Genomic DNA, 57,671 nt, shown 5'->3' on the forward strand with positions numbered 1-57,671 from the left:
GTGGCAGCGTTCATTTGTAAGTAGCGTCGGCCCGCCCTTTTGCTCATCCATTCACAGGCCATGTCGAGATCTTCAGGTGCCACGATGCCGAGCACCCGATTGAGACCGATGGCGGGCGCGCTTGGCAGCGATATTGCGCAACCTCCAGCCAATGGCATGCAGCGAAACTCAGCCTGGTCGACGAACGTCTGCGGCGCGATCATGAAGAGGTCGATAAATGCTTTCACTTCGATGATTTCTTCTTCCGGCACCATTTGGTGCGATGCTGACGGGCGATCCATGCTCGTGTCCTTAACGATCAAACGGCCAAACAGACTTCACCGCAGCGACGTCAGCAGCGGTGTAAGCCGGCGGTTGCGAGCGGGGTTAAGTCAGGAAGTCCGCTATCGCGGTGGCAATTTCTCGGGAATGCGTCTCCAACGCGAAGTGGCCGGTATTGAGGAGCTGGATCTCAGCGTTCGGGAGATCGCGTCTAAAGGCCTCCGCACCTGCGGGCAGGAAGAAGGGATCCTTGTCGCCCCAGATTGCCAGGAACCTGGGTTGATGCCGGCGGAAATATGCTTGAAACATCGGATACAGGACCACGTTGCTCGCGTAGTCGAGCGCAAGGTCGAATTGGATTTCTTCACTATCCGGACGCGCCATGTAGAAGGCATCGAGCGAATAGCCATCGGGAGACACGTTCGATAAATCCGAAACACCGTGTTCGTACTGCCAGCGGATGGCGAGAGGTTTCATGATCTCGCGCAGGGCATCGCGGTTGGCGGTCGTGGGATCGGACCAGTATCGCCTGATCGGATTCCAGACGTCGCTCAACCCCTCCTCGTAGGCATTGCCATTTTGGGAAATGATTGCCGTCACCCGCTCGGGAAACTTCATCGCGACGCGGAAACCGATGGGCGCTCCGATATCGAAGGCGTAAAGAGCAAACCGCCCGATGCCCAGCACCTCAATGAACCTCTGGATGATGCGGGCAAGATTGTCGTACGTGTAGGCAAAATTTGTGCGCGCAGGCGCTTGCGACTGGCCAAACCCTGTAATGTCGGGTGCGATGAGGTGAAATCGGTCCGCAAGCAGTGGAATAAGATCGCGAAACATGTGGCTCGATGACGGAAACCCGTGCAGCAGTAACAGGGCCGGTTTGGCTGGTTCTCCGGCCTGCCGATAAAATACATCACGACCGTCGATATCAACGCGGTGATGGGTGGTATGCGTCATGTCGTTCTTTCCCCATAGAAACCGAATCGCTGAGACCGGGAGTGCTCTCGCCGTTTATAAGCTCGGACCGGTTGCGCCACCGGCTGTCGTGGCCATAGGCCAGCGCGACCTTTCGGGATTGCTGTTGTTCCAGCCGTCCTCCGCACGCCGTTTCTGTTGCAGAAGCTCGTGAAAACTCCTGCAACTGGGTCTTGTGGCGTTCATTATCTTCCTCGCAAGGCCTCGAGCCGCGTATGCAATTCTGCATTCTCCGACTCCAGTTCGGCTAAGCGTTCACGCAACGCTGCCACCGCTTTCGCGACCTCCTCTTCGGTGTAACGCGGTGTGATATGTTGAGGGCAGTTCCAATCGAAGGCTTCCAGCCGCAGTCGAAAAATCCGCTCTGCTTTTGCTCGGTAGCCGGCGTCGAAAACCAGGTCGGCCAGCGCCGGGTCGGCATCGAGTGTCAGCTTCTCGACATGCATGTAGATCTTGAGGCGGGCTCGTCGCGGGTAATCCACCACAAAGAGACAGGCCCGGTCATTTGCGGCAAAGTTTCCGGTACTGATATATTGGCGGTTGCCCCTGTAGTCGGCGAACGCCAGTGTTTTCCTGTCGACGATTTTCAGAAAGCCCTTTGGACCACCGCGATGCTGAACATAGGGCCAACCGGTTTCCGACACAGAGGCAATGTAGAAGCTGTCCCGTGCAGAGATGAAAGCCAGTTCGCTGTCGGTGAAGCTGTCGGATTCCCGATGGTGGTCGCCTAACCAGATCTGGTCGGCACCCATTTCAGCTTGTGCCAGCCGCACATTCGGAGTGACTGCAACTTCCAAAAAATGGTATGGCATGGGGATCTCCAAAATCTGGAATTTGGTAACGGCTTTTCAGCGGTGCGACCTCGACTTGACGGAAACCTTCGCCACACCGCCGGCAACCATGCCTGATCGTCACTCCTTTGCGACGCGGCGATCCAGGAAATCGTTGATTAGCGGAGCAGCGACGTCCAACTTTTCTTCGAGCAGGAAGTGACCTGAGTTCAGGATATGAAGTTCGGCATCCGGAAGATCCTTGAGATAAGGATGAGCGCCGGCCTCAGGAAAGATGTAATCATTCTTGCCCCAGACGATGAGCGTGGGCGGCTTGCGCTCACGAAAGAAACTTTGGAACGCGGGGTAAAGCGGAACGTTGGTGCGATAATCATACAACATGTCGAGCTGGATATCCTTATTGCCAGGTCGGTCCAGAAGAGCCTGGTCGTGAACCCAGTTGTCAGGGCTGATGCGCGACACGTCTTCCATGCCATCGGTATACTGGAACTTGGTCGTTTCGAGCGTGACCAGACCGGAGAGCGCCCCGCGGCTCTTGTCCGACCCATCGGACCAATAGGTCTTGATGGGATCCCAGAATTCCTTCAGCCCTTCATCATAGGCGTTGCCGTTCTGGATGATCAGCGCACTCACCCGTTCCGGATGTTTCAGCGCCAGGCGGTAACCCACCGGTGCACCATAATCCATGACGTACATTGCGTAGCTTTTGACCGCCAAATGGTCGAGTAACTTGTCTACGATATCGGCGACGCCGCCAAACGTGTAGGCAAACTTACCACGGTCGGGAGACGCGCTTTGGCCATAACCGGGATAGTCCGGCGCGATGACGTGGTATCGGTCTGCCAGAAGCGGGATCAGATTCCGGAACATGTGGGAGGACGTCGGAAACCCATGGAGTAGCAGCACGACCGGAGCGTCGGCCGGGCCAGCTTCCCGGTAGAAGATATCGAGGCCCTCGATCTTTGCGGTTCGGTAGTGGATGGGAACCGGAGCTTCGCGAAGCTCCGCCGTGGCGTGCGCAGGAAGTGCGCTTACCATTGTTGCCGTGGTCATGCTGGCGGTCGCCAACATCAGGCACATGATCAAACTACGCATGATAGTCTCCCCATAGGTCGAGATGAAACGAAAGTTGGTTTCGAGTAAGGGCTGCTTTGGGCCGTTCGGGTCGCGATAAACCACGTCACCGAATGCTGTTGCATCAGTCAGGAAATGGCAGTGATGCAGAATTCCAATGCACGTAGATGTTTGAGTGAGGGCAACGACGGATCAGCCGACGTCGCCATTCGTCAAGGGCTTCTATGCGTAGGAGTAAGCGGGTTTCTGATCGCTCTCAATTGCGATCTAGGTCGCCTGCAACTAGACGGTGGCATTGCAACCATAGACCTTCGTATATCGATTTGTCCTTACGCAACACCTGGAAATCCCGTAACTATTTCCGTCGGACGATCGGCCACCCTTCTCTACTTCCTGACATGAGTCGGAACTTCTAGGCTCGCGAACGTCTCAAACTCTGAACGGAGAGTGCGGTGGAACGAGAGCCGGAAACCGATCCCATTATTGATCTAATCCCCGCCATGGTGTGGTCCGCAACGTCGGAAGGCATGCTCGATTTTGCCAACCAGCATTTTCTCGAGTTCATCGGGGCGCCGCTTGAGGAAATCTCCGGAGTGGGATTCTACAAGCTATTTCATCCTGACGACACGTCATATCTCGCTTCGGAATGGCATGACATCATGGCCTCGAAGCATGCCAGGGAGGTCGTGGGCAGACTGAGGCGCGCAGATGGCCAATATCGTTGGTGCACGCTCCGCCAGAAGCCGCGGCTCGATGCAGAAGGAAATGTCCTGAGATGGTACGGTGTGGTCCTCGATATCGAGGACCGCAAACAGGCCGAAAATGCATTGAAGGAAACGAAGACTGCACTTGCGGCCAGCGAAGAGAACCTCAGCCTTATCATCAATTCGCTGCCTGTTCTCGTGTGGTCAGCGCGACCGGATGGCAGCGCCGATTTTGTCAATAAAAGCTGGCTGGACTATGCAGGCCGTCCTGCTGACCAAATTCTCGACTGGGGCTTCCTGGACCTTTATCACCCAGACGATATTCCCGGCATGGTGGACATCTGGAAGAGAGACCTAGAGCATTCCGACCACACTGTTTTGAAAGGACGCATTCGCGGAGCAGACGGCGGGTACCGCTGGTTTTACTTCTCGGGCCGCAAGCTTGTCGATGCCAACGGGCTCGTTCGTTGGTTCGGCGTCAATATCGATATCGAAGACCTGCAATACGCGGAGAATGCTCTTCGAGAAAGCGAAGCTGCGCTCAGGGAAAGTGAACACAAGCTCAATCTTATCATCAACACGATACCCGCCATGGCTTGGTCCTGCACCTCGGATGGCCGGCTTGAATATTTTAATCGAAACTTGATCGATTATGTCGGACTACCTTTTGAAGAGATCGTCGGCTTCGGCTTTTATCGCATGTTTCATCCTGATGATGTCGAGCCGATGCGTATGGCTTGGGACGATATCGTAGCCTCGAAAAAAAGCCGTCCGGTGGATGCCCGCATCAGACGCGCCGATGGCGAATATCGATGGTTCAACCTTCGACAAAGCCCACTTCTGGATTCAGATGGAAATGTTGTGCGATGGTACGGCGTCGTCGTGGATATTGAGGATCGCAAACGGGCCGAAGAGTCCTTGCGGCAAAGTCAGAGTGACCTCGCACATGTGACCCGGATGACAGCCACAGGTGAACTTGCCGTCTCGATTGCCCATGAAGTCAACCAGCCGCTGATGGCAATCGTCACGAATGCCGGCACATGTCTGCGCTGGCTACAGCCGGGTCATATCGATCTGGAGCAGGCGCGGCTGGCAGCCGAAAGGATCGTCAGGGACGGACATCGTGCCGGTGACATTATCACCAGTATCCGGGCAATGGCTCAGAAGTTGCCTGCTAAAATTGAGAAAACTGACTTCAAACCCGCCGTGCGTGAGGTACTGAATCTGTTGACCGGCGAACTTCAAAGGCGCGGAATAGAAGTTGGTCTTGATATGGCCCAAATGCCTATCGAAGTCGTAGGAGACCGGACACAACTGCAGCAGGTTGTTCTAAACCTGGTCATGAATAGCGCGGAAGCGATGGCAGCTTCTTCCGGGGCAAGACGCATCGTCATCCGATGTACTGCAGATGAGCAGCTTGTGAAAGTGAGTGTTTCGGACACAGGCCGCGGGGTACCTATCCACGAGTTGGAGCGCGTTTTCGAAGCATTCTACAGCACGAAGGCCGACGGTATCGGAATGGGCTTATCGATATGCCGTTCAATCGTCGAAGCACATGGTGGCCGTATTTGGGCTTCATCGGGGGAGAACGGGGACGGAGGCCTGTTCACGTTCACTTTGCCAATGGCGGAGGGCGATCTTGGCCATGATAGATGATCGCAAGAGAGGCCGGCCCACAGTTATTGTCATTGATGACGACGAAAGTGTCCGCGAAGCTCTGAGAGGATTGTTCGAATCTGTCGGACTTGTCGCTGAAACCCATGGTTCGGTAGCACAGTTCCTTACTGTCGATGATCCTGATCGTGCAGGCTGTATTGTGCTGGATATCCGATTGCCAGGTCAAAGCGGCTTGGAGTTTCAAGAGGCATTAGCAAAAAGCCACCACCCAAGGTCAGTGGTGCTGATCAGCGCTCATGTCGATGTGGCGATGGCTGTCCGCGCCATGAAGGCTGGAGCTATCGATGTGCTTACCAAGCCAGTGCGCGAGCAGGACCTGCTCGAAGCGGTGAACCGCGCTTTGGTAAGAGATAGTGCTCGACGCGAAGAGGCAAATCAAACGGCGGCATTGCGCTTAAGGTATTCCAAACTTACCGAGCGCGAGCGGCAGATTATGACATTGGTCGTCGCCGGGAAGCTGAACAAACAAATTGCGGCTGAAGTTCAGCTCGCTGAGGCCACCGTGAAGCTTCACCGCGGTCACATGATGCGAAAAATGCACGCATCGTCAGTTGCAGATTTGGTGAGGATCGCGAGCATTCTGGAGGATTGAGCAGCAATTTGGGGGAAACGTGACTCGATCCCTTGCAAGAGCTGAGATCCTTACATCGGCAGATGGCGATTGCTTCACGCTTCGATTTAAACGTCTCTACTAATTCAACGACACTGGGAGCTGCTAGTCCGCTATCGGCCCCATGTCGACCATTGCCGATTGCGGCGCGCAACGACCACTTCCTGGCGCATTGCAATCCTACCCCAGCTTGGGATTCCATGTTCGCACGATTTGCGATCCAAGACCCGGCAAATTCCAACTTTTTCCCAATGGCCCCAAACCTAAGGCCAATCCGCATAACCCGAGGACAGCATGCTGTTTTCCGAGCCGGCCGAAGCGCGGGCGATTTCGCGGTAGCCGGCGGGGGAAAGGCCGGTCTTGCGTTTGAAGAAATGGCTGAAATAGGTCGGATCGCGAAAGCCGAGGCTGTCGGAGATTTCCTGGATATTGCGGGCCGATCGTTCCAGCCTGAGTTTTGCCTCCTGCACCACGCGCTCATGCAGGAGCTGGATCGGCGAGCGGCCGAGCGCCCTTTGGCAGATGGAATGCAGCCGGTCGGCCGTGACGCCCAATTCCGCGGCATAATCGCTGATCGGCCGGTGCCGGCGGAAACCGGCCTCGACCAGTTGCCGGTATCTCTGCAGGATCGACCCGGTTTCGCCCTGCCCGCGCTGCTCGCTTCTCTCGCCGTCTGAGCCGCGCCACAGCGCCATCAGAATGAGCCGGATATAGGCGGATGCGACCATCCAGGAGGAGCGGGCGGGATCGCCCAGTTCCCGCACGAAGCCCGAAATCAGCGGGCTGATTTCGGCCACTGCTGAGGGATCCAGTGCCTCGACCAGCTTGCGCTGCTCGGTGAAGATGCGCAGCGAATAGGATTCCACCTTGTCGCCGATCGCATCGACCATGATCTGCGGCGAGGCGCCGACCAGATGGGCCGCGCTTCCGGCTGATATCGACAGGTCGCAGCGCGCCTGCGGCGGCAGGAAGGCAAGCAGCGGTCCGTGCAGCGGCCGATGGTCGCCATTGTCGAAATGAAGCTCCCCACTCCCCTCCCCGAGCAGAAGAAAATGGTGGAAATCGGAATAGAGTCCTCTTTGGAAACGGATGCGCCGGTGCGACAGCGACGGCCCGTGCCACTCGCCCCTGGCATAGTGATGAATCCCCCCGTCCGTCGCCAAGGCCTCTCCTCCATTCCCGCGTCAAATATGCGGCAATTGCCAGATAATTACAATATTAACCCAATAAATCGCATTCCATCCACGCCGGATCGGCGTAACCTTTTCTCATCAGCCTTTGGGAGGAGGCTCTTCAGCAGATGTGGGAATCGTCAGGCGACCCTCGTGGCGCCGCGTCCGCTCGTTTTCTCCCCATGGCAATAAAGCAGGCGCCGGCACATGGCGCCAACACGTGACGAAGTGGGTGGAACAGTGTTCGCGGCAAAGCTGATGATCAACAACGAGGCGATGGATGCTTCCGAAGGGGCCACCTTCGAACGCATCGATCCGCTGACCGGCGATGTCGCGACGATCGCCTCGGCAGGATCCGTTGCCGACATGACAAGGGCTGCCAATGCGGCCGCGGCAGCCTTTCCGGACTGGTCGCAGACCGGGCCGGGCGAACGGCGCAGGCTGCTGAATGCCGCCGCCGATATCCTGGACGCGCGCGCACCGGAACTCATCGCCGCCATGACCGGCGAAACCGGCGCCACCGCGCAATGGGCCGCGATCAATTGCGGGCTCGGCGCGGATATTCTCCGAGAGGCTGCGGCGATGACCACGCAAATCTCGGGCGAGCTCATTCCTTCAGGTATTCCGGGAAACCTTGCCATGGCGGTCCGCCAGCCGGCAGGCGTCTGCGTCGGCATTGCCCCCTGGAATGCGCCCATCATCCTCGGCACCCGCGCCGTCGCCATGCCGCTTGCCTGCGGCAACACGGTCATCCTGAAGGCTTCCGAACTCTGCCCGAAAACCCATGGCCTGATCGGCGACGTCCTGTGTGACGCCGGCTTTCCGCGCGGCGTCGTCAATGTCGTTTCCAATGCGCCGAGCGATGCCGCCGCCGTTGTCGACGCCCTGATCGCCCATCCGGCCGTGCGCCGCATCAATTTCACCGGCTCCACCCGTGTCGGCCGGATCATCGCCGAATCCGCGGCACGACATCTCAAGCGCTGCCTGCTCGAACTCGGCGGCAAGGCGCCGTTCATCGTTCTGGCCGACGCCGATATCGACGAAGCCGTCAGTGCTGCCGCCTTCGGCGCCTTCATGAACCAAGGCCAGATCTGCATGTCGACCGAACGGATCATCCTGATGGACGAGATCGCCGACGGCTTCGTCGGCAAGTTCCGGGCGAAGGCCGCAACCCTCGTCGCCGGCAACCCGAAGGACGGCAACACGCCGCTCGGCACGCTGATCAACGCCGAGGCCATCCGGCGGGTCAGGTCGCTCATCGACGACGCCCTGCAGAAAGGCGCGGTGCTCGTCTGCGGCGGTCACGCCAACGGCACGCTGATGGACGCGACCGTCATCGATCACGTCACACCCGCCATGCGCATCTACCGCGAGGAGAGCTTTGGGCCGGTCGCCGCGATCATCCGGGTCGGCAGCGTCGATGAGGCCGTGACGGTTGCCAACGACAATGAATACGGGCTTTCGGCCGCCGTTTTCAGCGCCGACGTCAATGCCGCGCTTGCCGTCGCCATGCGGCTCGAATCCGGCATCTGCCACATCAACGAGGCGACAGTTTCCGACGAGCCGCAAATGCCCTTCGGCGGCGTCAAATCAAGCGGCTACGGCCGCTTCGGCGGCAAGGCGGCAATCGATGAATTCACCGAGCTCCGATGGGTGACCATCGCATCGGGAAAACGGCACTACCCGATCTGAACTGAGATCGGTGGAAATGAACATTGGGAACGGGCTGGGAGGCCCCATCAAGAGGGAGGAATGATTTCATGAACGGCATTTTCCGCAGCGGAAAATTCAACGCGGCATCGCTGAGCCGCCGCTCTTTCATCGCATCGACCGTGGCGGGAGGCGCGGCACTGGCGCTTTCCGGCCGCACCGCCTTTGCGCAAAGCAGCGACACGCTGAAGGTCGGCTTCATCAGCCCGCGCACCGGCCCGCTCGGCGGCTTCGGCGAGACGGACGGCTATGTGCTCGACCTGGCGCGCAAGGCGCTGGCGAACGGCCTGCAGGCGGGCGGCAAGACCTGGAAGGTGGAGATCCTCGACCAGGATACCCAATCCGATCCCTCGCGCGCCGGCCAGCTGGCGAAGGACCTGATCAACAACCAGTCGATCGACCTGATGCTTGCCGTCTCGACGCCCGAAACCATCAACCCGGTGGCCGACGCCTGCGAAGCGGCCGGCATTCCCTGCCTCTCGACGGTCATGCCCTGGGAAGCCTGGTATTTCGGCCGCGGCGCCAAGCCCGGAGCGCCCTCGCCGTTCAAGTGGACCTATCATTTCGGCTTCGGCGTCGAAGAATTCCACAAGGCCTATGTTTCGCAGTGGAACCTGATCGAGACCAACAAGAAGGTCGGCGTCATGTATCCCAACGATGCCGACGGCAATGCGATCCGTGCCCATCTGGCGCCGGCGCTCGCCAAGGAGGGCTTCACCATCGTCGATCCCGGCGCCTATGAAACCGGCACCACTGATTTTACCGCGCAGATCGCCCTCTTCAGGCAGGAGGGCGTGGAGATCTTCAATTCGTTCCCGATCCCGCCCGATTTCGCCGCCTTCTGGCGTCAGGCCGCGCAGCAGGGTCTCACCCAGCAGATCAAGATCTGCCAGATCGCCAAGACGGGCCTGTTTCCCTCCGACATCGAGGCGCTCGGCGGCCTCGGCCTGAACATCGGCAGCGCCGCCTATTGGCACAAGGCCTTCCCCTACAAATCGACGCTGACGGGTGTCTCCGGAACCGAACTCGCCGACGGTTATGAAACGGCAAGCGGCAAACAGTGGACGCAGCAGCTCGGCGCCAGCCTTGCGCTTCTCGACGCCGGCTTCGATGCGCTGAAAGCCAGCGCCGACGTCAAGAGCAAGGAGGCCGTCGCCAAGGCGCTGAGCACGCTGAAGACCACGACGATCGCCGGCAAGGTCGACTTCACCAGCGGTCCCGTCGCCAATGTTTCTCCCGGGCCGATCATCGGCACGCAATGGGTGAAAGCGCCGGAGGGCTCGAAATTCGCGCTCGACTACGTCGTCACCGAAAACGCCACCGACCCGAACGTTCCGGTCGGCGCCAAGCTCACCGCTTACAACGGATAACCAAAGTGCAGCAGCAAGCGCAAAGACGGCCGGGAGGAGCCTTTCTCTCGGCCAAAGGGATCCACAAGCGGTTCGGCGCGCTGGTGGTCCTGGAGAATCTGGATTTTTCCATGGGCGATGGCGAGGCGGTCGGCATTGTCGGGCCGAACGGCGCGGGCAAGACGACCCTGCTCAGCGTGCTCGCCGGCGCCTTTCCGCCGAGCGAGGGAAGCATCACCTTCGATGGCGCCGACGTGACGAACCGGACGGCGGCAGAACGCTGCCGCTCCGGGCTCGTCCGGACCCATCAAATTCCCAAACCCTTCAGCGGCATGACGACCTTCGAGAATGTTTTCGTCGCCGCATCGCACGGCCATGCCGCCAGCCGCGACGAGGCCTATGAGCGCGTGGTGGATTCGCTTTCGCTCTGCGGTATGCTTGATGTCGCCAACCGCCCCGCCGATACGCTCGGCCTGCTGGATCGCAAACGGCTGGAGCTTGCCCGCGCGCTTGCCACGCAGCCGAGACTGTTGCTGCTCGACGAGATCGGCGGCGGCCTGACCGATGGCGAGGCGAGCGAGCTCGTCGAAACCATCCTCGAATTGCGCCGCCGCGGCATCGGCATCGTCTGGATCGAGCATATCGTTCATATCCTGCTGCAGGTGGCAGAACGGCTGATCTGCATGGACGCCGGCAGGATCATCGCCGATGGCGAACCGAAAATGGTCATGAGCAATGCGGAGGTGGTCAAGGCCTATCTTGGAGGGACGCCCGCATGAGCCTTCTTTCCATCCGCGACCTCGACGTCCGCCACGGCCTGCTGCAGGCGGTGCGCGGCGTCAGTTTCGATCTTGCCAAGGGCGAAGTGCTGGCGCTGGTCGGCGCGAACGGCGCCGGCAAGACGACGCTGCTTCGATCGATCGCCGGCGCCCATCTTCCATCCTCCGGCCGCGTCCTTCTCAACGATGAAGATCTGGCTTCCGTGCCGTCCCACAAGCGCATCGCCAAGGGCATCGCCCTGGTGCCGGAAGGCCGGCGCCTGTTTTCACAGATGACGGTGGAGGAAAACCTGCTTCTCGGAAAGAGCTCCGGCCGCAAGGGCGAGTGGAGCATCGATCGCGTGCTCGACGCCTTTCCCAACCTGAAACCCCGTCGTCACGCCAAGACCGGGCACCTCTCGGGCGGGGAACAGCAGGCGACCGCCATCGGCCGGGCGCTGATGAGCAATCCCGATATTCTTCTCCTGGACGAGGTCTCGCTCGGGCTTTCGCCTCTGGTCGTCGATCGCGTCTATGCCCAGCTGCAAGCGCTGCTGACGTCGGGAACAACAATCGTGCTCGTCGAGCAGGATCTCGCCCGCGCCATGAGCGTGGCAAGCCGTGTCATCTGCATGCTCGAGGGACGCATCGTCCTCGACAGGCCGGCGGCGGCCGTCACGCGCGAGCACGTCACCCAAGCCTATTTCGGATTGCACCGGGCAGCCGGCGAAAGGAGCGCATCGTGATCAATACCCTGCTCCAGGGCATTCTGCTCGGCGGTTACTACGCCGTTATCGCCTGCGGCCTGTCCTTCATGTTCTCCGTCATGCGGATCATCAATCTCGCGCATGGCAGCCTGGCGGTCGCAGCCGCCTACGGCCTGTGGCTGCTCGCCGCCAAAGCCGGCATTCCGCCTTTCTACGGCCTGCTGATCGTGCTGCCGGTGATGGCGGCCGTCGGCTGGCTGCTGCAGCGCTTCATCCTGGAACGCAGCGCCCGCGGCGGCACGCTCCTGCCGATTCTCACGACCTTCGGCCTGTCAATCGTCATCGATAACCTGCTGTTCGAGCAGTTCGGCGCCGACACAAGGTCGCTCGCGCCCTTCATCGGCAACCTGTCCTATGCCTCCTGGCAGCTGCCCGGCCACATCTTCGTCGGCAAGCTTGCCGTCATGATGATGGTGGCCGCAGTCCTCATTCTCGGCACGCTGCAGTTCTTCCTCAGCCGCTTTGCCCTCGGCCGCGCCATCCGCGCGACGGCGGAAGATCCCGATACGGCAGGACTGGTCGGCATCGATGCCCGCAGGGTCAACGCCGTCGCCACTGCGATCACCATGGTCACGGTCGGCATCGCCGGCGCCTTTCTCGGGATGCGGGCGACCTTCAGCCCCTATGCCGGCGGCCCGCAGCTTCTCTTCGCCTTCGAGGCGGCCGTGATCGGCGGAGCGGGATCACTATGGGGCACGCTTGCCGGCGGCATCGTTCTCGGCCTTGCCCAATCGCTCGGCGCGCAATTGCATCCGCAAGGCTTCCTGATCGGCGGCCATGCCGTGTTCCTGCTGGTGCTGTTCGTCAGGCTGTCCCGGTTCGGCATGCCGGTTCTCGACAAATTCGGCGCCTCTCTCAAGCTGCGCGCCCGTCTCCGGAGCCCGACATGACCATCATCTCCAACGGAATATCGATAGAGCGCTGGACGAAATCGTCTCGGGTGGCGCTCGGCTCCATGGCCGCGGTACTCGCCTTGCTGATGTTCGCTCCCGCCGTGCTCGGCGCCGGCGCGATCGACCGGCTGACGGCCCTGTTCATCTACGTGATCCTTGCCGCCATGTGGAATGCGCTTGCCGGTTTCGGCGGGCTGGTTTCGGTCGGCCAGCAGGTATTCTTCGGCCTCGGCGCCTATTTCACCATCCGGCTTGCCGATGCGGGGCTCAATCCCTTCGCCGCGCTGTTTGCCGCCGCGATCGTCACCGGTGCGCTGTCGATCCCGCTTTCGCTGTTCATGCTGCGCCTGAAGGGCGGCGAGTTTGCGATCGGCATGTGGGTGGTCGCCACACTCGCCCACCTGCTCGTCAACCTCGACGGCCTGATCCAGGGAGAAACCGGAACCTCGCTGATTTCGCTCAACGTCTATGACAGCGGCACGCGGCGGGCGACGATCTACTGGCTCGCATTGGCGGCCATGGCCGCCCTGCTCGGCGCGCTCTTCATCCTGATGCGCAGCCGCGCGGGCGCTGCCATGCAGGCGATCCGCGACAATGAGGAGGCGGCGACCTCGGTCGGCGTGCGCGTGATCGCGACGAAGAGGCTGCTCTTCGTGCTCGCCGCCTTCGGCATCGCCGTCGCCGGAGGCCTGTGGCTGGCAACCGCCACGACCTTCCAGCCGAAGACCTATTTCAGCGTCCAATGGACGGCCTACATGATCTTCATGGTGCTGGTCGGCGGGATCGGCAAATTCGAAGGCGCCATCCTCGGCGCCATCCTGTTCTTCGTGATCGAGACCTTCTTCGGCGCAGCCGGCGTCTGGTACCTGATTGGCCTCGGTGCCACCGCCCTGATTTTCTCCCTCTACCTGCCACGCGGCCTGTGGGGCGAAATCGAGCGCCGCTACGATTTTCAACTTCTGCCCGTCGGCTACCGGCTGAAATTGCCGGGTCCGCATAAGATCAAATGGGAAGAATGAGCCGGCTTATGTCCGGACTCTCTTGCGAAAGGTGACGTTCATGCTTTTTGGTAAAACAATCCTGGTGACCGGCGTGGCTTCCGGCATCGGCGCCCGCACGGCCGAGCTGGCCGGCCAGATGGGTGCCGAGGTCATCGGCGTCGATGTGCGCGAACCGGCCGGTGGAAGTGCCGCCTTCATCAAGGGCGATCTGTCCACCCCATCAGGCGTTGCCGACATCGTCGCGCAGTTGCCGACACGCCTCGACGCGCTCGCCAATGTCGCCGGCCTTTCCGGTAGCACCGGTATCGCCTCGACGCTCGCCGTCAATTTCTACGGCCTTCGCGCCCTGTCCGAAGCCGTGGCACCCCGCCTGCGCGAAGGCGGCGCCGTCGTCAACGTCGCCTCGATTGCCGGCTACGGCTGGCGCGCCAATCTCGAGCGGGCAAAGGCCTTGGCCGGCAAAGAAGGTTTTCCGGACGTGGCGGCGGTTGTGGCCGAACACGGCCTCAAGGACGAGCAAGGCTACCCGCTCTCCAAGGAACTGCTGCTGCTCTGGACCATGCGCGCCGCCCACCAGCCGCTGTTCAAAAGCCGCGGCATCCGGGTCAATGCGGTCAGCCCCGGACCGGTGGAAACGCCGATCCTCAAGCAGTTCCGCGCCGTGCTCGGTGACGCGAGGGTCGACAGCGACATCACCCGCGTCGGCCGGGCCGGCACCTCAGCCGATATCGCGCCGGCCGTGCTCTTCCTCTGCTCGGATGGCGCGCGCTGGATCAACGGCGCCAACATTGCCGTCGACGGCGGCCTCGAAGCGTCCATCAACGCCGAAGTCCTCGGCTTCTAATCCTTGTCCCCAGGAGACCTCAGATGAATATTTCCCTCCTCATAAACGGCGCCGACCGCGCGGCCTCCACCGGCCGGACCTATGATCGTCTCGATCCCTTCACCGAGAAGCTCGCAAGCCGCGCCGCAGCGGCGGACCTGGACGACGTTGCCGCAGCCGTCAATGCCGCCTCCGCTGCCTTCGGCGCCTGGTCGAAGACCGGCCCCGGCCAGCGCCGCGCGATCCTGATGAAGGCTGCCGATATCATGGATTCGAAAGTCGGCGAGTTTACCCGGCTGATGATCGAGGAGACCGGCGCAACCGCACCCTGGGCCGGTTTCAATGTCATGCTCGCCGCCAATATCCTGCGCGAGGCCGGCGCCATGACGACGCAGATCACAGGCGAAATCATCCCTTCCGACAAACCCGGCACGCTCGCCATGGGTGTTCGCCAGGCGGCCGGCGTCTGCCTGGCGATTGCCCCCTGGAACGCGCCCGTCATCCTCGCCACCCGCGCCATCGCCATGCCGATCGCCTGCGGCAACACCGTCATCCTCAAGGCATCCGAACAATGCCCCGGCACGCATCGGCTGATTGCCACCGCGCTGACAGAAGCAGGGCTGCCAGCCGGCGTCATCAACGTCATCACCAATGCGCCGGAAGATGCGCCTCAGATCGTCGCCGCGCTGATCGCCCATCCGGCCGTCAAGCGCGTGAATTTCACCGGCTCGACCAAGGTCGGCAAGATCATCGCCGAGACCTGCGGCAAATATCTGAAGCCCGCCCTTCTCGAGCTCGGCGGCAAGGCACCGCTCGTCATCCTCGACGACGCCGATATCGACGGCGCCGTCAATGCCGCCATTTTCGGCGCCTTCATGCATCAGGGCCAGATCTGCATGTCGACGGAGCGGATCATCGTCGACGAGACGATCGCCGATCAGTTCGTCGCCAAACTGGCCGCCCGCGCCAGCCAGCTGCCGGCCGGCGATCCGCGGGGCCACGTCGTTCTCGGCTCGCTGATCAGCCTCGATGCAGCGAAGAAAATGGAGGAGCTGATCGCCGATGCGACGGCCAAGGGGGCCAAGCTCGTGGCCGGCGGCAAGCGCTCGGGCACCGTGGTCGAGGCGACGCTGCTCGATCACGTCACGCCCGAGATGCGCGTCTATGCGGAAGAATCCTTCGGTCCGGTGAAGCCGATCATTCGTGTTGCCGGTGAGGAGGAAGCCATCCGCATCGCCAACGACACCGAATACGGCCTGTCCTCCGCCGTCTTCAGCCGCGACATCCAGCGGGCAATGGCGGTTGCGGCGCGGATCGAATCCGGCATCTGCCACGTCAACGGCCCGACGCTGCATGACGAGGCGCAGATGCCCTTCGGCGGCGTCAAAGGCAGCGGCTACGGCCGCTTCGGCGGCAAGGCGGCAATCGCCGAATTCACCGACCTGCGCTGGATCACGGTGGAAGATTCCGCCCAGCACTATCCTTTCTGAGGCTGAGAGGCATCACCGGCAAAGCGATAGAGCGTCCTGTCGGAGACGCGGCGCTCTATTGCATTGCGGTGCGGTCACCTCGTCGAACGGTCGGCACACCGACGCCACGGCGACCGTTCAGATCGAGAAGTCGTCCAGGGCGTCGGCAAGCTTCAGCCAGAGATCGTGGGGCGGCGAGGGAATTGGCTGCGCATCTTCGTCGGGAATCCGAACGCCGAAAGCAATTCCCTTCGATCGGAAGGCTGCCAGCATCCGGCCGAATTTTGTCGCCTTATCCGTGAACCGTTCCGAACCTTGCTCTCCCAACATCGAGCGGATCGTGGCCACGGCCAGATTGAAGTTCTTCTGCAATTGCCCGAATGCGCCGCGGTGCTTGGCCCGCACGCTGATGCGGAGATCTCCCTGGGCAAAAGCGGTCATCGCATCGTTGAAATCGGACAGGTTGCCGTCGATCGACGAAATCAGCTCATTGAGGATGACAGCCGAACGACGAAGATCCGGATCCGCGTAGTCGGCGTTCATTCGCCGTCTGAGATCCCCGTTCATGGCAGCATTGGCCAAGGCCGCGATTTCGGCGCAGAATCTGGCTTTCTGATCTCCGAGATCCGTGATTGCCTCGCCGGTGTCGGGATGATCGGCTCGATCCTGATGCGCTTTATTCCGTCCGGAGCTGTTGGTTGTCTCGACCATGCGCACCGAACCTTAGCGCAACGCGCCACGGGCATGAGACCCGTGGTGAATCGTCAGAGCGCAAATGCCATGGATCATGTCTTATTCCCGTTTGCATGCCGAACGATTGCGCCGCTGCCGCCTGTGACCGAGGCGGTATCATCCGTTGACAGACAGCGATCCCATCCAAGGCGGCAACGTTTAAGAAAATCCTTCGGCGCCCCGCAGCCCCCGTATTTTCTCGCGCAGAACGGACAGAATAGACGTGTTTTGACTATTGGCCGGTCGCTCGCAACGCGCAGGCCGGCTTTCGTGCCTTCTCCCCACTCCCGCTAAAAGAGAAGCTCGCCGATGGAGAGCTTTCTCAGGGCGACGGCGATATTGGCAAGCAGCGCTTCCTTTTTCGGGCCACGGTCGGGATAGCGGGTCATGTTGTCGCCATTGTGCATGAAGACATATCCGCCGCGGCCGGTCCGGGTCGGATATTGCCATATCCAGTCCGCCGGCTTCGGATCGTGCTCGGGGCCGATATCGGTCAGCCAGATCGCTCCGGGCGGCGGGTCGGTCCAGCCGCGCGCATATTGGCCGAAAATTCCCTTCCACGCGTCGAAGCCGTCGCCGAGATCGGAGAAGATGCCGAAGCGGTCGTCGCGCAGACGGACTTTGATGTTGGCGAAGGGACGCGGCGGCACGGCATGGAACGGCGCCATGAAGGGCAGCCACGGCTGGCACGGTTCGGCCGCGATGATCAGGTTTCCACCGCGCTCCAGAAATGCCAGGAGATCGTTCGCCCGGCTCTTGAGGAAGAACTCGTCATGGCTGCTTGGAATGTAGAGCGTATCCGTGCCGTCGAGAAGGTCGGGACCGAGCTGATAAAGCGGAGCGAACAATGTCTCGAAACCGGTGTGCCGGAGGCTTTCCTCCAGCCCGTCGGGATGCCACTCCGACGGGACGTGCGAGCATTGCAGATAGGTGAAGCGATTTCTCGCGGGCCGCTCGATGCCGAGCTCGCGGTTCAGCCAGGGATAGAAGGAGCGCAGAAAACGCGTGGTCGCCGGCATGAAGCGCTGGCCGTTGTGCGAATGGGGGTCCAGCGTTGCGAGCAGCAAACGCCCGCCGCCCGGCAGCGCGGGAAAATCGAGAAACAGGCTGCCGCGCCCATCGTCGATCTCGAGGATCGAGCGCGCGCCTTCAGGAACATTGTAGGAGCCGCCCCAGTGCCAGCTCATATGCGAGAGCGGCATGCTTTCGGTGATCGGGTGGTGCGGCTCGGAGAGGCTGACCTCCAGTCTTTCGCCCTTCGTCCACCACAGCCAATCGCGGCAATTTCCCGGCGTCCATTCCAACCCTGGAATATCGATCCAGTCGGCATGCCCCTGCAGGCAGACGACGAGAAAACCGCCGCCGTGGAGATAGGCGTTCAGCTGCTCTGCATGCGGCTGCGGTGCCGCCGCATCCATCGCATCCGGCATGACCACGGCGGCGTAGGACGACAGGTCGAGCCTGGGCAGATCGTTGATGTAGATGAGATCGTCGATATAGTGACGGAAATCCTGGAAGCTGCGCAGCTGCCAGCTATTGCCCCAATGGATATAGGCGATGCCTTTTCCGGGCCTTATTGCTTCAGCCATCGAAACGGGCTCCCTCATGCCGGAACACGGGCGCATAGGTGTGTTTGGCGAGCCCATCGAAATCGGCGCGCGCGATCGGCAGGTCGTAGAGGTCGCTCAGATTTCCGGCGCTGAGCGCATCCGCAGTCGGGCCGCAGACATAGCTGCTGCCGCTGGTCATCAGCAGGACATCGCTGGCAATCTCCACCGCGTGCTGCGGCATGTGGGTGGAAAAGGCGATGGTCATGCCATGCCTGTCCCTGAGCTGCTCGAGCAGGCACAGAACCTTGTCCTGGTTCTTGTAGTCGAGTGCCGCGCAGGGTTCGTCGAGAATCAGGAGCTCACATTCCGATGCCAACGCCTGAGCGATCATGACAAGCTGGCGCTGGCCGCCGCTCAACGAATTGAAGGCCTGCGGTTCGAGATGTTCGATAGCGAGCATGTGGAAATAGTGCCGCGCCAGCTCATAATCCCTCCTGCCCGGCGAACCGAACAGGCCGAGGTGGCGCGCCCTTCCCATCAGGACGATATCGAGAGCGGAATAGGAAAACGGCACTTCGAAGAGCTGCGGCACGAAACCCACCTGCCCGCCGATCGAAAGCCGCCCCGACTTCGGCTTGATGACGCCGATCAGCGTATTGATCAGCGTCGTCTTGCCGACGCCATTGGCGCCGAGCACGGCCAGAATCCGCCCGCGCTCCAGGCTGAGGCTGTAATTGCTGAGGATGGTTTTGCCGCCGCGCTCGACGGTGAGATCGCTTGCCTCAATCACTGGACCAGCCTCCCTTGGCATGCAGGCGGCGCAGGATCACCGCGAAAACGGGAACGCCGATCAGCGCGGTGATGATGCCGAGCGGGATCTCGGCCGTGCTCACCGTTCGCGCGAGATTGTCGACCATCAGCAGATAGATCGCGCCGATGACGCCGGAGACCGGCAGCAACCGTTGATGATCGGCGCCGACGAGCGCGCGGGCGACATGCGGAATGACGAGGCCGACCCATCCGATGATGCCCGATGTCGCAACCACGCCCGCCGAAATCAGCGCCGACGCAAGCAGGATGATCCATTGCACCAGCACCACCTTCGTGCCGAGCGCCCTCGCCTTTTCCTCGCCGAGCGACATGATGTTGATCTGGAAGCGCAGGAGATAGATCGCAACGGCGGACGGCACCACCGCCACCGCCATCAGAAGAACGTCCCAATAGCTGCTGGAGGCGATGCTGCCCATCAGCCAATAGGTGATGGCCGGCAGTTTCTGGAAGGGATCGGCCAGCAGTTTGGCAATTGAGATCGCCGCCGAAAAGAAGGCCGATATGACGACGCCCGCCAGAACCAGCGTCAGCATGCTCGTGCGCCCGCGCACCGTCGACAACAGCTTGACGAGGAAAATGCTGGCGATGCCGAAGAGGAAGGCCATGCTCAACAGAAGATAGCCCTGCAATCCGATGAGGATCGCCAGCGTCCCGCCGAAACCGGCCCCCGCCGTCACGCCGATGATACCGGGATCCACCAGCGGATTGCGGAAGAGCCCCTGCAGCGCCGCGCCCGAAATGGACAGGCCGAAGCCGATGATGACGGCCGCTATGATGCGCGGTAGGCGGACCTGCTCGACCACCACCTCCTGCACCGGATCCCAATAAGGCGTGACCAGCGGGTGGATATTGTCGATCAGGATATAGGCGACATCCCGGACCGACAGGTCGTAGCGGCCGATCGTTACCGAATAGAGCACGGTTGCGACCAGCAGGCCGATCAGAACGGGAAGGACGGAAACCGAAGCCAGTTTCCGCCCCGTCCAGCCCGGCGCGGCGGCGTTCGCATGCCGCGCCGGGCCGCTTGCGCTAGATTTAGCCGAAGAGTTCGACATACTTGTCCGCCGGCGCGTTGCTTTCGGATTCGAGGATCGCCTTCAGTTGATCCTCCGTCAGTTCGGCGCCGTAGATCAGCTGGTAGACGTCGCGGATCTGCTTTCGAAAATCCGGCGCGAAATCGGCGCCATGGGCGACTGCCGCCAGCCATTCCGACGTCAGGAAGATCTCCGGCGCATCGGGTGTGCGGGCAAAGACCGGCTGCTTGTAGACGCGCTTTTCCTTGACCGCCTTGAGATTGGCAAGGACCGGGTTGTCGAAGAAATCCTTGGGGCTGAGATCGGTCGCATAGGCAGGAATGACTATGATGTCGGGGTTCCAGACCAGCAGTTGTTCGAAATCGACGGTGCGCCACCATTCACCCGATTTGTCGGCGGCCGGATTGGTCACGCCGCTGAGCGAGAGGTTCTGCGAACCGTTGGCGATGACCTGGATCTGGTCAGCCACCTTGTCGATATGCAGGACGGAGGGAAAGGCCGATTTGTCGAGCTTGGCGACCTTGCCGTCGAGTGTCTTCAACGTGTCGGCCTGCGCCTTCAGGATCGCCTGGGCGCGGTCGTTGCGGCCGGTCATGGCGCCGGTCAGCGAGATATAGTCGAGCCGGTCCTGCTCGGTGCAGCACCGCCAGGCGACGACGGTAAGACCGGCGCGCTCCAGGGGCTCGATGAGCTTTTCACTATGGTTCCACTGAATGACCGCGTCCGGCTTCTGCGCCAGGATCGCCTCGACATTCGGCACGAAACCATCCTGGGCGGCGCTGGCATTGATCTTCGCCATTTCGGGCAGCATCTCGGCATAGATGCCCTTGGTGAAATAACGCGTGAGCGAATCCTTGTTCATGCCGACGATATTGTCCGCCTTCTCATCCACGGCGCGATAGATGATCGGCGCGGAGCGAACGATGGTGACCACCCGTTCCGGCGGCTTCTCGAAGGTGATCGTCTTGCCGCGATGATCGACAAACGAACTTTCGGCATGCAGCGTTGCTGGCAGGAAAAACGACAGGGACATTGCCAAGGCGGAAAAAGCCTTGAGACGGCTGGACATGGATCACTCCTTTGACTGGCACTCCGGCCCCTTGGCGCTCGGAGCGCCGGAGGTGGCAGGGTAAATAACATGAGTTCCATAGTCATGTTATTGGCACCTGTCCAGCGCAAGTTGGGGCCGGTGAGCCCCCTCCGCCGCTCTCTTTGAAAAGCGCTACGATGGGTCACCCTTGCAGTTGCCACTATCGCGATCGATGCGAGTTCAGTTCACCAACCATTGGGTGATCCGTTTGGCTGCCGCCCGCTTGCGGCCCACACGAATGTCGGCAGCGCCGGTGTCGAAATCCAGGCCGTTCTGCTCACGCAGCTGTCTCAGCCATGTTGGAAAGGCATGCAGATTTCCGCGCCCAAGAAGGGGAAAACCGAGATCGTTCCGGTAATTCTTCTTTTCGCTTTCCGAGAATTCTCCGCGCTCGGCGATGCGCGCGTTCAGCTCCCACTGCCAGTCAGGGTTCGGCCGGATATGCAATCGCACGACGTTCTTGGCGATCAGCGGATGGCCTTCGGCGCCGCGCAGCGGCACCGCAATATGGATTTCCCAGTCCTCGTCGTCGCTGAACGGCAGCTCCAGCCTCTGCGCCAGAGCGACGGATTCGGTGGCATTGCGACGCGCGAGCTCGATGTCGTTGAGCTGCTGCGCCAGCGAGCGGAAATGCTCCTCGTCGGCCTCGGCATCCGGCAGAACCGCCTCGACATAGCGGTGCAGGATCGCCAGTTGCTCGACCCGCCGCATAAGATCGTATTTGCCCTCGACCATATCGGCAACGAGATCGGCACGGGTCGCCTTGTTGAGCAGGCAGATGAACGCCATACCCCAGAAGCGAAGATTGGTGACGTCGTAGAGATCTTCGCCGTAGCGCCGATCATGGCGATAGCCCAGATGCCGGAAAGTTTCGAGAATGCGCACCGCCTCATCAGCGAAGGGAACAAACTTTGCCTTCTTGTCGCGCTGGGCGGGCATCGTCGTATAATTGCCGACCTGCGCAATGAGCCTGAGGCGCGCCTTCAGCGCCTTGGCCGAGATCGTCTCGCCGCTCGGCAGGACGCCGGCATCGTCGAAACCGAAGACGAACAGCAGTTGATGCCGCCGCGACATCGCAATGACACCGCCAAGATCGAGAAAGGGCAGCATGCGCCGGTAGGCCTCGACCAGCAGCGGCATGTCCTTCTCTCCGACCGAAGGGGCTCCGCCGGCAACGCGCATGAAATGAAAATAGAAGTCGATTTGCTCGTTCGGATCGAGCAGCCCGGAAGCTTTGGTCGCCGAAGGTCCGATCCGATGATGATTGGCAGGCCAGAACTTCCCCTGCCGCCGATCGGCAAAGGCTTCGTTCTCGTCGGTGATGAATGTTCGCAAGAGCTTTGCGTCGGTGTCGGTCATGGTGTGTTCCTGTTGATCAGAAATTCATGTCCGATCGTACGAACAGCTTCGAGATGTCCAAAGGGCCCTCGACCACCCTGCTTCGGATCGATATAGCGTTCGAGCGTAAAGGATCCTATCTGCGACAGCACGCCCAGATATTCGATGAAGCCGCCGATTGAAAAATCCCTGGCAGCGCCATCGCCGCCGAGGCCATGGTGTAGACCTGATCCGCGCTGATCGGCCCAAGTCGCCGGCGAACCGCATCGAAAACGGGCTTGCCTGTCGTAGCATCCACCCAGCCACGACAATCGAAAACGCTGGCGTCCACGGCGGAAGCTACCGCCATATCATCGTCGAAGGGGGGTACGCCCTCAATGACGTGGGTGGTAATGTCGGTGGTCGTGACGGTGCCGAGATTCATCTTGAGCGTGATCAGCTTGAACTTCGGATGCCAGACGCTGACTTCGCCGAATGCATCCCGCATGAAGGGCACCATTCTCGCGACGTCGAATTCCGGATCGCCTGCAAACAGCGCGTGCAGGACAGGCATGATCGGCTCGGGATCGCAGATCCAGAAAAGACCGTCGCGCCACTGCCCGCGCCCATACTCAATCCAGAAATCAACCATGGCGTCAGGCAGCTTCCCGCGATAGCCCTCAGCCTGCGAAGCAGAAACCGTCATACCATCTTTAAGTGGCCCGAATTCATCCAATATTTCCTGTAAGGGACGCCGAGGTGTAGCAGACATATTGGCTCCAGATGCTCATCAGCCGCTCGATATGGTCAGGGCGATCCTTTGTCGCCGCCATCTTTGCCCAGCGCGGACCGCCGACCAGAAGCGCAAAATACCGGTCATCCGCCATGCCTGCAGCGTAAAGCGACGGCTTCCCTGCTCCGTAAAGCTCCTCGAGATCTTCGTCGTCGTCAGGGGCGTCGGTCATCGAGATTTAGGCGGCACCCCTTTGAAATCGCGTTCCAGCAACTCAGGCGGAATTTCGATATCTGTCCAGCGATCACCGTCGAAGGTGTGAACGCCATGTTTTGAATCGAAGTAATACAAGACATCATCGACGGCCTGGACTTTGAGCGGATTCGGAATGTTGCGATTGATGCTCGGATCAATGACGGGTTTCAAAGGCGACAGCAGGTGCCCGTCGAACCAATGCAAAGCGTAGTCTGAGGCTATCACCATCCGATCCTTGAATTTCGTAATCGAATGCAGCTTTTCATTGTTTCCCTTGAAAGAAACATCCCGAAAGCCATGTTCGGCATTCCCGCACAAAATGACGCCATTACCGCCGACGGCCCAGACCTTCTCTGGGGACTCGATGAAAATGTCCGAAAGCGTAGCTGGCTCTGGATAATACTTCCCCGAGCGCGGTTTGACTATGATCCGCCATTCTTGCCCGTTCCAATGATAAAGACGGCCTTCCAGGACACGGCTTGAGCCCTCCGAGGCTCGTCGAATGGCTGCGGCCTCTTCATTTCGGCCGGCTAGGTAGAGGCGCCCCATCTCCTCCTCTTCTTCGTCCGTTAATTCCCTGTTTGTGCTTGTCGGCGAATAGGTCACATTCATATAGAGATCGCTCTCGGTCCAGCCATTCAGATTGCCGAAAACGAGGTAATCGTATGTTTCTGGTGCTTGCGGCAGCTTTTCCTTGTGGAACCAGGCTATGTCGTTCTCGACCAGACGATAAAGCTGCGAGTGATAGCCGGTTATGAACAGCGCATCCCCAATCAGGGCGATGGAATTGACGTATCCAAGATCGGTCGCATCGTCGGAATAGACGCCAGCGCCGACTATTTTACGATGCGAGGAGTCCTTGCCCATGGGCAGCGTATAAACATCGCCTTCATCGCTGAGAGCATAGATGATCGGCCGTCCATTCTCTCCAATTCTACCGGCAAGATCATCGATCTTACGCGGGACGTCGGAACGGGACCATGGCTGTTCCAACCCACCTTCGTGAACCAGGACGTAGGAATACATATCCTCATAATCCTTGCCGCTGAACACGACGCAGAACGTGTCTTTCCCCAGAGCAAGGGCTCGATCAAGGCGTAGGGGATCGTACGGTTTCATATTTCTTACCTCAATAAGTGCCGGCTTTTAGGACATCGATTACACCTTGTCCGCCCGGCAATCGGGGAGGTCGTAGCGTAGTGCGGCCAGGTTGCCTAAATTTGATATTAACTTGCGCGTCCGCCGCATCCTTTGCCATTTTTTTACATTTCTCGGGCAGCCCCTCGATCCGATCAATCGCCTTGTGTGCCTCATCTCTGATTTTACCAAGCGGAGCCGTTCCCTGAGGGTTATAGTTCTGTCCCAAACTCGCGAGAGCCGGATTGAGCGACTTGTGAACGGCATCGTCGTCCGTTCTGTGCATGCCTGGCGACAGGCAAATAGCCTGTCCCTGATTATAGGTAGGCGAATTGGGAATACGCCCGGCGGTGGACTCTTTTTCTGTCTGCGTTTCCGGAGCCGTGCCCAGACGATATACCATATCCGGAATGATATGATGCGCCTCGCCCGGGCAGATCGTCTCGACATATTTGTAGGGGCCAACAATACATGGCCATTCACCCTCATCGACATCTACCCGGACACCTTGACCAACGGCCGCTTCAAGCCTTTTAGAGTTCAGGACGGCTTCTGTCGCTTCTCGCGCTTCTTGTTTCCTAACTTCTTGCAGCTCCATTTTCAGTTGATTGAGAGCCTCGTCCTCCGTCATCGGCGCGAAGAAATTTCGCTTTATGAAGCTGGTTCCACCAAGATTTTCGGAATAATTTGACAGCGCCTGAAGTTCACGGGGATTGCTCGGATCGACCACTGTACCTTGTTCTTCAAGGCTATTTCGCAAGCGCCAAAGTCTGCTGCCAGCGTAATATTGATTTTGTATCTCTCCGAGAGCAATTGCGGCTCCAGCTAATCCACCGCCCGGAATGGGACGGCCAAAATTACCTTTGCGTCCAAGCGAGGAACCGCTTTTAGGCTGTGTCGCGCCTTGCTCTGCCTGCCGCGCCATGAATTCACGTAACAACCTCTGCCCTTCAGGGGAAGTGGCATCAAACGCAAGCTGTATCGGCTTCTGGGCTGCCAATGATCCCATTATAGGATCGTCATCCGCAGGCGGATCATAGGTCTCAGTCCCACGCACGAAGATGGCTTCGCCCTGGGTATTCCGATTGTTCATCCAGAAGCGGTCGAGATGCCGGATGACGTGAGAACCCTCGGCGCGCACCTGGTCGGCATGCCCGATCGGCTCGCAGACATTTCCCACAGTACCGGATTTGAATCCCTTTTTCGTTCCCGGTGCATCGCCGTGGACGTGGGTCGTACAGGACCGCAGGGCCATTGCCTTCTTGCCGGTAAAGCGGACAGATGGCGTGTAGTCTTTGTCGTGCCCGCAATAGTCGACGATCGGGTACGGGATGGAAACAACCGAGGAGCCGACCGGCGTCAGGCATACATCCGGCGATAGCGAGACGATCTTTGCCTCGTCAAGATCACGCAAACCTTCGCGCGGCTGCTTCGTCGTCCAGGGCGTGGGATAGTCGGGCTCGCCAACATAATTGTCGCGCGGGATGCTCATGCCGCTGCTCCATCGGGACGAGCATCAGCCACACCGGTGGGCAACAGATGCCTTGTTCTAAAGATCAGGATGCTCAATCCGCTCCCACTCATTCCCATCGAAGCGGAAAATATCCTTCTGACCGACAACCCAAAGAACATCACCGACAGCCCCCGCATAGAAAATGTATTCACCGCGCAGCTTAGGGAGAGCGGGGGAAAACCGGCGCAGATCGGACGTGCCGGGCGCGAGTTCGAACAGGCCGCCCGGGCGAACGCTCGACGGCAATATCAGCTTGCCTCGATAGGGCGTAATCATGTGAAAGAGATTGAGCTGTTGACGCAGATTGACTGGCGTGAACCCGCGTGCATAGCTGCCGTGCAGCAGCACGCCTTCCCGTCCGCATATCCAGACGCTATCCGCGTGCTCAATGTGGATGCCCGTCAGCGCTGCTTCCTCAAGATAAACCTTCAGCTCATGCAGCTCCGAACCGTCCCAGAAATAGAGGACGGGCCGGGGTCCCTCTGATCCGCATAGATATATCGCATCCTCCGAAAAGCCTTTGATAGCGTTCAGAGAAATGTTTTTGGGCGCTTGCTTCTGAAAGTCCCTCAGCCAGGAAAGGTAGTCCGGATCATCTGTGCGAGGCCTTCCTTCTTTTTTCTTCAGATAGCTGGCCATGTCGAACAGCAATCTATCAGTCAGAAGGCTCCAACTGTCCCGACCGTGTCGCCGATAGATTTGCCCACCCTGTCCGCATGCATAAAGTTTGCCTCCGACCTGGGTAATTGCTGACATTCGTCCATGCCCTTTAGCGTCTGCCACCCAGGTTCCCGCGCCCAGGATCTTTTCGCGAAAGTTTCCTTTCCACCAAGCGTGATAAACATCCCCCTCAGAAGACATATAGGTGAGATAGTCGGTCGTAGCGTCGATTTCCGGATTGCTGAATAAGGTGATGTCCTGCATATGGAAATCGAAGTCGTCATAATACCATTGTTCTCCGATCCGGGCGTCGTGTTCGAAGCGAAAGATGCGGGATTCTGGAGCATAGACGTCAGATCCTGTCATGACGGCATTGATCACGACGACATCATCGGAGCGGGCACAGGCGCGAGTGAATTCTATCATGCTGCTCGCACTCTTAAGGTCTTGCATTTGCACCTCTCTTGGCACCCGTCTGCAACGCATTGAGCGTGTCGCTGGGCAAAGGCGGATACTGTTTGGCTCGCAACAGTTGGTTGGGGTCTCTCCCGGCGAACTCGCCATTGACTGCAGCGATGATCTGCGCGGCACAATCCGGCCGAACGGACGTCATCGCGTCGATAGAGGCATCCTTAACATCATCCAAAGTTGCGGTGAACGGCGGATTGGAATTTCTACCGAGCGCCTCGATCGCCCCATCGGCCAGGTGAGAATCGTTGTGTTCGGTTCCCTGCGTCCTTGCCTGCCCGACGACGCACATGCTCTGCCCTTGCCAGAAACCGGGCATATTCGGAATTCGTTTTTCACCGACGATCGCTTCCTTGCGGGTGCCATAGCGCAAGGTCCAATCAGGTACGATATGATGGGCCTGCATGCCGATGCTCTTGCAGATCGGCTCCATCTTTTCGTAGGTGTCGATCCGGCATCTCCGCTTTTCACGCTCCTGCTCCACGCGGACGTTTTCCGGGACGGGCAGTGCTGCAGGCGCCCGGCGCTCACCGATGCGCTCTGCGTTTTTCCGCAACTGCTCGGCGCTGGGCCACGGCGCCTCGAGCAGGTCGGCGAGATCATCGGGATCCATCGTGCGAAAATCGAGCGGCACACCGGCCTTCAACGACAGAATGTCATTGGCATTGAGGATGGTCGCATTCCCGGAAAACCATTCCCGCATATGCCAGGGCAAATTGCTGATTTCCCGCGCTTGCGGCGACGTAATAGGGACTTGCCCGCGCAAATGGTCGCCGATCGCCCGAGCCATGACACCATCCGGTCCGACATACCATCGTCCCGCCATGTCGCCGAGTTGGTAGCCGGCTTGCGCAAGGCCGAGCAAACCGAGCACCCGGCCCGCTCCTGTCGGCAAAGGGCGTCCGAAGGTTCCGCGGCGTTGATAAACGTTGTCATTCGCGGCGGGAGGAAAAGGTCGGGTCGTTTGCGGCCGCTGTGGCTGCGGCAGCGGCTTGGGCTGGGTTGCCGGTTGCGCATTTCCTGCCGATTGCTGCGGCGCTACCTTGCGAAGAGCGCTCCCCGCATCCGCGTATTGAGCCCCCATTATCAGCGGTTCGGGTGACGCGTCGCTCACGACCTTGCCTTCGTCACTACCCTTCCAGCGCAGTGAGCCGGGAATGGGATCATCGTCTTCAGGCGGCGCGAATGTCTCGGTACCGCGCACAAAATTCGCCTCGCCCTGCGTATTGCGATTGTTCATCCAGAAGCGGTCGAGATGGCGGATGACATGAGATCCCTCGGCTCGAACCTGATCCGCATGCTCGATCGGCTCGCAGATGTCTTCTACCGCGCCTGACTTAACGCCCTTGCGATTGCCCGGAGCGTCGCCATGGACATGCGTGGTGCAGGAGCGCATGACCATGGCTTTCTTGCCAGTGAAGCGGACGGATGGCGTATAGCCCTTGTCGTGCCCACAATAGTCGACGATCGGGTATGGTATGGGAACGACCGAAGAACCTATCGGCGTCAGGCACACATCCGGCGACAGCGAAACGATCCGTGCCTCATCGATATCGCGGAGCCCTTCGCGCGGCTGCTTCGTCGTCCAGGGCGTGGGATAGTCGGGCTTGCCGACATAGTTGTCGCGCGGAATGCTCATGCCGCTGCTCCGTCGGGATGAGCATCATCCGCCGCTTTGACTTGAACCCGCGTCAACGTAAGCGATGTTTGGCCTGCCTCCTGAAGCGGAAAGCGCGTCCGCCAGGTCAGCATCACTCGATTGTCGTTCCGCCAGTCGAAATGCACGCCGTCCAGCGAGAGCAGATACCACTCATCGCGCTCCTGGCCGACACATCGGACGCCCAGCGTGATCCCCGGCAGTCGCCCTGTGGCTTGGGCGAAGCTAGGGTGGAGATGATCCAGTTCGTAGTCTTCGTCCCCGCTCAGATAAGGGGCCGCAACGAGATCCGGATGAGCGCATTGCCAGAAGCGTGCATCGAAATCTTCCGGCAGAAGCGGGTGACGCTCGTTGAGCCAGACATCGTCATAGGTCCCGGCATGTTGCTGACGAGATCGCCACCAAGGCGACACCAAGCCCAGTCCCTGAGGCTCGGTGGGCTCGCGCCAGTTCAGCGTCTGTCCCAGCAACGTGATTTGCGGTGCCGCGACGGGCGCTTGATCCCAAGGCATGTCGAGATTGACGATGCCGCAGCCGAGCGGATTGCGCGCTTCGACATCGGCGGGCGTTTCGGTTTGCGGATCGCCCGTACCGGGAATTTGACCGCCATAGGCCTTGCTCCAGCAGATCGGCACCGAAGATGCCGGCTCTGCTTCGCTCAGATGCCAATCCGCCAGCACCCGCTTGGCTTCCCTTGCCGAAAAGCCGGCCCATTTTTCCTTGATGACGGGGCGCCAGAAGCGCGCGCCATGGACTTCAAGCCTTTTGGAGAGCTGTCCGACGCGCAGACCGACCTGCCATGACGATGCTGGAGTGCTGCCCGGCGCATAGGCATTGCCGAGGAAAGTGATGTCGGTGCCGACCTTCTCTGGTGTGAGATCGCTCTGACGCAGGAGAGGGCCGGCATGGGGATCACCTTCATAGGCGTCCTCCCATTGGAAGTCTTCCTGCTCGCGACGTAACCGCAATCTGTCGTTTTGAACATGTTCGAACGTGCCACGAACCGACACGACACAATCCAAGTCCCCATTCGCATCGAACTGCCGAAAGGCCATAGCCGGAAAGGGAAGCCGGTTGATCAGTTCCAAGCGAACCTCCTCAGTTCAGATCGATCGGCTTGCCGCGCATCTGGAAGTGTTCGGTGGCGACGAAGTTGAACGTCTTGCCGAGAATGATCACTTCGCCATTGGCTTTCATGATGAATTTGGAATTGCCACATTCGATGACGAATTCCTCGCCGACGGCGATCTTCTTGAATTTGCCGACGCTCTCCAGCGATGTCTGGCCGACATTGGTCACCTTGCTCACGCCGACCTGCTCGGCACGGGCAATCCCGATCGTGTCCGATTTGAACGAGCCGACAATCGTGTTCATGATGCCGGGCAGCGGAAAAAGGCTGGAGGCCGCGTCGCCGACACCCGTGCCGGAACCAGCCAGCGCCGTACCCGCATCCGCTCTCGGTGACGGCCCGGACACAACGCCCTCGCGGCTTCCCAGTCCGCCTGCACCAAGGAAACCCAGCGCTGAAGATGCGAGTGTGCCGGCAAAGGCCGCGAGCCCCGGCCCACCGCCGCCTGCAATTTGCCCAGCCTGCGCCAAGAGCCCCGCCGTATGTCCGGAGAGACTGCTGACCGCCCCCATCAGCGCCATGGCCATCGGCCCGGTGCCGCCGACGACGGTGTTCATCGAGCCGCCGACCTCGTGCTTCTGGTTGCCGCCGACTTCGACCGTCCGGTTGGCGCCGATCGCCGAGACCTCGTGCCGGTCGATGCGTTTGGTGCGGTCGTTCAGCACCCGCGTCGTCTGGTCCTTCTGCGCATGGAAGAACATGTTTTCCTGGCCGGCCTCGTCTTCGAAGGTCATTTCGTTGAAGCCGGTGCCCTTATGGGAGTTGGAGCGCATGACCATGCGCGTCTTGTTGGTCGGCAGGTCGTAAGGGACCGCGTTGCTGGGATTGGGAACCACGCCGGTGACCAGCGGCCGGTCGGGGTCGCCGTCGACGAAGGCGACCATCACCTCCATGCCGATGCGCGGGATGACCTGCGCCCCCCAGGTGCCGCCGCCCCAGACCTGGCTGACGCGCACCCAGCAGGTGTCGGAACCGTCCTTCTTGGCCTTGCGGTCCCAGGGGAACCACAGCTTGATGCGGCCGTACTGGTCGGGATGGATCTCCTCGCCGGCGGGCCCTGCGACGATTGCCACCTGCGTGCCCTCGATCCGCGGCCGCTTGGTCTCGCGGTGCGGCGTCATCGCCACCCGTGACGGCACCGCCTCGAATGTGTTCGTGTATTCCGGCTCGTTGCTGTTCGTCTCGTAAGAGCGGTCGACGACGGTATGCACCGCCTTGACCACCACATGCTCCTCATAGGCATGGTCGGGATGGGCGACTTCATAGGGGGTGAAGCGGCGCCCCGCCTCCAGGATGCGGGATGTCGAGCCGCCGAAGACCCGGTCGTGATCGGCTTCGGAGGCCTGCATCCTCAGTTTTTCCGCCCGCTCCGCCTCGGCCACCGAGGAGATGCGCGCAGGATATTCGTAGAGCTCGCGCTTGGTCGCTTCCGGCATCTGCACGAGCGACGGGGTCATGGTGCCCGGCACCATGCGCGGCGTCTCGAAATTCCAGTCGGCGCCGGCGCGCTGGCCCGGCACATAGGAATAGCGCCGGCTCCACTCGGTGATGTGGTTGCGGTCGGCCGAGCCCTGCGCCAGCCGGACCCGCCCCTCGCCCTGCGCCGAGGGCGACGGACCGAGCCAGGATCTCGGGCTGTCGGCGACATGCAGCTTGTGTTTGCCGTCCTCATGCGAGAACCAGTAGAACAGGCCGTCCTCCTCGAAGCGGCGGGTGAGGTAGGCAAGGTCGGTTTCGTTCCACTGCACCGAATAATGCTGCGGCGGCGGTGGCGTGATCACGCCCGTGGTATCGGGCGCCGGAATGCCGTGCTCGGAAAACAGCGTCTCGACGATATCGACCGACGTCTTGTCCATCCAGATGCGGCAGTCGGAACGGCGCGACAGCAGCCACATCTGCGGCCGCAGCACCATGGAATAGGATCTGAGGCCGCGGGTGATGGGCGGTCCTTCGTTGAGCTCGGTCACCAGGCCGTTGAACGGGCGGCGCACGCCGCCGCCATCCTCGCCCTGCTGCACCTCGACGGAGACATCCATCAGCCGGCCGATCAACTCCTCCGGCTTGACCGACGGCTTCTTGGCGCGCGCCGACAGCTTGATTTCAAAGAGCGAGGAAATGCCTTCCTCGATCGTCACCCGCTCCGGCAGAAGCTGGTCCTCGCCGAGCGGCGAGACGATCTTCAGAATACGGTTCGCCTGGATGAAATCGGCGGCGAGGGATTGCAAATCGTCCATAACATCACGTTCCGTCTTGGGAGCCGAATTACTGCTGCTGTTGCGGCCGAGGATGGGTCTTGAGGTAATCCACCAGCGCCTGGAAATACTGCCCCAGCATTTCGCTATTGGCCTGATCGGAGACCTGCTTGTAACTTTCGATGAGCGCGTCGCGCTTGGCCTTTCCACCGGGGCTTTCATAGAAATCCGTCAGCACCGACAGGTCTTCCGGAGACAGGGTGGCGAGCACGAAGGTCAGCCGCGCCTTTTCATTCGCCCGTGCCATGTCCTTGGGAAGCGGTTTCTCGTTCTCGCTTTTCGAACGCAGCGACGAGATCACGCTCTTCATCTCGGATTGCAGCTTGTCCTGCGGAGCGGACGCCAGCGTCCCGGCATCGGAGCTGGAGAGGGTCTCCAGGGACAGATACATGAGCTGGGCGGTGAAAGCCGTTTCCACGGCAAGATCCGGGCCGGCCATCAGATCGGCAAGCCGATTGATACGCGGCCCGTTGTCCGGGTCGGCAAGACGCGTTTCGATATCCTTCGCCGCGGTCTGGTCCTGCGCTTCGTACATGCGCGCGATCTTCGCCTGCCCCTCTTCCAAAGCCGCTGCCGCTTTGGCGAAGGCTTTCGGATCGACGGCATCGTCGCCGGCCTCACCGACGGCCTTCGAAACTTCGGCCAGCATGCTGTCGGCCTTGAAGGAAGACCGCGCCGCCGTTTCAAGCAGCGGCTGCGCATCCGAAGTCGCCGAAATGCCCCGATCGGCCGCAGCCTTGGCGACATTGTCGACAGCGGCAGGCGTGCCGGAAAGGCGCGACGCCACCTCTTCGATCTGAAGCAGGGACTGATCGGTGGTATCAGAGGCACCGACCATGCCGGCCGCACTTACGGCCATGGCGCAGACGAGAGCGGCCGCAACCAGCGGCCAGCGCATGCGCCCCATCAATCCGTGCGGCTTCAGGAGATCCGTCAACAGCATCGACACCCCTCAGATCATCCTGACGTCGGTGAGCTGCTTGGGCCGCGCGTCGGTGGAAAGTCGGTTGATGATCTGCTCCGCCTTCGCCAGTTGGGCGCGGCCTGTGGGGTCTATCAGAAGCTTTTCGGCAAAATTCTGCTCGGGATAGAAGGATGAATTGCCGGTAAGACGGCTGAGCGTGTTGATGCGATCCCGTACGACCGATCCGATATTGTCGTATTCGACACGCTGACCGGGTTCGAAAGGCTGGAGCGGCCGGCCGATAAAGCGGGGCGAAGTGGCCTTCGGATAATCCGATGCCGAGGGCATCTGCGGAATGGCGTTCTTGCTGTATTCGATATCCCGGCCCATGCCACCGACAGTACCGCCGGTGGCCGGCACATAGGTCACCAGCTTGTCGGAATCCAGAACCGCGCTCATGTAGAACAAGAGCTCCATCTTCTGGGACAGCCGGTTTTCGTCGACGCGCCGGCTCTCCGGCGGATTGCAGAACGGCGTCTTGCCGACCAGATCGGCAAGCCTGGATTTGTTGGCCTCGCTGATCGAATTGTCCTGTTGCACGCCCCTGACGAAATCATGCACGCAGATGTGGTTGGTATCGATGAAATCGGCGATCCGCGTCATGAAATTGAGGGCGGTCGGCGCGGAAGCGATCGGCGCGCTGCTCGTCAGCTTTTCCGCAGCGCTGGTCACCTGCTTGTTGGCGAGCTTCTTGGCCTCGTCGAGCACGCCGCCGAGCGCAAACATCACCGGCTTGCTGTTGGCCGCGGCATGCATCAGGTCGAAGGTGCGGTTGAGATTGTTGTTGCAGATCACCCGAAGCGCCGTGCGCCCCGCCAGCACACGCACCGAGGTCGTGGCAAAGGCGGCCATCATGATGCTGCCCGTCAGGACCGAAGCGGAAAACACGAAGAGCTCGGCCAGCATCCGGTCGCGGGCTTCCTGGGCTTTCGTGGTCTTCTGGTAATTGTCGACGGCGAGATCGTAAGCCCGCACATAGGGATTGGCGACATTCGTCTCCCATTGGGATTTGTATTTGGGCAAATCTACAAGAATATCGTTCAAACGCTCAGTTGCAGCCGACACGATCATCTCCATTGTCTAAAGCGCAAGGATGTCTCTCAATTCATCTGCGAAAACAGCCTATTTCAGCGCCCTTCCCTGTGATGGAAAAGGCGCTCGAAACGTCGGCTGCAGTGCCAGCAACAAGGCTGGCACTGCCGATGTTGAGAAGCCTCAGGCGGCCTTGGTGGTCGCGAGATCGTAAGAGGCGATCATCGGCGACTGCGGCGAGTGCTTGTCGTCGTAAGGCGTGTACTTCACTTCCATCTTGGTGAAGTTCAGCTTGATCGTCTCGACCGGGCGGTCACCGTTGGAATCGATCGAGTAGCTGGCGATCAGCGTGTTCTCGAGGGAATACTCGATGTAAGTGTCGCCGGGGTTGCCCGTGGTGACGAGATGGATGACGGAGCGCTTGCCGGTGCGGCCCGAGCAGGCCTCCTGGAAGAGCTTGGTCGACGAGGAGTCGCTGACCTTGGTGAGGATCACTTCCGAAACGGTCGGCTCGGAAGCTTCGCGGTTTGCCGCCGAACCGGCGGAGGTGTTCATGTTGCGGGCGACGTTCCAGTGAATGGCTTCGATGTCCATCCACTTGCGATGCTGCTCGTGGGTCGCATCCCCCTGGATACCGTCGATCTGAAGATAAATCGGCATGCTGTCAGCTCTCCTATTGGCGGTTGAGTGCCTAGTTGCGTCTAAGGCGTAGTTGCCTTTCTTCTCGCTGCTCCCCGAGTGCGCTTGCGGCTCGGGGCTACTTCATCCGACAACCGGTTTTCCCCCGGCGTGTCGAATTCCTGCGGGGCGGCCTCTTCGGCATCGAGGCCGAAACGGTGGCCGTCGTAACCGATGGTGACCCCGTGAATTTTCTTCCCCTGGCCAACGGCATCGAGGAAAAATGTCGAAAGATCAGGCAAGAGGTCGCGGGCAATCATGACCTCGATCGCGCGGGCGCCCACCTCGCTGGCGCGGGCGCGCGAAATCAGCGCGTCGCGGGCTCCCGGCGAGAGTGAAAGCCTGGTCCCGTAGGTGGCCTCGACCCGCTCGCGGATGCGGCCGATCTGGATATCGACGATGCCCGAGAGGGTCTGGTTGCCGAGCGGCATGAAGGGCAGCACGGTCGTACGGCCCAGGAAGGCCGGCTTGAAATGCTTCTGCAATTCCGGCGTCAGCAGCGCTTCGAGCGCGTCGGCCTCGGGCATCGTGTCGGGGTCGGCGGCCAGTGCGGCGATCATCTCCGAACCGGTATTCGCCGTCATGACGATGGTGGTGTTCTTGAAGTCGATGTCCCGGCCTTCGCCGTCGCGCAGGGTTCCCTTGTCGAACACCTGGTAGAAGATTTCCTGAACGCCCGGATGCGCCTTGTCGATCTCGTCGAGCAGCAGCACCCCATAGGGCCTGCGCCTCACCGCCTCGGTGAGCACGCCGCCTTCGCCGTACCCGACATAACCGGGCGGCGAGCCGAGGAGCATGGAAATCTTATGCTCCTCCTTGAATTCGGACATGTTGATGGTCGTGAGGTACCGGCTGCCGCCATACAGCATGTCGGCGAGCGAAAGCGCGGTTTCGGTCTTGCCGGTGCCGGACATGCCGACCAGCAGGAAGACGGCCGGCGGCCGGCGCGGATCGGAAAGCCCGGCGCGGGCCGCCCGCATCGCTGATGCGATGCGCTCGATCGCCGCGTCCTGGCCAAGCACTCGCTCCTTCAGGCGGGCATCGAGCGTCTTGACGGTCTCGATCTGGTCCGACAGCAGCTTGCCGACCGGAATGCCGGTCCAGCGAGCGACGACGGCGGCAACGATTTCCTTGTCGACGACGCGCGGTAGCAGCGGCGTTTGATCCACGACTGCCGCCAGGCTGCGTTCCGTGACGGCAAGTGCGGCGCGTGCGCTTTCCGCGGTCATGGCTTGCGATGGGAAAGGCGCGACATTCGTGCCGTCGCCCGTCTTGTCGGCCGGCGCCAGCGGGACGACGGCGTCGTCGGGCGAGAAGAACTCCTCCAGCCGGTCCGCTTCCCGGACGAGCCGGTTTTCTTCGTCGAATTTCGACTGGAGCGTCTCGATCTCCAGAACGATCTGCTTCTGCTTGCCGGCGATCTCCTCAAGCCGGGCGCGCTTTTCCGGCGTCTCCGGTTCGCGTGCGAGCCAGTTCGCCTCGGTTTCCAGAAGATCGCGCTCGTCGGCGAGCAACTTCAGCGCCTCCGGCGTCGTCTGGCGCGCCAGCGCCACCGCAGCAGCGGCCGTGTCGATCAGGCTGATCGCCTTGTCGGGAAGCTGCCGGTCCGGCAGATATCGCGCCGAAAGCCGGACGGCGGCGATGATCGCCTCGTCGCGGATGCGGACCTTGTGATGGGTTTTCAGGCCTTCCGCCACGCCGCGCAGCATGCGGATTGCGGCTTCTTCGTCCGGCTCGCGGACATGCACGGTCTGAAAGCGGCGGGTGAGCGCGGCATCCTTTTCGATGAAGCGCTTGTATTCGCCCCAGGTCGTCGCCGCGATCGTCCGCAGTTCTCCCCGCGCCAAAGCGGGCTTCAGGATATTGGCGGCATCACCTTGCCCCGCCTGTCCGCCGGCGCCGATCAGCCCATGCGCCTCGTCTATGAACAGGATGATCGGCTCGGGCGAGGTCTTCACCGCATCGACCACGCCATGCAAGCGCCGTTCGAACTCGCCTTTGACGCCGGCGCCAGCCTGCAGCTGGCTCAGGTCCAGCAGCAGCAGCTTCACGTCCTTCAGCCGCGCGGGCACGTTGCCGGCGGCGATCTCCAGGGCAAGCGCTTCGGCCACCGCGGTCTTGCCGACTCCCGCCTCGCCGACCAGGATCGGATTGTTCTGGCGCCGGCGCATCAGGATATCGATCAACTGCCGCAATTCGCCATCACGGCCGATGACCGGGTCGATCCGGCCGGCGCGGGCATCCGCCGTCATGTCGTGGGTGTAGAGCCGCAGGAATTCATTGTCCCCAGAGAGGTTCGGAGACGGGGTGGCGGGCATGGAAAGCTGCTCGGACGAACCGGACGACGCTTTCTCCAGCAACCTGTCGAGCGTCGCCCTGTCGAGATTGCGCATCGATGGGGCAATGCCCCGCATCACGGCCCGCAATGCCGAATCATTGATCAGCGCGGCCAGCAGATCGGCCAGCAGCACGACATTCCGCCCGCATTGCAGCGATGCAACCAGAAAGGATTCCCTTCCAAGGGCAAGCAGGTTTGGAGAGAGCGCGAGCGAGGCGCCATCCTCCCGCGGCATGTCGGCGATCGCCGCGTCGAGCTCTGTCCTCAGCATTTCGGAGGAGAGCTTGAGCTCTTCGAAAACGGCAGAAAATCCTGCGATATCAAGAAGGGAGCGAAGCCAGTGGGCGATATCGACGACGGCGTGCTGATGCCGCACGGCAAGCGAAGCCGCTGTCTCAAGACCGACACGTAAATTGGGCTCAAGCGTTCTTATCAGACGATTGAGATCGATATGGGACATCCACCAGTCCTGTGTTTACGTCGAAATTCAGTATGCTCTCCTAACGCGAAGAAACAACTAGGGCGCTCATAAACCCTTGTCCAGAAGAAAAACGACTCTATTTTGAAAAACGAGCATATCGAAAGTCGTCATAAATCCGTCATCATCCTTCGATGGTTGACAAGCCAATATGAGCCGCCCAAAATGACCGTTCTTCGCAGTATGCTCTGCTTTTTGAGGAATTTAACCGCGTGAACGTTCGTGAAATTATAGATCCATTTGAACAAAATCATCCGTGCGGAGAAAACGTGCGGATTAATACTTCATCACGTGAAATATACTATAGAATTAAGGACGCGAGAAACGCCGCGCGTACAGCCGAACGTAGTATTTCTCCAGGCGACACTATTGCGCTTGCACCTGCCTGGCATGATGTTAGCAATCTTGGATTGCAGATCCTTTCTTCCAGAAGCAAGGACATCGAAGTATTGGCCTGGCTGGCGGAAGCGCAGTTGCGGCTGCGCGGCTTCTCAGGATTGCATGACGTTTACGTCGCAACCGTGTCGCTTTTAGACAAGTATTTCGACGCTTTGCATTCGATCGGAGACGGCGATATCGAGGAACGGTTCGCGCCCTTCGCGGGCCTGAACGGCGTCGGCGGCGAAGGAACGCTGATCCAGGCTATTCGTTTGACATCGTTGATCCCCGGCGGAAAGTTCGCCCAGTTTTCGCTTTGGGATTTTCAGCTTGCACAGCGGCCGAACGAAGCCGAACGGCGCAAGGAATTGCAGCAGGCGGCGGCAGAAGCCGGTGTCGCTCAGATGTCAGCCCATCTCGGCGTGCTGACCGAGTGCATCGCCGCTTTCGATCGCATGGTCGAAATACTTGACAGACACTGCGGCGACCAGGCGCCACCGAGTTCGAATACACGCAATGTTTTGCAGGAGGCCGCTTCTGCAATCCGGATGCTCGCCGGGATCGAAGAGCCGCTCACTGCTCCTGAAGCCCTTGTCCCGCAGGGATCCGAGCCGTTGCAGGCAAGCAATGGCACCGAAGCCGAGGCCATTCGCATGCCACCCGTCAGCGCCGAGACGATTCGTTCGCGGGAAGAGGCCTTCGAACTTCTGATCGCCGTTGCCCGCTATTTCCGCCGTACCGAGCCCCATTCACCGATCTCCATGTCGATCGAGACGCTGGTGCGTCGCGGCCGGATGGACTTTTTCGAGCTTCTTGCCGAACTGCTGCCCGAACAACACACCCGCAACGCGGTGCTGACGGCAGCCGGCATCCAGCCCGTCACCGACAAGGGAGGCTAGCGGCAGGCCGCAGCATCTCAATTGACAATCCGCCGATGAGACGAAGGAGAATCTCGATGGCAAGTGTGCATGAAAAACTGGAACGGGTTCGCAAGCCGCGGGTCCACATCAAATACGAAGTCGAAACCGAAGGCGCGATGGTGGTGAAGGAACTGCCTTTCGTCGTCGGCGTGCTCGGCGACTTCTCCGGCAATCCCACGCAGGCGCTCAAGCCTTTCGGCGAGCGCAAATTCGTGCAGATCGACCGCGACAACTTCGATGACGTCATGCGCCGCATGACGCCGGGCCTCACCCTGTCGGTCGAGAACACCCTCGAGAAAGATGGAACCGAGATTCCGGTTTCGCTGAAATTCGAAAGCATGGCCGATTTCGAACCCGGCTCTGTCGTCGATCAGGTACCGGCGCTGAAGGCCCTGCTCAACGCCCGCAACCAGCTGCGCGACCTGATGAGCAAGGCGGACCGCTCCGAGGAACTCGAGCGCCTGCTCGAGGATATCCTGCAGAACAAGGCCGATCTCTCGCAGCTGGTGGCCCAGCTTGGCGGCGGCAAAGCCGAAGAGGCGAAGGACGTGTTGAACTGAGTGCCTGGGATCGCGGACCGATAGCGGCCCGCGCGCTCAATTCCTGAAAAGTCGTTGTCCGGCAGCCGCCCCTCTCGAAGGGAACCCCTCATGCTTCGAGGGCCGCCGCTTTCGCAAAAAGGATCGATAGATGACCGCCGAAACGCAATTGCAAACAAAGGAAGAAGCCGGGTTCGCGCCTGATGAGAACCTGCTCTCGAAGGTCGTTGCGGCAACCCGCCAGACCGAGCCCGACCGTGCCCAGGACCTTCTGCGCACGCTGACCGATCAAGCCCTGAAGGGTACGGTCAGCTATGATCGCAACCTGACGATCACACTGAACAATGCCATTGCCGAGATCGACAAGGCGATTTCAAGCCAGCTCGCGGCCATCATGCAGTCGCCCGAGTTCACCAAACTCGAAGGCGCCTGGCGCGGCTTGAATTATCTCGTCAAGAACACCGAGACCAGCGCCAATCTGAAGATCCGCGTGCTCAACGCATCCAAGCGCGATGTCGCCAAGGATCTGGCAAAGGCCGTCGAGTTCGACCAGTCGCGGCTCTTCAAGTCGGTCTATGAAGACGAGTTCGGCACACCCGGCGGCGAACCGATGGGCGCGCTGATCGGCGACTACGAATTCGACAATTCCTTCGACGACGTCCAGCTTCTGCAGGGCGTCTCGATGATCGCCGCAGCCGCTTTCGCGCCGTTCATCTCGGCCGCCAGCCCGCGCATGTTCGGCTTCGAGGATTTCCGCGAACTGGCCAAACCCCGCGATCTCGAGAAGATCTTCGAGACGGTGGAGTACGCCAAGTGGCGCAGCCTGCGCGACAGCGACGATTCACGCTTCGTGACGCTCGCCATGCCGCGCGTGCTCGCCCGCATGCCCTACGGTCCGAAGACCAGTCCGATCGAAGAGTTCAATTTCGACGAAACCGGCGGCTCCAAGACCGGCGAACTGTCGCACGATTCCTACTGCTGGATGAACGCAGCCTATGTGATGGGCACGCGTCTGACCGAAGCCTTCGCCAAGAACGGCTGGTGCACCGCCATCCGAGGGGCGGAAAACGGCGGCAAGGTCGAAGGGTTGCCGATGCATATCTTCTCGAGCGACGACGGCGACCTGGACCTGAAATGCCCGACGGAAGTCGGCATCACCGACCGCCGCGACGCCGAGCTCGGCAAGCTCGGCTTCCTGCCGCTCTGCCACTACAAGAATACGGACTATGCCGTGTTCTTCGGGGCGCAGACCGCGCATAAGCCGAAGCTCTACGACCGGCCCGAAGCAACAGCCAATGCCGCCGTTTCAGCCCGTCTGCCCTATATGATGGCGACCTCGCGCTTTGCCCATTATCTCAAAGTGATGGGCCGCGATAAGATCGGCTCCTTCATGGAGGCGGAAGATTGCGAGGCCTGGCTCAATCGCTGGATCTCCAACTATGTCAATGCCAATGACGACGCCGGCGAGGAATCGCGGGCGAAATATCCGCTGCGCGAGGCAAAGGTCACCGTACAGGAGATCCCCGGCAGGCCGGGCGCTTACAATGCCGTGGCCTGGATGCGTCCGTGGTTGCAGATGGAGGAATTGACCACCTCGCTGCGCATGGTCGCCCGGATTCCCTCGAAGAACTGATGAAAGCAGGGTCAGGTGTGGTGGGTTCGCCGCCGCGCCTGACCCTTGCGTTCGAACATCTGTGTCAGGTTGACGATGGGTTCCAGCACTGAATGGCGGCGCCGGGCGGATCAGCTGATTACGCTGATCGACGAAGCGCTGAACAGGCAAGTCAATGCCATCCTCCACCATCCCGATTTTCAGGCGATGGAGGCGAGATGGCGAGGCCTTGCCATGCTCGTGCGCGAGGCAAGCCGCAGCGGCGAGGTGAAGGTCAAGCTTCTCAGCGTCAGCTGGAGCGAGCTCGCGCGAAGCATGGAGCGTGCCAGCGATTTCGACCAAAGCCATCTCTTTGAACTGATCTATAGCCGCGAGTTCGGCATGGCGGGCGGCGAGCCCTTCGGCCTGCTGGTCGGCGACTATCATCTTTCTCCCGCCGACCCGGCCGGTGGCGATCCGGTCGGCACGCTGTCGCAGATCGGCATGGTGGCGGCGGCCGCCTTCTGCCCCTTTATTGCGGGTGCAGCGCCGCAGGCGATCGGGCTTGAAGACTTTCACGAGCTGAACCGGGTCAACGACTTTTCCTGGCTTGCCTATGAGACGGCCCGCATCCGCTGGAACGGTCTGCGTGCACGGGAGGATTCGCGTTTCCTCGGGCTTGTCGCGCCGCGCATCCTGATGCGCTCGCCGCTGACGCCTCATGCGCGCGATCGCAACGACGGCTTTCCCTTCCGCGAAAGCATCGCCGCCGACGGCAGTTCGCTTCTTTGGGGCAATGCCGCTTTCGCCTTTGCCACTGTCGTCATCCGAAATTTCATCGTCTCAGGCTGGTTCGCGGATATCCGCGGCGTCACGCAGGATGCTGTCGACGGCGGCCTGCTGAGTGCAGCCGACCTGCCGCCTTATGATTTTGGCACCGAAAGCAACGGACTATCAGCCCAGCCGCCGGTGGAAATCCAACTGACCAGCGGCCAGGAGCAGCAGCTTTGCGATCTCGGCATCATCCCCGCCGCCACCACCTATCTCTCCGCTTCGGCGATTTTCAATTCCAATCAGTCGCTGCATGCGCCGCCGCACTATTCCAACGAACATGCCCGCCAGAACGCCCGCCTCGCCGCCATGCTGCAATATGTGCTCTGCGCGTCGCGCTTCTCGCATTATCTCAAGGTCATCATGCGCGACGAAATCGGCCAACTTTCGGATGCGATCTCGATCGAGCGGAAGCTGGCGGACTGGCTGACCGCCTATACGCTCGGCAATGACGATGCCGACATCGCGTTGCGCACCCGCTTTCCCCTGCGCTCGGCCGGCATCAGCGTCGCCGAGATTCCGGGCAAGCCCGGCAGCTTCTCCTGCACCGTCCGGCTGCAGCCGCATTTCCAGCTCGATGACGTTGCCACCAGCTTCCATCTCGTCGCCGAGACCGCGACCACCGGCCAGACCCCGAGCCGCCCCATTGCCATACCCGAGAGGATGTCCGCATGACGCTTTCCGCCAGCATCGCCCAATCGCTCAGCGACGACGCCCTCGATGACGCGATCGAGGAGGTCAAGGCGCATCTGAAGATCAAGCCCTCGGATCAGGAGGCGCGGCATCTCTATATCGATCTTCTCGTGCTTGCCGGGGATTATCAGCGTGCGGACAATCAGTGCAGCCTTGCGGCCACCCTCTCTCCCGACGCGACGATGGGCTTCGCCTTGCTGCGTAATGAGCTTCGGGCAATGGCGGCGCGTGACGCCTGGTTTACGAGCAGCGCCCTGCCGGAATTTCCGCAGGGGCCGAGCGAGCTCGACAAGCTCGCCGTCCGCCTCGGCATCGCCCATCGCGGCGGGGATGCGGATGAGGCGAGGACCGCGCTCGCTGCGCTCGAGAACCTGAGGGGCGAGCGCCCACTGATCTGGAACGGCAGGGCGGTCTCTGATTTCCGCGATCTCGACGACCGCACGCCGCACGCTCTCGAAGTCATCATGACCGGCGGCGCCTATCTCTGGATCGATTTCGCCAAGATCGCAGCTCTGTCGATAGAGCCAATTGCCCGTCCGCGGGATCTCGCCTTCCGCCGCGCCGAGCTCTCGCTGATCGACGGCGCGGCCGCGTCGGTGCTTCTGCCTGCGGTTTATCATGGCACCGGCAAGGATGCGACGCTCAGGCTTGGCCGTGAGACCGAATGGATTGAGGAACCCACGGGCATCACCACCGGCCGCGGCCAGCGCTGCTACCTCGCCGGCGACGAACTGGTTTCCATCCATGACACCCAAAGTCTGGAGATCGTGCCGGCAACGGCTGCCGGCAGGCAGGTTGCGCATGGCTGATCCGCTCGAACGCTACCGACTGCGCGACCGCGTCCTTGCCCGCTCGATCCTCGACAGGTTGATCGACGAGGCTCCGGATCGCGCCGTCGATCCGCCGATGAGCCTCGTCGATCAGGTCCGCGACGTCAGGGAGGCGATCCGCCGCGATCTCGAAGCGCTGCTCAACACGCGGCGCTGCCCGACCACGCCGCCGACGGCACTTTCCGAACTCAAGGACGCCCTGGTGAGCTATGGCGTCGACGGCGTCGTCTCGGCAAATCTGATGACCGACCAGGCCAAGCTCAAGCTGGCGCAAGCGATCGAGCGGCGGATCGCGCTTTTCGAAACGCGCCTTTCCGATGTCAGGGTGACGATCCTGAAAAGCCGGACGATGACCGAACGAGCGCTGCGCATGCGCATCCAGGCGACCTTCCGTCTGCATGAAGGCATGCCGCCGATCAGCTTCGAGTCGACCATCGATCCCTCGACCCAGCGCTTCCTCGTGGAGGCGGCGCATGGCTGAAGGTTTTCTGCACCGTTACAATGAGGAGTTGCTGGCGCTGCGCCGCCGGGCCGCACGTTTTGCCGATGCCTTCCCGAAGATCGCCGGCCGCCTGCGCATGACGGGAGACGTCGCCGACGACCCGCATGTGGAGCGCCTGATCCAGAGTTTCGCCTATTCGGCCGCCCGGGTCCGCCAGAAGCTGGACGACGAGTTTCCCGAACTGACCGACAGCCTGCTCGAAACGCTCTATCCCCACTACCTCTCGCCGCTGCCCTCGATGAGCATCGTCAGGTTCCGACCGAGCGATACGCTCGCCTCGGTCCAGACAGTGCCGCGTCATACGGAAATCCTGGCCGAGCCAGTGCGAGGGGAGGCCTGCCGTTTCCGCACCACGCAGGATGTCGAGATGGCGCCGATCGAGATCACCGGTGCAGCACTTTCCGGCCAGCCGATCAATGCGCCGCTTTCGCCCTATGTCGGCGTTGCCGGCTGCCTCAGGCTCTCCATCCGCAGCCTCGATGCCCGAAAGCCCCTCGGCAGCCTCGGCGTGAACCGGCTGCGCCTGCACATTCCCTCCCCCTGGCAGCAGGCGGTGGCGATCTACGAACTGCTTGCCAATCACACGCTCGGCATTGCGCTCGCCAAACATGCGGACGACCGGTCGCCGGTATTCCTGCCGGCGGGGAATCTCAAACCGGTCGGCTTCGAGCCCGAAGAGGCCATGCTGCCCTATCCGGCGCCGAGCTTTGTCGGCTACCGGCTGCTGACCGAATTTTTCGCTCTGCCACGGAAGTTTCTGTTTCTCGACATCGAGGGGCTCGATGCCTGGCGCGGCGAGACGCTGGAGCTCTTCGTCTACCTGAGGGACAGCGACGCCAAGCTCGAGCGAGCGGTGTCGGTCCGCGACTTCGCGCTCAATGCGACGCCTGTCGTCAACCTCTTCCGCCAGGTCTGCGAGCCGATTGCCATCGACGGCACCCGCACCGAATACCGTCTCCTGCCGGACGCGCGGCGCCAGAAGACCCGCGAGATCTATTCGATCGATCGCGTTCTCCTGACCGGATCGCGCGGCCAGGAGGAATTCTGCCAGCCGTTCTTCGGACGCTCCCAACGGGCAGGCGCGAGCCCGACCTACTGGCAGGCCTATCGCCGTTTCGACGAAGACGACAGGACCAGCGACATGGACATCGCCTTCGTCGATCGCCAGCGCCGCTCCGCCGGTCCCGTCGATGCGGTCGCGAGCGTCGATACGCTCTGCCTCAATCGCGACCTGCCGGAACAGCTCCCCTTCGGCGGCGGCCATCCTTTCCTGCAGCTCGCCTCCGGCCATGAAGCGGTCGCAAGTGTCGAAGCGCTGATCCCGCCGACGCCGTCGGTCAGGATGAACGATCAGGAGGGCCGAAACTGGCGGCTGATGTCGCATCTCATTCTCAATCACCTGTCGCTCTTCGACAATGACGGCGCGGCGCTGAAGGACATCCTGTCGCTCTACGCCTTCCGGGACAGTCCCGAGACCAAGCAGTTCGGCGATGCGCTCGTCCGGATCAAGGCGGGCAACTCGACCGCCCGTCTCGGCAGCGGCGGCATGGTGCCCGGTACCGAGATCGCGCTCGAATTCGATCCGGCCGCCATCGACCGGCCCTCGGCCTTCCTGTTCGGCAGCGTGCTCGACCGTTTCTTCAGTCTCTATACCTCGGTCAACAGCTTCACCCGGCTGACCATCGGGATGAAGGGGCAGTCGAGGCCGATCGCCCGATGGCCGGCACGCGCCGCCGAACGCCCGCTGCTCTGAGGAAGGATCGCTCTCAAATCATGGATCTCCCCGTCGCCCGCCAACCAGACGCCCTTGCCGATCTGCTCGAACGCGACCCCGGCCGCTTCGAGCCGGTGACGGCTTTCCGTGTTGCGCAGGCTTCGGTGGAGGAAGGGCGGCTCGATGTCGCCGCCCATGTCGGCGTCTCGCCGGCGCCGCTTGCGGTCAGCGGATACAGCCGCAAGGCCGGCCGGGCCGTCATCCGCAGCGCGCTTGCCGGTCTCGTCGGCGCGCTCGGCTCGATGCCGTCGGCCTATAACGAACTTGTCATGCGCGAGGAGCGCAACAGGTCACGGGCGCTGGCCGGCTTTTTCGACCTGTTCGGTGCGCGGATGGCGGAACTCTTCACCGACGCCTGCGAGAAATACCGCATCGCCCGGCGGCTGCGCTGGGGCGGCACGTGGGCAAACAACGCCTTCGTCACCACGCTCCTGTCGCTCACCGGTTTCGGCACCAAGCGTCTCGTCGAAAAGAGCGGCGTCGACGAAGAGCTGATCCTGCGTTTCTCCGGCTTTTTCGCCGCGCGCAACCGCAATGCTTCCAATCTGCGCGCCATGCTGCGCGAATTCAGCGGCCTGCCGGTGGAGATCGAATTGTTCCGCGGCCGCTGGCTGACCATCCCGGTGGAGGAGCGCAGCCGCATGGGCCAGCCGCAGGGCGTCCAGCTTGGGATCAATGCGACGGCGGGTGCAGCCATCCACGATTTCAGCGGCGGCTTTCGCATCGTCATCGGTCCGCTCGGCTATGCCGATTACCTGCAGCTCGCGCCGGGCGGCCGCGCCATCACCGAGCTCTTCGCCCTGACGCGGCTCCATGTCGGCGCCGCACTCGAATTCGACATACAGGCCATCCTGAAAAAGGAGGACGTCCCCTTCTGCCAGCTCGGACAGGTAGGCGATCCGCCGCGCTTGGGCTGGAACAGCTGGGCGAGGGTCGCGCCGGCGGCAAAGGACAGCGGCGATGCGGTGATCGTCGAGCGCCTGTCGGTCCAGGCGCGGTGAGGAGACGAAGATGCGGCTTGAACTGAAAGAGATCACCAGCGACGCGATGGCGCCAGGCCAGCCGAAATGGTTCTTCGAACGCGGCCGGCGAACGCTCGGCCGGGCGCCCGATTGCGATTGGCGGCTGCCGGAGGATCGGCGCTCCATCTCCAAGCTCCATTGCATCATCGAGCGCGACCGCGAAGGCTTCCTGCTGCGTGACCAGAGCGCAAACGGCTCCCGGGTCAACGGCATCGCCGTGCATGAAGGCCAGATCGTGCGGCTTTCCGACAGGTCGCGGCTGGAGATGGGCGGGCTTGCCTTTTCCGTCCACATATCAGGCGACAAGGACCGCGAGATCGAGGATCCCGATGCCGCCCTCGTGCTGAGCGACGAACCGCTGACCATCTCCGCAATCCTGGCCGATATCGCTCCGGGCGGCCATACCGCAAACGGCGTCCTTGGCGAGCGTGCGGTCGATGATTGGGGTCTTCCCGAAAAGGCCGGGAAAATCGGAGCGGCCTCATCCCGCAGTGTCGAGATCGGCTGGAGCGGCCCTCCGGAGATCCGGTCAGCCACCCAGCTTCTGCCGGAAGACTGGAATGTGGAGGAGACCGAATACGGCAGCCACCTGGAACATGGGGCCGCCACCCATGTCTCCGTGCCGATCGCCCAGCGCCGGCCGGCGCCGGTGATCGGGATCATCAACGACAACGATCCGCGGCCCGAACCGGAGCCCGAGGAATTTCCGGCGCTGGCGATCGGCCGGCCCGACGCCTTCGCCGATCGTCTGGAGCCGCTGCTTGTCCGGCTCGAGCAAGCCATCGAGAATAGTTATGCGGTTTTCGAGATCAACGCGCCATCCTCCGACGGCGAGCAGGATTTCTTGGCCGGCGGCAGAGAGGAAGCGCTCCTTGCCCGCTTCGAGACCATGCTCGGGCAGCAGCTCAAACTCAATTCCGCGCTCGAGGCTCTCGTTCAGGCGGCAGGCCGGCTGGAGCCGCGCATCATCGAGGCGCGGGTCGAGACCGGCGCCTGGCGCCTGCCCTGGCGCCGGGACCAGGCCTATTGGCAGGCTTACCGGGCACTATTCGAAAAGGACGGCGAGAGCCGCTCGATCCATGACGTGTTCCGCGACGCGATATCAGGCGCGGTGGACGACACGCAGGCAGCGCCTCGTCCGCAAGACAGGCAGGAAGGAAAAGACACACATCATGAGGAATGAGAACCGGGTGGCCTGGAGCGAAGGCATGTTCCTTCGCGTGCAGCATTTTCAGCAGGCGGACCGCTGGACGGAGCGGCTCGTGCGCACCGCGACGCACGGCCTGTCGCCCTACCCCTGGGGTGTGGCCGAGATCGGCATCGACCGCGGCGCATTGGCGATCGGCCAATTCGCGCTGTCGAACCTGCGCGGCGTCTTGCCCGACGGAACGCCGTTCGAAGCCCCCATCGATACCGATCTGCCGCCGCCGCTCGATCTCGACGAGAACACCAAGAATACGATCGTCTATCTGGCGCTTCCCGCCCGCCAGCCGGGCAAGGCCGACGTGGCGCTGAACGGTGGCGCCGCACGCAACAGCGTCCGTCTCGTCGCCTCGCCCTACGAAGCGCCCGATGCCAATGTCGAGACCGACTTCATGGCGCCGATCGATGTCGGCCGCCTCAGCCTGCGTTATCTCCGGACCGGCGACGAGCTTGCCGGTTACGAGCTCATCGGACTTGCCCGCATCATCGAGGTGCGCTCCGACCGGGCCGTGATCCTCGATCCGGACTATATCGTGCCGAGTCTCAACTGCACGGCCGCGGGACGGCTGAACGAATTGATCACCGAACTGCTCGGCATCGTGCGCCACCGCGCGGAGGCGATCGCCGAACGGATCGGCGACCCCACCATTCGAGGAACGGCGGAGGTCGGCGACTACCTGCTCTTGCAGATCCTCAACCGCGCCGACCCGATGCTGAAACATATTTCGGCGAATGCGACACGGATCCACCCCATCGTCTTCTACGAAAACTGCATCCAGCTTGCCGGCGAGCTCGCCACCTTCACGACAGACCGCAAACGCGCCAGCGACTTCCCGCCCTACCGGCACGACGACCTGAAGGCGACCTTCGCCGCCGTCTTCGACGATCTGCGCGCTTCGCTGTCCTCCGTGCTCGAACAGGCGGCCGTGGCAATCGAGCTGGCCGAACGCCGGCATGGTGTCAGGATCGGCACGATCAACGACCGTTCGCTGCTCAGAGATGCCGGATTCGTGCTGGCGGTCCGGGCCGAGATGCCGGCCGAGGACGTGCGCCGCAAGCTGCCGGCGCAGATCAAGGTCGGCCCGGTCGAGCGCATCGCCGACCTCGTCAACGTGGCGCTGCCGGGCATTCCCGTGCGGCCGCTGCCGGTGCTGCCGCGCCAGCTCCCCTATCGCTCCGGCACCATCTATTTCGAACTCGACACCAAAAACCCGCTTTGGAAACAACTCGACACTTCGGGCGCCATCGCCGTGCATCTTGCCGGCGATTTCCCCGGGCTTGAAATAGAATTGTGGGCCCTCAGAGAATGAAGACCGAACCCGCCTCCACCTGGCAGAACCTGCCGACCATCGTCGAACTCACCGAGGATGGCACTCGGAAAAAGCAATCCGCCCGCAAGATGGCGGAGATGCTGGATGACGTCCTCGACTTTCCCGAAAGTGAGGCAGGAAAGCCGCCGGTGGGATCACCTCCGAAGAGCGCCGCGTCCATCGAAACCCTCGTCCGGGATTTTCGCTTCGGCGCCGACGACGTGCCGACGCTGGTACGCTCGGCCGCACCGCTGCTCAACCTCGCCCATGCCCTGCGCTACACGGAAGAACAGCCCGAGATCGACGCTTTGCGCCAGCTGGCGATCGAAGCCGTCGGCCGCTACGAGCGCGATCTGGCGAGCGCCCGCATCAGCCCCGAACGCGCGCGCGCCGCCCACTACGTCGTCTGCGCGACGGTCGACGATGTCGTGCTCAGCAAGGCCTGGGGCGTTCGCGCCGGCTGGGCCCGCTCGGGTCTCGTTTCCACCTTCCATATGGACGTGACCGGCGGCGAACGGGTATTCGACCTGCTCGATCATTTCCAGCAGAGCCCCGGCGCCAACAAGGACCTGCTGCTGCTCATCTATCTCTGCCTGTCGCTTGCCTTCGAGGGCCGCACCCGCGTCTCGGCGCGCGGCGGGCTGGAGCTCGGCCGCATCCGCGACAGTCTCTACAAGACGTTGCTCGGCCAGTACGGCGTGTTCGAACGGGAGCTGTCTCCCCATTGGAAGGGTGTTTCGGCCCGGCATCAGCCGCTGCGCACCGCGGCCGCGATCTGGACGCTGCTTTCGCTTCTGACCCTGATCCTGGCGTTCGGCTATCTGTTCTTCACGCTCTCGCTCAATCGCGCCTCCGACGGAACCTTCGAGCGGCTCGCCAAGCTGCCGCCGCGTGATATGCCGAGCGTGCTGGTCAAGGTGCCCGAACCGCCCCGGCAGCCGCCGCCTGTTGTCGTCGCCGAAACCCCGCCGCCACCCCCGCCGCCGCCACAAGTGAAACCGCCGAGCCGGCTCGACAATCTGCTCGCCTTCCTTCAGCCGGAGGTCGAGAAGAAACTGGTCACGCTTTCGGATTCGAATGGCAGGCTGTTGGTCCGAATCAGCAATTCCGGCCTGTTTGCCACCGGCAGCGCGGAGGTCAGCCAGAAATTCCACGATCTTCTCCAGCGGATCGGCGGCGCGCTGGCCGCAGAGAATTTCCGCGCCGTGGTGGTGGGCTACACGGACAATGTGCCGATCCGCACCGTCCAGTTCCCCTCCAACTGGCACCTTTCCGAAGCCCGCGCCAAGGCGGTGGGCGAAATCCTCAGTTCGTTCACCGGGCCGGGCGCGATCCTGACCGAGGGGCGTGCCGACACCGATCCGATCGCCGGCAACGATACGCCGGAGGGCCGGGAGATGAACCGTCGCACTGAGATCCTGGTGCTGACCGATCCGAGCGAGCGGCTGAGCGATGCGGGTATGACGACACCGCGCCAGGCCGACATGCCGGATGACCCGACGGCGCCTGCTGCAGGAGGTGGTTCGCGATGAACCCGCTCAGTTATTTCTATACGCTGCGCTCCTATGTGGAGGCCTATGCCGGCCTCCTCGGCCGGCGCTTCATCTCGATCATCTGGGTGGCGGCAATCTGCGTCGTCATCTGGTTCTACGGCTATCTCGCCGCCTATGGCGATTTCAAGCCGCTGGCGAGCGCCAGTGCGCGGCTGACGCTGATCGGCATCATCATCGCCGCCTGGTTTGCTTATCTCGTCTTCACCACCATCCGCGACCGCCGCCGCGACAAAAAGCTCGTCGAAGGCATAGAGCGGGACGCGGAAGCCGAAGCGGCGGCCAGCCAGCAAGCCGAGGTGGGTGAGATCCACAATCGGCTCAAGGAAGCGCTGCAGCTGCTGCGCCGCATCACCAAGAAGCGTTTCGGCTATATCTACGAGCTGCCATGGTACGTCATCTTCGGCGCGCCGGGTTCCGGCAAGACGACGGCGCTCACCAATTCCGGCCTCAAATTCCCCCTCGGCGATGCGCTCGGCAGCAATTCGGTGCAGGGGATCGGCGGCACGCGCAACTGCAATTGGTGGTTCACCGACGAGGCCATCCTCATCGACACGGCTGGCCGCTATACGACGCAGGACGATCTGAATGGCGCCGCCAAGGCCGGCTGGGAAGGATTTCTCGGCCTGCTACGCAAATACCGGCGTTCGCAGCCGATCAACGGCGCGCTGGTGACGCTGTCGATCGGCGATCTCCTGACGCGCGATCCGGAGGCACAGCGCGAGGAGGTCAGGGCGATCCGCCAGCGGCTTTCCGAGCTCGACGAACTCCTGCATGCCCGCGTGCCGGTCTATCTGCTTTTGACCAAGGCCGATCTCCTGACCGGCTTCGTGGAATTCTTCGACGGTTTCAACAAAAGCGACCGCGAACAGGTCTGGGGCACGACCTTCGGCCTCGACGAAAGCTACAAGGCGGCAAACCTGCCGGAACGCTTCATGGAGGAATTCGCCCTGCTACAGCAGCGCGTCGACGCCATGCTGATCGAACGCCTGCAGCAGGAACCCAATCCGGAACTGCGCGGCCGCATCTTCCGCTTTCCGGCTGAACTCACCTCTTTGAAGGAGCGTCTGCACGAGGTCGTCACCGAGCTTTGCTCGGGTTCGAAACTGGTGGAGGCGCCGCTCTTGCGCGGCATCTATTTCGCCTCCGGCACCCAGAGGGATGAGACGGTCGCCGTTCCCCGCATGCGACGCAGCTATTTCCTCCCGCGCCTCTTCAAGGACGTGATCTTCGGCGAAGCCTCGCTGGTCGCCCGCGACAAGCGGCTTTCCGGCCGGCAGCTCCTCTTCCGCCGCGCCGCCTATGCGAGCGCGGTTCTGTTGCTGGCCGTCGTGCTGACAAGCTGGACGGCCACCTATATCCAGAACACCACCGCGCTCGCCGCCGCCGAAAGGCGCATAGACGCCTATGAGCAACTGGCGCGCGGCGTGCCGGTTCGCGACGTTTCGGATGCGGATTTCCTGCGTATCCTGCCGGCGCTCGACAATCTCGCCGCCGTCACCACCGACTTTTCGAAGACCCGCGTCTGGCCGGTCAGCCTCGGCCTCGACCAGAAAGGCAAGGTCGCCAGCCGCCAGCGCGAGGCCTATCAGCGGGCGCTGAACGCGCTGCTCCTGCCGCGCATGCTGGTGCAGCTCCAGAAGGACATGGCCGAAACCACCGACGTCACGCGAACCTTCGACGCATTGAAGCTCTACGGCATGCTCAGCGGGCTCGGCCCCATGAATGCGGACTTCGCATCGCTTGAGGCGGAGGACATGTTCACGAAACTCTACCCCGACGAAGGCAGGGTCGCGGCCCGGAAGGCGTTGATCGCCCATGCAAATGTGATGGCGCGGGGCGCACTGCCGCCGATCGAGCTCGACAAGACGCTGATCGCCAAGGCGCGCGACATCATCCGCTCGCAGAATATCGCCAGCCGCGCCTATGACATCCTGGCGGAATATCGCGAGTCCCGCGCCCTTCCCGCCTGGAGCCCGGCAGGCGCGCTCGGGCCGCTCGGTGAACAGGCTTTCGAGAGAACCTCCAAGGCGCCGCTCAGCGAAGGCATTCCCGGCCTTTTCTCCGCGACCGGCTACCGCACCGTCGTTCTCACCGGGATTACCGACGCCGCGCGCGAGGCGCTCGATGAGCAATGGGTCCGCGGCGATCCCAATCCTGCCGGCGTCACCGTCGATACGGTCGCCCAGGCGACGCTTCAGCTTTACTTCGACACGTTCGAGCAGCGCTGGTCGACGATCCTGGCCGATATCAGGGTAAAACCTTCCCAGACGATCGGCGATGCGGCAGAAACCACCCGCATCCTGGCGGGAAAACCCGGTCCGGTCGAGACGATCACCAAATCGATCGTCGCCACCACCGATCTGCGTGGACCCGGCGCGGAAATCGCCTCGGCCGCCAGCGACAGCCTGCCCGCGTCGACCACCGCGCTTGCCAGCGCGGCGAATGCACCCGACCCGTTCGGCCGTCTGCGCGAAGCGCTGAAGGCGCCTGCCGGCCAGTCGCCGCCTGCCGAGCAGCCGAAGGATGCGCCGCGATCGGAAATCGGGCAGCTCGAGCCGATCCTGCAGAGAGTGCAGGAGCAGCTCTCGCGCGCCACGACCTCCACCGCCGAAGTCGCGAAAGTCTTCGACGTCGACAGTCAGCTGACAGACGCCAATCAGGACCTGCTGCAGCAGGCCCGCAAGCTGCCGGCGCCGGTCGACAGCTGGATGGCCGGGCTGGCTGCGGATGTCGGATCGCTGGCGGTCAAATCCGCCCGCTCACGCATCAGCGACGCATGGGCGGCCGAAGGCGCAGGCTTCTGCTCGAACGTCATCACCGGCCGTTATCCCTTCGACCGGAAATCCCCGCGCGACGTGGCGATGAGCGACTTCATCAGGCTTTTCGGGCCGGAGGGACTGTTCAAGACCTTCTTCAAGGAAAAGCTCGAAGCCTTCGTCGACACCAGCGCGTCGCCATGGGGCTGGAAGGGCACCTTCGGCGCAGCGAGCATTCCAAGCACGGCGATCGCCCAGTTCGAAAATGCCGACAAGATCAACCGCGCCTTCTTCCCGGCCGGTAGCGACAACCCGTCGATTACGATCAACGTCAAGCCGGTATCACTGACCGAGGCGGCCAGCGCCGTGATGCTGGAGATCGAAGGCGAACGCGTGGTCTATTTCCACGGCCCGATCCAATCGAAATCGATCACTTGGCCGTCGACGGAAGCAAGCAATGCGTCCCGCCTCGCCTTCCAGCCGGGTGGCTGGCAGCAGGCCTTGACGGAAAATGGCGATTGGTCGCCCTTCCGGCTGTTCGACGATGCCGACATCGCCATACAGGGCGACGACCTCTTCCGGGCGAAATTCCAGCAGGACGGCCAAGCGGCGGAATTCGACGTGCAGTTCGGTTCGGTGCTCAATCCATTCCGGCTGGAGGCGCTCGGCGCCTTCTCATGCCCGGCACAATTCTGACCGGTCTGATATGAACGAGCGCGCCGCCCTGGACCGAAGCCCGAGCGAAACCGACAGGATCGGCTTCTTCGGCAAGCTGCCGAGCCACGGCGATTTCGTCTCGATGGGGCTCGGCCGCGGCCTGCAAACAGCACTTGACGCCTGGCTGCAATCGGGATTGCAGGCAGCGCAGCAGGACCTCGGCGAGGATTGGGAACGCCGGTTTCGCCTCATGCCGGCATGGCGTTTCATCATCGAGCGTGGCCTCTGGGGACCGGCAACCGTCGCCGGCGTCCTGCTTCCCAGTCTCGACCGCGTCGGGCGCAGCTTTCCGCTTGTTATCGCGGCACAGCTTCACGGCTTTTCCGAGCATCCGCGCCAACTCTATCTGGACGATACGTGGTTTACGGCGGCCGAGGCGATCGCCGAAAGCTCGGCCAAGCGGGATTTCGAGATCAACCATTTCACCGCAAGCCTGAAGCGGCTGAGGAGCTTGCGGCCGGCCGATCTCGCGGAAAACGAGACGCTGCAGGACAGAGCGTCCAGCCGCGGCACGATCTGGTGGCGGATCGACCCCGAGGAGCGGCGGGCCAAGGGATTTGGCGTCACTGGTGCCCCGGAACCTGCTCACTTCGCAAAGCTGCTGCGCGAGAGTGCCAGTGTGGTTTCAACGGCGCCGCAGCCAGAAACAGTCGCGACACCGCGTCCTGTTGTCGTCGAACCGCATCCTCCTCTGGTGCTCCGGCACAGCCATGCCACGCATGCCGGAACAAGGCTTGCCGTCAACGCCGATGCGCTGCTCGTTTCGGAAACGCCCTCGCTCTTTGCCGTCGCCGATGGCGTGGGTGACGGCAACACCGCGGCCGAAGTCGGCAAGATCGCCGTTCACGTGCTGGCCGAAACGGCGAAGCAGCAGACGATCGAAGCGCTGGTGCAGGAGGTCAAGGGCAAGCTCGGCCGTGCCCACGGCCTGCTTCAATCGGCCTATCATTCCTCCGATCGCGAGCCGTCGGCCGCCAGCATCGTCGTGCTGGCCACGCTTGGGGACAGCTGCGCCTTGCTCTGGGTCGGCGATGCCCGCTGCTATCTCTTACGGGACGGCATGATGCGCTGCCTCACCCGCGACCATGTTGAGATCGGCCTGCGGCGCACGCTCTCGCGCGCCATCGGCATGCGGGGACATCTCATCCCCGAAGTCCGTTTCGGCGGACTGCAGGCCGGCGACCGGCTGCTGCTCTGCAGCGCGCCGCTGCCGAATGCGATCCCTGAACGCGGCATCGCCGAAATCCTGCTTTCCGCAAAGATCGAAAAGGCGGCCGACATCCTCGTCCACGAGGGGCTGATCGCCAATTGCCGTGACAATCTCAGCGCCATCGTGATCGATGTGAAGACCGATGAGCCGTGAACCTCCGGACGCGGATTTCGAGGAGATCGCGCGACGTTTCTCCCATCTCTGGCAGGCCTTGAATGCCAGGGCGGACAGTCGGTATCCGCTCGAGACCCGGCAGATGCTGGTCGACCGGGTCCGGGATGCGCTCGATCGAGGCGAGGCCCGCCTCAGCGATACCGATCCCGGGGTCATCGCCAACAGCTTCGCGCTCGAGGCGCTGGTCCATGACGGCGCGCTGACCCAAATCTATCGTGCCCGCCATCGTGATCTCGGAACGCTTCATGCCATCAAGATGCCGCGGCCCGAGCACGCCGATGACCCCGTGCTGAGGAAGCTCATGCTGCGTGAAGCCGAGATCGGCATAACGCTCCGTCACCCTCATATCGCTGGAACACAAGCGGTTCTGCGCCTCGCCGACGGACGCCCGGCCCTGGTGATGGAATGGCTCGGGAGACGGCTTGCGGATCGCTTGCAGGAACAACCGTTATCTCCGGATGAGGTCATCTCGATCATGATTTCGGCGCTGTCCGGGCTGGACGCCATCCATGCCGCCGGCACCGTGCATTGCGACCTGTCGCCGCTCAATCTTCTCGTTGCCGATGGCGACCTCTCCCAATTGAAGATCGCCGATTTCGGCATCGCGATCGAGGTCGGGTGCCGGCACGGGCAACTCGATCTCGCCTTCGCCGGCCAACCGGATTTCGTGTCTCCGGAACAAATGGCCGGTGAATCGCTCGACGGCCGATCCGATCTCTATGCCGCTGGACTTCTGCTGTCCCTGCTCCTGCATCATTGCGGCGAGGAAGGCGAAGAGCTTCAGGCTTTAGAGGCGTTGGCGATCTGCCTGTCACAGCACAATCCTGAAGACAGGCCCGAGAATGCGAAGGCCGCCTTGCATCTGCTCGGCGGCCTCGCGAAACGTCCAGTCGGCGCTTAGTTGCCGCTCGATCCGGGGATCGGCGCTGCGGCCGTCGGCACGCTCTTCTGGTAGACGTTGAAGAGCTTGGCAAAATCCACCAGGCTGGCGTTGCTGGCGTAGATGATATCGCCATCCATCATCTGGAATCGCTGCATCAACGCCAGATTGGAAACGTCCTTCAGATTGACCCGGTAAATCACCGGCTTGGTGCGCACGACAGGCGGCGCGGCATTCTTGCCATTTGCGGCTGCAACCTGCGTATAGACCGGCTGGTTGCGCAGCACATAGAAATTGCTTGCATCGGCACGATCGTCGAGCAGGCCGCCGGCGCGCCCGAGCGCCTGGGCCAACGTCAGCTTGCCCGGTTCGAATTCGAACTCGCCGACACTCTTGAAGGCGCCGAAAGCGGTGAAGGTCGGCGAGTCCTTGTCGACATAGATCTGATCATCAGGCAGCAGGTAGACATTCTGTTTGCTGTCATCGATGACGCGCTGGAGCGGCACGGTGGCGCGCTGCTTGCCGCGCATCAGCGTGACGGTCGCCGATCCTGGCGCCGACGATGCACCGCCGGCAAGAGCGACCGCATCGAGCACGCGCTCCTTGCGTGCGCTGAGCGGGAAACGGCCGGCGGAGCGTACATCACCATTGACGGTGAAACCGCTGGAGGGCCTGTCGACAACGGTGACGACGGCCTGCGGATTGACCGCCGAGCCCTTGAGGCCGGTGACGATGCGGGTCTGCAGGGCTTCCGGCGAGGAATCCACCACCCGCTGCTTGCCGATGAAGGGAAGCGTCACATTCCCCGTCGAATCGACGGTGAACCGGCCGAGATTGAGGGTCTTGCTCTGGGTCGAGGAGAAAAGTCCATCTTCGCCGGGATCGAGGATCGTCACCTCGATGACG

At 61.7% G+C, this 57,671-nt stretch carries 48 protein-coding genes and 1 pseudogene (1 of these 49 running past the window's edge); 24 read left to right on the plus strand and 25 right to left on the minus strand.

Annotation, left to right across the window (positions count from 1 at the left end; all coding sequences use genetic code 11):
- The 5 genes and pseudogenes from FHT75_RS26135 to FHT75_RS26155 form a co-directional block, all read right to left on the minus strand.
- Positions 1–281: pseudogene (locus FHT75_RS26135) on the minus strand (N-acetyltransferase); the annotation flags it as partial.
- Between the two features lie 85 nt (positions 282–366).
- A complete protein-coding gene (locus FHT75_RS26140) occupies positions 367–1,218 on the minus strand; it encodes an alpha/beta fold hydrolase (RefSeq protein WP_097544203.1) in 852 nt (283 codons plus the stop codon).
- Positions 1,190–1,465, minus strand: coding sequence for a DUF1348 family protein (locus FHT75_RS36520; protein WP_244653192.1), 276 nt, complete (start codon positions 1,463–1,465; stop codon positions 1,190–1,192). Before FHT75_RS36520 ends, FHT75_RS26140 begins: the two co-directional genes overlap by 29 nt.
- Positions 1,422–2,048, minus strand: a complete 627-nt coding sequence (locus FHT75_RS26150; protein ID WP_028757558.1) for a pyridoxamine 5'-phosphate oxidase family protein — start codon at positions 2,046–2,048, stop codon at positions 1,422–1,424. The genes FHT75_RS36520 and FHT75_RS26150 overlap by 44 nt, the downstream gene beginning before the upstream one ends.
- A 99-nt stretch (positions 2,049–2,147) precedes the next feature.
- Positions 2,148–3,122, minus strand: a complete 975-nt coding sequence (locus FHT75_RS26155; protein WP_097544204.1) for an alpha/beta fold hydrolase — start codon at positions 3,120–3,122, stop codon at positions 2,148–2,150.
- 431 nt (positions 3,123–3,553) lie between these two features.
- Here FHT75_RS26155 and FHT75_RS26160 point away from each other — a divergent pair, with 431 nt between their 5' ends.
- Together FHT75_RS26160 and FHT75_RS26165 are read left to right on the plus strand one after the other, a co-directional pair.
- On the plus strand, positions 3,554–5,461 hold the full coding sequence (locus FHT75_RS26160) for a PAS domain-containing sensor histidine kinase (protein WP_183845280.1): 1,908 nt from the start codon (positions 3,554–3,556) through the stop codon (positions 5,459–5,461).
- Complete coding sequence (locus FHT75_RS26165; RefSeq protein ID WP_097631012.1) at positions 5,451–6,074, plus strand: response regulator transcription factor; 624 nt, start codon at positions 5,451–5,453, stop codon at positions 6,072–6,074. The genes FHT75_RS26160 and FHT75_RS26165 overlap by 11 nt, the downstream gene beginning before the upstream one ends.
- A gap of 281 nt (positions 6,075–6,355) precedes the next feature.
- Here FHT75_RS26165 and FHT75_RS26170 read toward each other — a convergent pair whose 3' ends face one another.
- Positions 6,356–7,255, minus strand: a complete 900-nt coding sequence (locus FHT75_RS26170) for a helix-turn-helix transcriptional regulator (RefSeq protein WP_025554744.1) — start codon at positions 7,253–7,255, stop codon at positions 6,356–6,358.
- A gap of 216 nt (positions 7,256–7,471) precedes the next feature.
- Between FHT75_RS26170 and FHT75_RS26175 the strand changes: the two genes are divergently transcribed.
- From FHT75_RS26175 to FHT75_RS26210, 8 genes are all read left to right on the plus strand, one after another.
- The gene (locus tag FHT75_RS26175; protein ID WP_029723122.1) at positions 7,472–8,956 is read left to right on the plus strand and encodes an aldehyde dehydrogenase; all 1,485 of its coding nucleotides are present in this window, start codon (positions 7,472–7,474) and stop codon (positions 8,954–8,956) included.
- A gap of 68 nt (positions 8,957–9,024) precedes the next feature.
- Positions 9,025–10,344 carry an ABC transporter substrate-binding protein gene (locus FHT75_RS26180; protein WP_063474151.1) on the plus strand — a complete coding sequence of 440 codons (1,320 nt, stop codon included), beginning with the start codon at positions 9,025–9,027 and terminating at the stop codon, positions 10,342–10,344.
- Positions 10,345–10,349: 5 nt separating this feature from the next.
- Positions 10,350–11,102, plus strand: coding sequence for an ABC transporter ATP-binding protein (locus FHT75_RS26185; protein ID WP_063474150.1), 753 nt, complete (start codon positions 10,350–10,352; stop codon positions 11,100–11,102).
- A complete protein-coding gene (locus tag FHT75_RS26190; RefSeq protein ID WP_063474149.1) occupies positions 11,099–11,827 on the plus strand; it encodes an ABC transporter ATP-binding protein in 729 nt (242 codons plus the stop codon). The genes FHT75_RS26185 and FHT75_RS26190 overlap by 4 nt, the downstream gene beginning before the upstream one ends.
- Positions 11,824–12,738 (plus strand): branched-chain amino acid ABC transporter permease, encoded by a 915-nt coding sequence (locus tag FHT75_RS26195; RefSeq protein ID WP_063474148.1) that lies wholly within the window; start codon positions 11,824–11,826, stop codon positions 12,736–12,738. The genes FHT75_RS26190 and FHT75_RS26195 overlap by 4 nt, the downstream gene beginning before the upstream one ends.
- Positions 12,735–13,760 (plus strand): branched-chain amino acid ABC transporter permease, encoded by a 1,026-nt coding sequence (locus FHT75_RS26200; RefSeq protein WP_063474147.1) that lies wholly within the window; start codon positions 12,735–12,737, stop codon positions 13,758–13,760. The genes FHT75_RS26195 and FHT75_RS26200 overlap by 4 nt, the downstream gene beginning before the upstream one ends.
- Positions 13,761–13,800: 40 nt before the next feature.
- The gene (locus FHT75_RS26205; protein ID WP_063474146.1) at positions 13,801–14,586 is read left to right on the plus strand and encodes a coniferyl-alcohol dehydrogenase; all 786 of its coding nucleotides are present in this window, start codon (positions 13,801–13,803) and stop codon (positions 14,584–14,586) included.
- Positions 14,587–14,609: 23 nt separating this feature from the next.
- Complete coding sequence (locus FHT75_RS26210; RefSeq protein ID WP_063474145.1) at positions 14,610–16,055, plus strand: aldehyde dehydrogenase; 1,446 nt, start codon at positions 14,610–14,612, stop codon at positions 16,053–16,055.
- Between the two features lie 117 nt (positions 16,056–16,172).
- Here the strand turns inward: FHT75_RS26210 and FHT75_RS26215 are convergent, their stop codons facing one another.
- The 18 genes from FHT75_RS26215 to tssH form a co-directional block, all read right to left on the minus strand.
- Positions 16,173–16,745 (minus strand): methyl-accepting chemotaxis protein, encoded by a 573-nt coding sequence (locus tag FHT75_RS26215; protein ID WP_063474144.1) that lies wholly within the window; start codon positions 16,743–16,745, stop codon positions 16,173–16,175.
- A 311-nt stretch (positions 16,746–17,056) separates the two neighbouring features.
- Positions 17,057–18,355, minus strand: coding sequence for a DUF4350 domain-containing protein (locus FHT75_RS26220; RefSeq protein ID WP_063474143.1), 1,299 nt, complete (start codon positions 18,353–18,355; stop codon positions 17,057–17,059).
- Complete coding sequence (locus FHT75_RS26225; RefSeq protein WP_082849677.1) at positions 18,348–19,106, minus strand: ABC transporter ATP-binding protein; 759 nt, start codon at positions 19,104–19,106, stop codon at positions 18,348–18,350. Before FHT75_RS26225 ends, FHT75_RS26220 begins: the two co-directional genes overlap by 8 nt.
- The gene (locus FHT75_RS26230) at positions 19,099–20,202 is read right to left on the minus strand and encodes a FecCD family ABC transporter permease (protein ID WP_245294551.1); all 1,104 of its coding nucleotides are present in this window, start codon (positions 20,200–20,202) and stop codon (positions 19,099–19,101) included. Before FHT75_RS26230 ends, FHT75_RS26225 begins: the two co-directional genes overlap by 8 nt.
- Positions 20,183–21,250 (minus strand): ABC transporter substrate-binding protein, encoded by a 1,068-nt coding sequence (locus FHT75_RS26235; RefSeq protein ID WP_063474142.1) that lies wholly within the window; start codon positions 21,248–21,250, stop codon positions 20,183–20,185. The genes FHT75_RS26230 and FHT75_RS26235 overlap by 20 nt, the downstream gene beginning before the upstream one ends.
- A 201-nt stretch (positions 21,251–21,451) precedes the next feature.
- Positions 21,452–22,630 (minus strand): hypothetical protein, encoded by a 1,179-nt coding sequence (locus tag FHT75_RS26240; RefSeq protein ID WP_063474141.1) that lies wholly within the window; start codon positions 22,628–22,630, stop codon positions 21,452–21,454.
- A gap of 115 nt (positions 22,631–22,745) precedes the next feature.
- Positions 22,746–23,324, minus strand: a complete 579-nt coding sequence (locus FHT75_RS26245; protein WP_246712969.1) for a GAD-like domain-containing protein — start codon at positions 23,322–23,324, stop codon at positions 22,746–22,748.
- Positions 23,317–23,553 carry a hypothetical protein gene (locus FHT75_RS26250; RefSeq protein ID WP_063474139.1) on the minus strand — a complete coding sequence of 79 codons (237 nt, stop codon included), beginning with the start codon at positions 23,551–23,553 and terminating at the stop codon, positions 23,317–23,319. Before FHT75_RS26250 ends, FHT75_RS26245 begins: the two co-directional genes overlap by 8 nt.
- The gene (locus FHT75_RS35670) at positions 23,550–24,695 is read right to left on the minus strand and encodes a hypothetical protein (protein WP_088930329.1); all 1,146 of its coding nucleotides are present in this window, start codon (positions 24,693–24,695) and stop codon (positions 23,550–23,552) included. Before FHT75_RS35670 ends, FHT75_RS26250 begins: the two co-directional genes overlap by 4 nt.
- A 10-nt stretch (positions 24,696–24,705) precedes the next feature.
- Positions 24,706–26,205, minus strand: a complete 1,500-nt coding sequence (locus FHT75_RS26260) for a DUF4150 domain-containing protein (RefSeq protein WP_063474138.1) — start codon at positions 26,203–26,205, stop codon at positions 24,706–24,708.
- A 57-nt stretch (positions 26,206–26,262) separates the two neighbouring features.
- Positions 26,263–27,312 (minus strand): hypothetical protein, encoded by a 1,050-nt coding sequence (locus FHT75_RS26265; protein ID WP_125853681.1) that lies wholly within the window; start codon positions 27,310–27,312, stop codon positions 26,263–26,265.
- A gap of 13 nt (positions 27,313–27,325) precedes the next feature.
- Entirely contained in the window at positions 27,326–28,993 is a 1,668-nt protein-coding gene (locus FHT75_RS26270) for a DUF4150 domain-containing protein (protein WP_063474136.1), read from the minus strand.
- Positions 28,990–30,099: a DUF2169 domain-containing protein gene (locus FHT75_RS26275; protein WP_063474135.1), complete on the minus strand. Its 1,110-nt coding sequence runs from the start codon at positions 30,097–30,099 to the stop codon at positions 28,990–28,992. The genes FHT75_RS26270 and FHT75_RS26275 overlap by 4 nt, the downstream gene beginning before the upstream one ends.
- 10 nt (positions 30,100–30,109) lie before the next feature.
- Entirely contained in the window at positions 30,110–32,374 is a 2,265-nt protein-coding gene (gene tssI, locus FHT75_RS26280) for a type VI secretion system tip protein TssI/VgrG (protein ID WP_063474134.1), read from the minus strand.
- A gap of 28 nt (positions 32,375–32,402) precedes the next feature.
- Positions 32,403–33,335 (minus strand): hypothetical protein, encoded by a 933-nt coding sequence (locus FHT75_RS26285; RefSeq protein WP_244604811.1) that lies wholly within the window; start codon positions 33,333–33,335, stop codon positions 32,403–32,405.
- 9 nt (positions 33,336–33,344) lie between these two features.
- Complete coding sequence (locus FHT75_RS26290; RefSeq protein WP_097543428.1) at positions 33,345–34,421, minus strand: hypothetical protein; 1,077 nt, start codon at positions 34,419–34,421, stop codon at positions 33,345–33,347.
- 150 nt (positions 34,422–34,571) lie between these two features.
- On the minus strand, positions 34,572–35,048 hold the full coding sequence (locus FHT75_RS26295) for an Hcp family type VI secretion system effector (protein ID WP_003575677.1): 477 nt from the start codon (positions 35,046–35,048) through the stop codon (positions 34,572–34,574).
- 41 nt (positions 35,049–35,089) lie between these two features.
- A complete protein-coding gene (gene tssH / locus FHT75_RS26300) occupies positions 35,090–37,864 on the minus strand; it encodes a type VI secretion system ATPase TssH (protein ID WP_063474133.1) in 2,775 nt (924 codons plus the stop codon).
- Positions 37,865–38,094: 230 nt separating this feature from the next.
- On the opposite strand from tssH, the gene tssA reads away from it, so the two are divergent.
- The 14 genes from tssA (at position 38,095) to FHT75_RS26370 (ending at position 56,786) form a co-directional block, all read left to right on the plus strand.
- On the plus strand, positions 38,095–39,159 hold the full coding sequence (gene tssA, locus FHT75_RS26305; RefSeq protein ID WP_080759911.1) for a type VI secretion system protein TssA: 1,065 nt from the start codon (positions 38,095–38,097) through the stop codon (positions 39,157–39,159).
- A gap of 56 nt (positions 39,160–39,215) precedes the next feature.
- The gene (gene tssB, locus FHT75_RS26310) at positions 39,216–39,740 is read left to right on the plus strand and encodes a type VI secretion system contractile sheath small subunit (protein WP_047616886.1); all 525 of its coding nucleotides are present in this window, start codon (positions 39,216–39,218) and stop codon (positions 39,738–39,740) included.
- Between the two features lie 130 nt (positions 39,741–39,870).
- Positions 39,871–41,352 (plus strand): type VI secretion system contractile sheath large subunit, encoded by a 1,482-nt coding sequence (gene tssC, locus FHT75_RS26315; RefSeq protein ID WP_047616887.1) that lies wholly within the window; start codon positions 39,871–39,873, stop codon positions 41,350–41,352.
- Between the two features lie 75 nt (positions 41,353–41,427).
- Positions 41,428–42,816, plus strand: coding sequence for a type VI secretion system contractile sheath large subunit (gene tssC / locus FHT75_RS26320; protein WP_063474131.1), 1,389 nt, complete (start codon positions 41,428–41,430; stop codon positions 42,814–42,816).
- Positions 42,813–43,643 (plus strand): type VI secretion system accessory protein TagJ, encoded by an 831-nt coding sequence (locus FHT75_RS26325; RefSeq protein ID WP_047616891.1) that lies wholly within the window; start codon positions 42,813–42,815, stop codon positions 43,641–43,643. The genes tssC (FHT75_RS26320) and FHT75_RS26325 overlap by 4 nt, the downstream gene beginning before the upstream one ends.
- Positions 43,636–44,145, plus strand: a complete 510-nt coding sequence (gene tssE / locus FHT75_RS26330) for a type VI secretion system baseplate subunit TssE (RefSeq protein ID WP_047616893.1) — start codon at positions 43,636–43,638, stop codon at positions 44,143–44,145. Before FHT75_RS26325 ends, tssE begins: the two co-directional genes overlap by 8 nt.
- Complete coding sequence (gene tssF / locus FHT75_RS26335) at positions 44,138–45,919, plus strand: type VI secretion system baseplate subunit TssF (RefSeq protein ID WP_047616895.1); 1,782 nt, start codon at positions 44,138–44,140, stop codon at positions 45,917–45,919. Before tssE ends, tssF begins: the two co-directional genes overlap by 8 nt.
- A gap of 20 nt (positions 45,920–45,939) precedes the next feature.
- On the plus strand, positions 45,940–46,941 hold the full coding sequence (tssG, locus tag FHT75_RS26340; protein WP_063474185.1) for a type VI secretion system baseplate subunit TssG: 1,002 nt from the start codon (positions 45,940–45,942) through the stop codon (positions 46,939–46,941).
- Positions 46,942–46,951: 10 nt separating this feature from the next.
- Positions 46,952–48,145: a type VI secretion system-associated FHA domain protein gene (locus FHT75_RS26345; protein WP_063474130.1), complete on the plus strand. Its 1,194-nt coding sequence runs from the start codon at positions 46,952–46,954 to the stop codon at positions 48,143–48,145.
- A complete protein-coding gene (gene tssK / locus FHT75_RS26350; protein ID WP_047616899.1) occupies positions 48,135–49,475 on the plus strand; it encodes a type VI secretion system baseplate subunit TssK in 1,341 nt (446 codons plus the stop codon). Before FHT75_RS26345 ends, tssK begins: the two co-directional genes overlap by 11 nt.
- Positions 49,472–51,007, plus strand: a complete 1,536-nt coding sequence (tssL, locus tag FHT75_RS26355) for a type VI secretion system protein TssL, long form (RefSeq protein ID WP_063474129.1) — start codon at positions 49,472–49,474, stop codon at positions 51,005–51,007. The genes tssK and tssL overlap by 4 nt, the downstream gene beginning before the upstream one ends.
- The gene (gene tssM, locus FHT75_RS26360) at positions 51,004–54,480 is read left to right on the plus strand and encodes a type VI secretion system membrane subunit TssM (protein ID WP_097595374.1); all 3,477 of its coding nucleotides are present in this window, start codon (positions 51,004–51,006) and stop codon (positions 54,478–54,480) included. The genes tssL and tssM overlap by 4 nt, the downstream gene beginning before the upstream one ends.
- Before the next feature lie 10 nt (positions 54,481–54,490).
- Positions 54,491–55,864, plus strand: coding sequence for a type VI secretion system-associated protein TagF (gene tagF, locus FHT75_RS26365; protein ID WP_063474127.1), 1,374 nt, complete (start codon positions 54,491–54,493; stop codon positions 55,862–55,864).
- Positions 55,854–56,786 (plus strand): serine/threonine-protein kinase, encoded by a 933-nt coding sequence (locus FHT75_RS26370; protein ID WP_063474126.1) that lies wholly within the window; start codon positions 55,854–55,856, stop codon positions 56,784–56,786. The genes tagF and FHT75_RS26370 overlap by 11 nt, the downstream gene beginning before the upstream one ends.
- Here the strand turns inward: FHT75_RS26370 and FHT75_RS26375 are convergent.
- Positions 56,783–57,671, minus strand: partial view of a polysaccharide biosynthesis/export family protein gene (locus tag FHT75_RS26375; RefSeq protein ID WP_063474125.1) — the 3' portion only. Its footprint extends 251 nt past the window's final position; the window shows 889 of its 1,140 coding nt (coding positions 252–1,140); the start codon falls outside the window, past its right edge; the stop codon is at positions 56,783–56,785. The two genes, FHT75_RS26370 and FHT75_RS26375, sit on opposite strands and share 4 nt — an antisense overlap.

The organism is Rhizobium sp. BK112 (assembly GCF_014193215.1).
Classification (GTDB): Bacteria; Pseudomonadota; Alphaproteobacteria; order Rhizobiales; family Rhizobiaceae; genus Rhizobium; species Rhizobium anhuiense.

What these genes read in the sequence shown, in the direction of transcription:
- FHT75_RS26140 (WP_097544203.1), bottom strand. Translation starts at nt 1,218, where the DNA reads ATGACGCATACCACCCATCACCGCGTTGATATCGACGGTCGTGATGTA.
- FHT75_RS36520 (WP_244653192.1), bottom strand. Translation starts at nt 1,465, where the DNA reads ATGCAGAATTGCATACGCGGCTCGAGGCCTTGCGAGGAAGATAATGAA.
- FHT75_RS26150 (WP_028757558.1), bottom strand. Translation starts at nt 2,048, where the DNA reads ATGCCATACCATTTTTTGGAAGTTGCAGTCACTCCGAATGTGCGGCTG.
- FHT75_RS26155 (WP_097544204.1), bottom strand. Translation starts at nt 3,122, where the DNA reads ATGCGTAGTTTGATCATGTGCCTGATGTTGGCGACCGCCAGCATGACC.
- FHT75_RS26165 (WP_097631012.1), top strand. Translation starts at nt 5,451, where the DNA reads ATGATAGATGATCGCAAGAGAGGCCGGCCCACAGTTATTGTCATTGAT.
- FHT75_RS26175 (WP_029723122.1), top strand. Translation starts at nt 7,472, where the DNA reads ATGGCGCCAACACGTGACGAAGTGGGTGGAACAGTGTTCGCGGCAAAG.
- FHT75_RS26180 (WP_063474151.1), top strand. Translation starts at nt 9,025, where the DNA reads ATGAACGGCATTTTCCGCAGCGGAAAATTCAACGCGGCATCGCTGAGC.
- FHT75_RS26190 (WP_063474149.1), top strand. Translation starts at nt 11,099, where the DNA reads ATGAGCCTTCTTTCCATCCGCGACCTCGACGTCCGCCACGGCCTGCTG.
- FHT75_RS26200 (WP_063474147.1), top strand. Translation starts at nt 12,735, where the DNA reads ATGACCATCATCTCCAACGGAATATCGATAGAGCGCTGGACGAAATCG.
- FHT75_RS26205 (WP_063474146.1), top strand. Translation starts at nt 13,801, where the DNA reads ATGCTTTTTGGTAAAACAATCCTGGTGACCGGCGTGGCTTCCGGCATC.
- FHT75_RS26210 (WP_063474145.1), top strand. Translation starts at nt 14,610, where the DNA reads ATGAATATTTCCCTCCTCATAAACGGCGCCGACCGCGCGGCCTCCACC.
- FHT75_RS26215 (WP_063474144.1), bottom strand. Translation starts at nt 16,745, where the DNA reads ATGGTCGAGACAACCAACAGCTCCGGACGGAATAAAGCGCATCAGGAT.
- FHT75_RS26220 (WP_063474143.1), bottom strand. Translation starts at nt 18,355, where the DNA reads ATGGCTGAAGCAATAAGGCCCGGAAAAGGCATCGCCTATATCCATTGG.
- FHT75_RS26230 (WP_245294551.1), bottom strand. Translation starts at nt 20,202, where the DNA reads ATGTCGAACTCTTCGGCTAAATCTAGCGCAAGCGGCCCGGCGCGGCAT.
- FHT75_RS26235 (WP_063474142.1), bottom strand. Translation starts at nt 21,250, where the DNA reads ATGTCCAGCCGTCTCAAGGCTTTTTCCGCCTTGGCAATGTCCCTGTCG.
- FHT75_RS26240 (WP_063474141.1), bottom strand. Translation starts at nt 22,630, where the DNA reads ATGACCGACACCGACGCAAAGCTCTTGCGAACATTCATCACCGACGAG.
- FHT75_RS26250 (WP_063474139.1), bottom strand. Translation starts at nt 23,553, where the DNA reads ATGACCGACGCCCCTGACGACGACGAAGATCTCGAGGAGCTTTACGGA.
- FHT75_RS35670 (WP_088930329.1), bottom strand. Translation starts at nt 24,695, where the DNA reads ATGAAACCGTACGATCCCCTACGCCTTGATCGAGCCCTTGCTCTGGGG.
- FHT75_RS26260 (WP_063474138.1), bottom strand. Translation starts at nt 26,205, where the DNA reads ATGAGCATCCCGCGCGACAATTATGTTGGCGAGCCCGACTATCCCACG.
- FHT75_RS26265 (WP_125853681.1), bottom strand. Translation starts at nt 27,312, where the DNA reads ATGATAGAATTCACTCGCGCCTGTGCCCGCTCCGATGATGTCGTCGTG.
- FHT75_RS26270 (WP_063474136.1), bottom strand. Translation starts at nt 28,993, where the DNA reads ATGAGCATTCCGCGCGACAACTATGTCGGCAAGCCCGACTATCCCACG.
- tssI (WP_063474134.1), bottom strand. Translation starts at nt 32,374, where the DNA reads ATGGACGATTTGCAATCCCTCGCCGCCGATTTCATCCAGGCGAACCGT.
- FHT75_RS26285 (WP_244604811.1), bottom strand. Translation starts at nt 33,335, where the DNA reads ATGCTGTTGACGGATCTCCTGAAGCCGCACGGATTGATGGGGCGCATG.
- FHT75_RS26295 (WP_003575677.1), bottom strand. Translation starts at nt 35,048, where the DNA reads ATGCCGATTTATCTTCAGATCGACGGTATCCAGGGGGATGCGACCCAC.
- tssH (WP_063474133.1), bottom strand. Translation starts at nt 37,864, where the DNA reads ATGTCCCATATCGATCTCAATCGTCTGATAAGAACGCTTGAGCCCAAT.
- tssB (WP_047616886.1), top strand. Translation starts at nt 39,216, where the DNA reads ATGGCAAGTGTGCATGAAAAACTGGAACGGGTTCGCAAGCCGCGGGTC.
- tssC (WP_047616887.1), top strand. Translation starts at nt 39,871, where the DNA reads ATGACCGCCGAAACGCAATTGCAAACAAAGGAAGAAGCCGGGTTCGCG.
- tssC (WP_063474131.1), top strand. Translation starts at nt 41,428, where the DNA reads ATGGGTTCCAGCACTGAATGGCGGCGCCGGGCGGATCAGCTGATTACG.
- FHT75_RS26325 (WP_047616891.1), top strand. Translation starts at nt 42,813, where the DNA reads ATGACGCTTTCCGCCAGCATCGCCCAATCGCTCAGCGACGACGCCCTC.
- tssE (WP_047616893.1), top strand. Translation starts at nt 43,636, where the DNA reads ATGGCTGATCCGCTCGAACGCTACCGACTGCGCGACCGCGTCCTTGCC.
- tssF (WP_047616895.1), top strand. Translation starts at nt 44,138, where the DNA reads ATGGCTGAAGGTTTTCTGCACCGTTACAATGAGGAGTTGCTGGCGCTG.
- tssG (WP_063474185.1), top strand. Translation starts at nt 45,940, where the DNA reads ATGGATCTCCCCGTCGCCCGCCAACCAGACGCCCTTGCCGATCTGCTC.
- FHT75_RS26345 (WP_063474130.1), top strand. Translation starts at nt 46,952, where the DNA reads ATGCGGCTTGAACTGAAAGAGATCACCAGCGACGCGATGGCGCCAGGC.
- tssK (WP_047616899.1), top strand. Translation starts at nt 48,135, where the DNA reads ATGAGGAATGAGAACCGGGTGGCCTGGAGCGAAGGCATGTTCCTTCGC.
- tssL (WP_063474129.1), top strand. Translation starts at nt 49,472, where the DNA reads ATGAAGACCGAACCCGCCTCCACCTGGCAGAACCTGCCGACCATCGTC.
- tssM (WP_097595374.1), top strand. Translation starts at nt 51,004, where the DNA reads ATGAACCCGCTCAGTTATTTCTATACGCTGCGCTCCTATGTGGAGGCC.
- tagF (WP_063474127.1), top strand. Translation starts at nt 54,491, where the DNA reads ATGAACGAGCGCGCCGCCCTGGACCGAAGCCCGAGCGAAACCGACAGG.
- FHT75_RS26370 (WP_063474126.1), top strand. Translation starts at nt 55,854, where the DNA reads ATGAGCCGTGAACCTCCGGACGCGGATTTCGAGGAGATCGCGCGACGT.